The sequence below is a fragment of the Mycobacteriales bacterium genome (assembly GCA_035995165.1).
Classification (GTDB): Bacteria; Actinomycetota; Actinomycetes; order Mycobacteriales; family CADCTP01; genus CADCTP01.
This window is the reverse complement of sequence record DASYKU010000065.1, coordinates 1-57,671: the sequence shown is the minus strand read 5'-3', so window position 1 is coordinate 57,671 and position 57,671 is coordinate 1. Positions and strand designations below refer to the sequence as shown.

At 73.7% G+C, this 57,671-nt stretch carries 44 protein-coding genes and 1 tRNA gene (1 of these 45 running past the window's edge); 29 read left to right on the top strand and 16 right to left on the bottom strand.

The genetic code is table 11. The features are described 5' to 3' along the window. The 5 genes in view from VGP36_10940 to VGP36_10920 are tightly spaced (at most 1 nt apart) and all read left to right on the top strand, a layout consistent with a single transcriptional unit that may run on beyond the window. Window positions 1-1,032, top strand: partial view of an amino acid adenylation domain-containing protein gene (locus VGP36_10940; protein ID HEV7655226.1) — the final stretch only. Its footprint begins 2,787 nt before the window's first position; the window shows 1,032 of its 3,819 coding nt (coding positions 2,788-3,819); its start codon lies off the left edge, out of view; the stop codon is at window positions 1,030-1,032. Beyond that, window positions 1,029-2,291 carry an MFS transporter gene (locus VGP36_10935; protein HEV7655225.1) on the top strand — a complete coding sequence of 421 codons (1,263 nt, stop codon included), beginning with the start codon at window positions 1,029-1,031 and terminating at the stop codon, window positions 2,289-2,291. The genes VGP36_10940 and VGP36_10935 overlap by 4 nt, the downstream gene beginning before the upstream one ends. A 1-nt stretch (window position 2,292) precedes the next feature. Next, entirely contained in the window at window positions 2,293-10,437 is an 8,145-nt protein-coding gene (locus VGP36_10930) for an amino acid adenylation domain-containing protein (protein ID HEV7655224.1), read from the top strand. Then, entirely contained in the window at window positions 10,434-11,219 is a 786-nt protein-coding gene (locus VGP36_10925) for an alpha/beta fold hydrolase (GenBank protein ID HEV7655223.1), read from the top strand. Before VGP36_10930 ends, VGP36_10925 begins: the two co-directional genes overlap by 4 nt. After that, window positions 11,216-12,163 carry a TauD/TfdA family dioxygenase gene (locus VGP36_10920; GenBank protein HEV7655222.1) on the top strand — a complete coding sequence of 316 codons (948 nt, stop codon included), beginning with the start codon at window positions 11,216-11,218 and terminating at the stop codon, window positions 12,161-12,163. Before VGP36_10925 ends, VGP36_10920 begins: the two co-directional genes overlap by 4 nt. 231 nt (window positions 12,164-12,394) lie before the next feature. Here the strand turns inward: VGP36_10920 and VGP36_10915 are convergent. After that, window positions 12,395-12,479: transfer RNA gene (locus VGP36_10915), tRNA-Leu, on the bottom strand. A 70-nt stretch (window positions 12,480-12,549) separates the two neighbouring features. On the opposite strand from VGP36_10915, the gene VGP36_10910 reads away from it, so the two are divergent. Genes VGP36_10910 through VGP36_10900 form a run of 3 tightly spaced genes read left to right on the top strand, consistent with a single transcriptional unit; the run spans window position 12,550 to window position 15,670 of the window. Continuing rightward, complete coding sequence (locus VGP36_10910; protein ID HEV7655221.1) at window positions 12,550-13,866, top strand: M20/M25/M40 family metallo-hydrolase; 1,317 nt, start codon at window positions 12,550-12,552, stop codon at window positions 13,864-13,866. Beyond that, complete coding sequence (locus tag VGP36_10905) at window positions 13,863-14,711, top strand: SDR family NAD(P)-dependent oxidoreductase (GenBank protein ID HEV7655220.1); 849 nt, start codon at window positions 13,863-13,865, stop codon at window positions 14,709-14,711. The genes VGP36_10910 and VGP36_10905 overlap by 4 nt, the downstream gene beginning before the upstream one ends. Next, window positions 14,708-15,670 (top strand): NADPH:quinone oxidoreductase family protein, encoded by a 963-nt coding sequence (locus VGP36_10900; GenBank protein HEV7655219.1) that lies wholly within the window; start codon window positions 14,708-14,710, stop codon window positions 15,668-15,670. Before VGP36_10905 ends, VGP36_10900 begins: the two co-directional genes overlap by 4 nt. Before the next feature lie 4 nt (window positions 15,671-15,674). On the opposite strand, the gene VGP36_10895 is transcribed toward VGP36_10900, so the two are convergent. The 7 genes from VGP36_10895 to VGP36_10865 all read right to left on the bottom strand — a co-directional run bounded on the left by VGP36_10895 (window position 15,675) and on the right by VGP36_10865 (window position 26,553). Next, window positions 15,675-15,887 (bottom strand): DUF5703 family protein, encoded by a 213-nt coding sequence (locus VGP36_10895; GenBank protein HEV7655218.1) that lies wholly within the window; start codon window positions 15,885-15,887, stop codon window positions 15,675-15,677. Window positions 15,888-15,919: 32 nt separating this feature from the next. Continuing rightward, complete coding sequence (locus tag VGP36_10890) at window positions 15,920-17,797, bottom strand: AAA family ATPase (protein ID HEV7655217.1); 1,878 nt, start codon at window positions 17,795-17,797, stop codon at window positions 15,920-15,922. A 212-nt stretch (window positions 17,798-18,009) separates the two neighbouring features. Next, window positions 18,010-19,338, bottom strand: a complete 1,329-nt coding sequence (locus tag VGP36_10885) for a UDP-glucose/GDP-mannose dehydrogenase family protein (protein ID HEV7655216.1) — start codon at window positions 19,336-19,338, stop codon at window positions 18,010-18,012. Between the two features lie 132 nt (window positions 19,339-19,470). Beyond that, window positions 19,471-20,601, bottom strand: a complete 1,131-nt coding sequence (locus VGP36_10880; GenBank protein HEV7655215.1) for a right-handed parallel beta-helix repeat-containing protein — start codon at window positions 20,599-20,601, stop codon at window positions 19,471-19,473. Continuing rightward, window positions 20,598-23,789: a right-handed parallel beta-helix repeat-containing protein gene (locus VGP36_10875; GenBank protein HEV7655214.1), complete on the bottom strand. Its 3,192-nt coding sequence runs from the start codon at window positions 23,787-23,789 to the stop codon at window positions 20,598-20,600. Before VGP36_10875 ends, VGP36_10880 begins: the two co-directional genes overlap by 4 nt. 158 nt (window positions 23,790-23,947) lie before the next feature. Next, the gene (locus VGP36_10870) at window positions 23,948-25,237 is read right to left on the bottom strand and encodes a glycosyltransferase (protein ID HEV7655213.1); all 1,290 of its coding nucleotides are present in this window, start codon (window positions 25,235-25,237) and stop codon (window positions 23,948-23,950) included. A gap of 347 nt (window positions 25,238-25,584) precedes the next feature. After that, window positions 25,585-26,553, bottom strand: a complete 969-nt coding sequence (locus VGP36_10865; GenBank protein ID HEV7655212.1) for an aldo/keto reductase — start codon at window positions 26,551-26,553, stop codon at window positions 25,585-25,587. A 70-nt stretch (window positions 26,554-26,623) separates the two neighbouring features. Here VGP36_10865 and VGP36_10860 point away from each other — a divergent pair, with 70 nt between their 5' ends. From VGP36_10860 to VGP36_10850, 3 genes are read left to right on the top strand one after another with little or no spacing between them, the layout of a single operon-like run. Continuing rightward, window positions 26,624-26,779 carry a hypothetical protein gene (locus VGP36_10860; GenBank protein HEV7655211.1) on the top strand — a complete coding sequence of 52 codons (156 nt, stop codon included), beginning with the start codon at window positions 26,624-26,626 and terminating at the stop codon, window positions 26,777-26,779. A 9-nt stretch (window positions 26,780-26,788) separates the two neighbouring features. Next, window positions 26,789-27,829, top strand: a complete 1,041-nt coding sequence (locus tag VGP36_10855) for an LLM class F420-dependent oxidoreductase (protein ID HEV7655210.1) — start codon at window positions 26,789-26,791, stop codon at window positions 27,827-27,829. Beyond that, entirely contained in the window at window positions 27,826-28,662 is an 837-nt protein-coding gene (locus VGP36_10850; protein HEV7655209.1) for an undecaprenyl-diphosphate phosphatase, read from the top strand. The genes VGP36_10855 and VGP36_10850 overlap by 4 nt, the downstream gene beginning before the upstream one ends. On the opposite strand, the gene VGP36_10845 is transcribed toward VGP36_10850, so the two are convergent. Next, window positions 28,596-29,582 carry a cation diffusion facilitator family transporter gene (locus VGP36_10845; protein ID HEV7655208.1) on the bottom strand — a complete coding sequence of 329 codons (987 nt, stop codon included), beginning with the start codon at window positions 29,580-29,582 and terminating at the stop codon, window positions 28,596-28,598. The two genes, VGP36_10850 and VGP36_10845, sit on opposite strands and share 67 nt — an antisense overlap. A 49-nt stretch (window positions 29,583-29,631) precedes the next feature. Between VGP36_10845 and VGP36_10840 the strand changes: the two genes are divergently transcribed. From VGP36_10840 to VGP36_10810, 7 genes are all read left to right on the top strand, one after another. Then, window positions 29,632-30,336: an MSMEG_4193 family putative phosphomutase gene (locus VGP36_10840; GenBank protein ID HEV7655207.1), complete on the top strand. Its 705-nt coding sequence runs from the start codon at window positions 29,632-29,634 to the stop codon at window positions 30,334-30,336. 25 nt (window positions 30,337-30,361) lie between these two features. Next, window positions 30,362-30,925, top strand: coding sequence for a DUF3090 domain-containing protein (locus VGP36_10835; GenBank protein HEV7655206.1), 564 nt, complete (start codon window positions 30,362-30,364; stop codon window positions 30,923-30,925). An 84-nt stretch (window positions 30,926-31,009) separates the two neighbouring features. Further along, complete coding sequence (locus tag VGP36_10830; GenBank protein HEV7655205.1) at window positions 31,010-31,744, top strand: SCO1664 family protein; 735 nt, start codon at window positions 31,010-31,012, stop codon at window positions 31,742-31,744. Window positions 31,745-31,791: 47 nt separating this feature from the next. Further along, a complete protein-coding gene (locus VGP36_10825; protein HEV7655204.1) occupies window positions 31,792-32,130 on the top strand; it encodes a hypothetical protein in 339 nt (112 codons plus the stop codon). A 113-nt stretch (window positions 32,131-32,243) separates the two neighbouring features. Continuing rightward, the gene (locus VGP36_10820) at window positions 32,244-32,852 is read left to right on the top strand and encodes a uridine kinase (protein HEV7655203.1); all 609 of its coding nucleotides are present in this window, start codon (window positions 32,244-32,246) and stop codon (window positions 32,850-32,852) included. A 10-nt stretch (window positions 32,853-32,862) separates the two neighbouring features. Continuing rightward, the gene (gene mshC, locus VGP36_10815; protein ID HEV7655202.1) at window positions 32,863-34,089 is read left to right on the top strand and encodes a cysteine--1-D-myo-inosityl 2-amino-2-deoxy-alpha-D-glucopyranoside ligase; all 1,227 of its coding nucleotides are present in this window, start codon (window positions 32,863-32,865) and stop codon (window positions 34,087-34,089) included. After that, window positions 34,086-34,847, top strand: a complete 762-nt coding sequence (locus tag VGP36_10810) for a methyltransferase domain-containing protein (GenBank protein ID HEV7655201.1) — start codon at window positions 34,086-34,088, stop codon at window positions 34,845-34,847. Before mshC ends, VGP36_10810 begins: the two co-directional genes overlap by 4 nt. Window positions 34,848-35,050: 203 nt before the next feature. On the opposite strand, the gene VGP36_10805 is transcribed toward VGP36_10810, so the two are convergent. Further along, window positions 35,051-35,293, bottom strand: a complete 243-nt coding sequence (locus tag VGP36_10805) for a hypothetical protein (protein HEV7655200.1) — start codon at window positions 35,291-35,293, stop codon at window positions 35,051-35,053. Window positions 35,294-35,397: 104 nt separating this feature from the next. Further along, window positions 35,398-36,267 carry a PAC2 family protein gene (locus tag VGP36_10800; GenBank protein HEV7655199.1) on the bottom strand — a complete coding sequence of 290 codons (870 nt, stop codon included), beginning with the start codon at window positions 36,265-36,267 and terminating at the stop codon, window positions 35,398-35,400. 120 nt (window positions 36,268-36,387) lie between these two features. On the opposite strand from VGP36_10800, the gene metH reads away from it, so the two are divergent. Both metH and VGP36_10790 read left to right on the top strand, forming a co-directional pair. Then, entirely contained in the window at window positions 36,388-39,951 is a 3,564-nt protein-coding gene (gene metH, locus VGP36_10795; GenBank protein ID HEV7655198.1) for a methionine synthase, read from the top strand. Next, a complete protein-coding gene (locus VGP36_10790) occupies window positions 39,948-40,616 on the top strand; it encodes an HAD family phosphatase (GenBank protein ID HEV7655197.1) in 669 nt (222 codons plus the stop codon). Before metH ends, VGP36_10790 begins: the two co-directional genes overlap by 4 nt. Window positions 40,617-40,692: 76 nt before the next feature. On the opposite strand, the gene VGP36_10785 is transcribed toward VGP36_10790, so the two are convergent. The 4 genes from VGP36_10785 to lepB form a co-directional block, all read right to left on the bottom strand. Continuing rightward, entirely contained in the window at window positions 40,693-43,251 is a 2,559-nt protein-coding gene (locus VGP36_10785; GenBank protein ID HEV7655196.1) for an FtsX-like permease family protein, read from the bottom strand. Beyond that, the gene (locus tag VGP36_10780; protein HEV7655195.1) at window positions 43,251-43,988 is read right to left on the bottom strand and encodes an ABC transporter ATP-binding protein; all 738 of its coding nucleotides are present in this window, start codon (window positions 43,986-43,988) and stop codon (window positions 43,251-43,253) included. The genes VGP36_10785 and VGP36_10780 overlap by 1 nt, the downstream gene beginning before the upstream one ends. A gap of 377 nt (window positions 43,989-44,365) precedes the next feature. Continuing rightward, a complete protein-coding gene (locus VGP36_10775; GenBank protein ID HEV7655194.1) occupies window positions 44,366-45,307 on the bottom strand; it encodes a PD-(D/E)XK nuclease family protein in 942 nt (313 codons plus the stop codon). 51 nt (window positions 45,308-45,358) lie between these two features. Then, complete coding sequence (lepB, locus tag VGP36_10770; protein HEV7655193.1) at window positions 45,359-47,083, bottom strand: signal peptidase I; 1,725 nt, start codon at window positions 47,081-47,083, stop codon at window positions 45,359-45,361. Between the two features lie 402 nt (window positions 47,084-47,485). Here lepB and VGP36_10765 point away from each other — a divergent pair, with 402 nt between their 5' ends. The 8 genes from VGP36_10765 to prcA all read left to right on the top strand — a co-directional run bounded on the left by VGP36_10765 (window position 47,486) and on the right by prcA (window position 56,098). Then, the gene (locus VGP36_10765; GenBank protein ID HEV7655192.1) at window positions 47,486-48,664 is read left to right on the top strand and encodes a site-2 protease family protein; all 1,179 of its coding nucleotides are present in this window, start codon (window positions 47,486-47,488) and stop codon (window positions 48,662-48,664) included. Beyond that, window positions 48,661-49,545 carry a tRNA (adenine-N1)-methyltransferase gene (locus VGP36_10760; GenBank protein ID HEV7655191.1) on the top strand — a complete coding sequence of 295 codons (885 nt, stop codon included), beginning with the start codon at window positions 48,661-48,663 and terminating at the stop codon, window positions 49,543-49,545. Before VGP36_10765 ends, VGP36_10760 begins: the two co-directional genes overlap by 4 nt. A gap of 499 nt (window positions 49,546-50,044) precedes the next feature. Then, on the top strand, window positions 50,045-51,709 hold the full coding sequence (gene arc / locus VGP36_10755) for a proteasome ATPase (protein ID HEV7655190.1): 1,665 nt from the start codon (window positions 50,045-50,047) through the stop codon (window positions 51,707-51,709). 101 nt (window positions 51,710-51,810) lie between these two features. Continuing rightward, the gene (locus VGP36_10750; protein ID HEV7655189.1) at window positions 51,811-52,479 is read left to right on the top strand and encodes a hypothetical protein; all 669 of its coding nucleotides are present in this window, start codon (window positions 51,811-51,813) and stop codon (window positions 52,477-52,479) included. A gap of 29 nt (window positions 52,480-52,508) precedes the next feature. Next, window positions 52,509-54,026 carry a depupylase/deamidase Dop gene (gene dop, locus VGP36_10745; GenBank protein HEV7655188.1) on the top strand — a complete coding sequence of 506 codons (1,518 nt, stop codon included), beginning with the start codon at window positions 52,509-52,511 and terminating at the stop codon, window positions 54,024-54,026. Window positions 54,027-54,207: 181 nt separating this feature from the next. Then, window positions 54,208-54,420 (top strand): ubiquitin-like protein Pup, encoded by a 213-nt coding sequence (locus VGP36_10740; protein ID HEV7655187.1) that lies wholly within the window; start codon window positions 54,208-54,210, stop codon window positions 54,418-54,420. 105 nt (window positions 54,421-54,525) lie between these two features. Then, the gene (gene prcB, locus VGP36_10735; protein ID HEV7655186.1) at window positions 54,526-55,305 is read left to right on the top strand and encodes a proteasome subunit beta; all 780 of its coding nucleotides are present in this window, start codon (window positions 54,526-54,528) and stop codon (window positions 55,303-55,305) included. Window positions 55,306-55,324: 19 nt separating this feature from the next. Further along, on the top strand, window positions 55,325-56,098 hold the full coding sequence (gene prcA, locus VGP36_10730; GenBank protein HEV7655185.1) for a proteasome subunit alpha: 774 nt from the start codon (window positions 55,325-55,327) through the stop codon (window positions 56,096-56,098). Here prcA and VGP36_10725 read toward each other — a convergent pair. Continuing rightward, window positions 56,095-56,499 (bottom strand): hypothetical protein, encoded by a 405-nt coding sequence (locus VGP36_10725; protein HEV7655184.1) that lies wholly within the window; start codon window positions 56,497-56,499, stop codon window positions 56,095-56,097. The two genes, prcA and VGP36_10725, sit on opposite strands and share 4 nt — an antisense overlap. Before the next feature lie 35 nt (window positions 56,500-56,534). On the opposite strand from VGP36_10725, the gene pafA reads away from it, so the two are divergent. After that, window positions 56,535-57,671, top strand: a 1,137-nt coding sequence (gene pafA / locus VGP36_10720) for a Pup--protein ligase (GenBank protein ID HEV7655183.1), incomplete at its 3' end; no start/stop codon positions are given.

Genomic DNA, 57,671 nt, shown 5'->3' with positions numbered 1-57,671 from the left:
GACGACGTCGAGCGCCGGCTCGCCGCGCTGGTCGCCGGCCTGCTCGGCCTCGACGTCGGCGAGGTCGGCGCCGAGGACGGGTTCTTCGCCCTCGGCGGCCACTCGCTGCTCGCCGTGCGGCTGGTCGCGGCGATCGAGGACGAGTTCGGCCGGGTCATCCCGCTGGCCGCGCTGTTCGCCGACCCGGACGGCGATCTCGAGCCGTCGTCGGTGGCGCGGCTGGCCCGGCTGGTGCGCGGTCGCCCGGCACCCGATCGCGGGCTCGTCCCGCTGCGCCGGGACGGCGTCGGCACGCCGCTGGTGTGTGTCGCCGCGGCGGGCGGGGACGTGGCCGGCTATGCCGGCCTGGCCGCCGCCCTGGGGGACCGCCCGGTGCACGGGCTGCAGGCGGGGCCCGAGCGGACGGTCGCCGGGATCGCCGCCGCGCACCTGGCGGACCTGCCGCCCCGGCCGTGCCTGGCGGGCTGGTCGATGGGTGGCGTGATCGCGTACGAGCTCGCCCGCCAGCTGCGGGAGCGGGGGGCCGAGACCGGCCCGCTGCTGTTGCTGGACAGCTACCTGCCGGACCAGACGGCCGGCTACGACGAGCGCGCGCTGCTGCTCCGCGATGCCGTGGCCGAGGTCGCCCGGGCGTACGGGACGGACGCGGACGAGCTCGACGTGCCGGCCGGCACCCCGGTCGGCGACCTCGCGGACGCCGTGCTGGCCGTCCTGCGGCGGGCGGTGCCGGCGGCCGAGCAGGCCCGGTTGCGGGAGCGGCTCGGGCTGGTCCAGGATCACCTGACCGCGGCCCGGGCCTGGCGGCCCCGGCCGTACCCGGGGGACGTCGTCCTGATCCAGGCGGGGGAGCAGGACCCGCGGCTGCGGGCCGCGGCGGCCCGGGGCTGGGCCGACCTGACCGGCGGGCGGCTGACCACCCATGTCGTCGGGGGCGACCATCTCGGGCTGCTGCGGCCGCCGCACGTCGGCGAGCTCGCCGACGTCGTACGCGCTGTGCTCGGCGCCGGGACCGACGCGCGGAGGATCTCGTGACCGGGGACGACCGGGTCGCCACCGTGGCCGGGCCGGGCCCGGCGCTGTCCCGCAACGGCGACTTCCTGGTCCTGTGGTCCAGTCAGGCGCTGTCGGTGACGGGCAACGCGCTCGCGCTGGTGGCGCTGCCGCTGCTGGTGCTGTCCGCGACCGGCTCGGTGACCCAGATGGGCGTGCTCACCGCCGCGGGCACGGCCGGCTGGATCGTCTCCGGCGTCCTGGCCGGGCACGTCGTCGACCGGTTCGACCGGCGCCGGCTGATGATCCTCACCGACCTGGTCCGGGCCGCGCTGTACGGGGCGATCCCGCTGTGCTGGCTGTTCCGGCCGCAGATCTGGCTGCTCTACGTGGTGGCCGTCCTCGCCGCGGCCTTCGGCATGCTCTTCCAGGTCGCGTACGCGACCGTGCTGCCGAGCCTCGTCCGCCGGGACCAGTTGCTGGACGCGAACAGCCGGCTCGAGGCGACGTTCGCGCTCTCCTACGTCGTCGGCCCGGTCTGCGCCGGCGTGCTGACCGCGGCGGTCGGCGGTGCCGGCGCCGTCGGGCTGAACGCGCTGAGCTTCCTGGTGTCCGCGGCCGGTCTGGCCGTCATCCGGTTGCGCCCGCCGGAGGAGGCCCGGGCCGGCACCGAGCCGGTGCTGTCCGGGTGGGGGGACCTGCTGGCCGGGGTGCGTTTCCTCTGGAACAGCCCGATCCTGCGGACGCTGACCCTGCTGCTGTCCGCGCTGACGTTCCTCACGCTCGGCGCCACCGACGTGTTCATCTACTACCTGAAGACGGACCTGGGGCAGGGCGACACCGCGGTCGGCTACGCGCTGGGGGCCGCCGGGATCGGCTCGATCGCCGGCGCCCTGCTCGTCCCGCGGGTGCGGCGCAGGTTCGGCTTCGGCGTCGCCTGGCTCGGCGCGAACCTCGTCTCCGGAGTGGCGATGGCCGCGGTCGGCCTGGTCACGGACGTCCCGCTGGTGGCCGTGCTCGCGGCCACCTTCTCGTTCGGGATGACCGCCGCCGCGGTCACGTCCGTCTCGCTGCGGCAGCAGATCACTCCGGACCACCTGCTGGGCCGGGTGACCGCCGTGTTCCGCACCCTGCACTCGGCGCTGGCGCCGCTCGGGGCGCTGATCCTGACCGCGGCAACCGGGACCGCCGGGGTGCGTGCGGTCTGCCTGGCCGGCGGGGGCGCGGTGATCGCGTTGGTCGGGCTGGGCGTGCTCAGTCCGGCCCGGCGCCGCCACCCCGAGCTGACGGGGGTGAGCTGAGATGACCGCGTCTCCTCCGGCCGGCGACGTCCACACGAACGCGGCGGCCCTGGCCGGCTGGCTGCGGGCGCGGCTGGCCACCGAGCTGGCGGTCCCCGCCGGCGAGATCGACGAGCACGCCCCGTTCAGCTCGTTCGGACTGTCCTCACGCGACGGTCTGGTACTCGCGGGCGACCTGGAACGGCTGCTGGGCCAGAATCTCCCCGCCGCCCTGCTGTGGGAAAAGCCGACCATCGCCCGGCTCGCCGCCCATCTCACCGGCGGGGCGGAGCCCGCGGACGCCGGCGATCCGGCGGCCCCGGTGCCGGGGCCGGTCGCGGTGATCGGGATCGGCTGCCGGTTCCCCGGCGCGGACGGTCCCGAGGCCTTCTGGCGCTTGCTGCGCGACGGCGTGCACGTGCCGCCCGGCGACGGCGCCGCCCGGCCCGGCACCGAGCCGCTCGGCGGACCGCACTCGCTGCTGGACCGGATAGACGGCTTCGACGCCGGGTTCTTCGGGATCTCGCCGCGGGAGGCGGCGCAGCTCGATCCGCAGCAGCGGCTGCTGCTCGAGGTCGCCTGGGAAGCCCTCGAGTCCGCCGGGATCGCCCCGGACCGGCTGGCCGGCACCCCGGCCGGCGTGTTCGTCGGCATCAGCAACGCCGACTACGGCCGGGCCGTGCAGGCGGCCGCGGGGACGGCGGCTCCGGAGGTGCACGCCGGCACCGGACAGGCCTTCAGCCTCGCCGCCAACCGCCTCTCGTACACGCTCGACCTGCGTGGGCCGAGCCTGGCGGTGGACACCGCCTGCTCGTCCTCACTGGTCGCCGTGCACCTGGCCTGCGCCAGCCTGCGCAGCGGGGAGTCGACCCTCGCGCTGGCCGGCGGGGTCAACCTGATCCTGACCCCGCACGTGACCCGGGTGTTCCGGAGGGCCGGGATGCTGGCGCCGGACGGGCGCTGCAAGACCTTCGACGCGGCCGCCGACGGATACGTCCGGGCCGAGGGCTGCGGCGTCGTCGTCCTCAAGCCGCTGGCGGCCGCCCGCCGCGACGGTGACCGCGTCCTCGCGGTCGTGCGCGGCTCGGCGGTCAACTCCGACGGCCTGAGCAACGGGCTGACCGCGCCCAACGGGACGGCCCAGCGCCAGGTCCTCCGCCGGGCCCTGGCCGACGCCGGTGTCGCACCGGCGGAGGTCGGTTACGTCGAGGCGCACGGCACCGGCACCGGCCTCGGTGACCCGATCGAGTTCCGCGCCCTGGAGGAGGTGCTCGACGACCCGGCGCGGCGGGAGCCCTGCGTGGTCGGCTCGGTGAAGACGAACATCGGGCACGCCGAGTCCGCGGCCGGCATCGCCGGGCTGATCAAGGTCGTGCTCGCGCTGGCTGCCGGCGAGCTGCCGCCGCACCTGCACCTGCGGGAGATCAATCCCGCCATCGTGACCGCCGGCCCGGTCGAGGTGGGTACGACGCTGTCGGCGTGGCCGCGCGGCCCCGTCCCGCGGGTCGCCGGGGTGAGCTCGTTCGGCTTCGGCGGCACCAACGCCCACGTGGTCCTCGGCGAGGCGCCCGAGCCGGCCGCCGAGGCGGAGATCGAGGACGCCCGGCCGGTGCACGTGCTGCCACTGAGCGCCCGCACCGAGGACGCCCTCGCCGCCCTCGCCGGCCGGTACGCCGGCCACCTGGGATCCGCCGCGGACCGGACCGACGACGTCTGCCACACCGCCGCCGTGGGCCGCGGCCGGCTGTCCCGCCGGGCGGTGGTCGTCGGCACCGACCGGCCCGCGCTCGTGCAAGGACTGCGGGAGCTGGCCGCCGGGCGGCCGTCCCGGTCGGTCCACCGCGGGACAGCGCGGCCCGGCGGCCCCGAGCCGCTCGCGTTCCTCTTCCCCGGCCAGGGTAGCCAGCACGTCCACATGGGACGGCAGCTGTACGTGACCAACGCCGTCTTCCGGGACGAGCTGATGCGGTGCGCCGATCTGCTGGACGGCGTGCTCGACCGTCCACTGCAGACGATCCTGTTTCCGGCCCGGGGCGATGAGGAGCTGCTGTCCCGCACCGAGTACGCGCAGCCCGCCCTGGTCGCGTTCGGCATCGCCCTGGCCCGGCTGTGGTCCGGCTGGGGAATCCGGCCCGACGCCGCGCTCGGCCACAGCCTCGGCCAGATCACCGCCGCGGCGGTGACCGGGGTGCTCGACGACGCCGACGCCCTGCGGCTGGCCGCCCACCGGGGCCGGCTGATGCAGGCACTGCCCGCGGGCGGCGGCATGACGGCCGTGCTCACCGACGAGGCGACCGTCCGGGCGGCGCTCGCGACCGCGGGGTCCCCGCCGGACGTCGTCGTCGGTGCCGTCAACGGCCCCGCGAACACCGTGCTGTCCGGGCCGCTGAGCGGGCTGGCCGCGGTGACGGCGGTGCTGAGCCGGGACGGGCACGCGATCCGGCCGCTCCCGGTCGCGCACGCCTTCCACTCGCCGCTCATGGCGCCGGTCGAGGCGGACCTCGCGGAGCTGGCGGCGACGCTGCCGCACGCCCGGCCGCGGGTTCCGCTCGTGTCCGATGTGGACAGTGCCTTCGTCGGCCCGGAGCTGCCGCTGGACGCGGCCTTCTGGCCGCGGCAGCTGTGCGAGCCGGTCCGCTTCGCCGCCGGCCTCGACCGCCTGGCGGAACGAGGAATCCGGCGATACCTGGAGATCGGGCCCCGCCCGACGCTGACCGCGCTCGGCGGCCGGGACCGACCCGGCGCCGACTGGCTGCCGTCGCTGCGCGGCCGGGGCGACGACTGGACGACGCTCGCCGACTCCCTGGCCCGCCTGCACGTACGTGGGTACCCGGTCGACTGGGCCGGCGTCGACGCCGGCTACCCGTACCGCCGGGTGACGCTGCCCGGCTACCCGTTCGAGCGCACGCGGCACTGGTTCGCCGAGCCCGGCCGCCCGCCCGCCGCCGCACCGGAGGTGCTTCCCGTGACCGCACCGGCACAGACCACCGCCACGGAACCGGCCGCCATCCCGGTCGCCGACCGGGCCGAGGTGCTCGCGGTGGTCCGCGCGACGCTCGCCGAGTTCCTCGAGATGGACCAGGCCGACCTCGACCCGGACGAGTCCTTCCTCCGGCTCGGCGCCGACTCCGTCGTGCTGATCCAGGCGCTGCAGACGATCCAGGAGCGCTTCGGGGTGGAGATCCCGGTGGCCCAGCTGTTCGAGGAGACCAACACGCTGCGGCGGCTGACCGACTTCCTGACCCGGCAGGTCGCCCACCGGACGTTGCCCTCCCGGCCGGCGACTCCCGGTCCGGTGGCTCCCGGTCCGGTGGCTCCCGGTCCCGCGGTGGATGCCGACCCGGCCGCCCGGTTCCTGGCCGTCCACGCCCAGGTGATGACCCAGGCGTACGAGCTGCTGACCGGAACCCGCCCGCCCGCCGCCGCTATCCCCGCCCCGCCGCCGGCCGCCGCACCCGCGTCCCCGCCGGACGTCTATGTGCCGTTCAGCGCGGCGCCTCCGGACCGGCGCAGCGCACTGAGCCCGGACCAGCAGACGTTCCTGGCCGACGTCGTCCGCCGCTACACCGGGCGGACCCAACTCTCGCGCCGGCACGCGGACAGCGAACGACCCGGCCACGCCGACATCCGGCACGTGCTGACCGGCCACCTCGACCTCAAGGACATCCGCTACCCGCTGACCGTCAGCCGCTCGGTCGGGTCCCGGATCTGGGACCTCGACGGCAACGAGTATGTCGACCTGACGATGGGCTTCGGCGTCAACTTCTTCGGCCACGACGAGCCGTTCGTCACCGACGCCGTCCGGGCCCAGCTCGACGCCGGCATGCAACTGGGACCGCAGACGCCGCTGGCGGCGGAGGTGGCGGACCTGGTCCGCGAGCTCACCGGCAACGAGCGGGTCTCCTTCTGCAACACCGGCTCGGAGGCGGTGATGCTCGCCGTCCGGCTGGCCCGGGCGGCGACCGGCCGCAGCCGGGTGGCGCTGTTCGCCGGGTCGTACCACGGCTCGGCCGACCCGATCCTGTCCCGGCCGGCCGACCCGCAGATCACCGGCGCAGCGGCGCCGATGTCGCCCGGGCTGCCGGCCTCGATCAGTGCCGACACGCTCGTGCTGCGGTACGGCGGGGAGGCCGCGCTGCGCGCGCTCGAGGAGCACGCCGGGGAGCTGGCCGCGGTGCTGGTGGAACCGGTGCAGAGCCGCCGGCCGGAGCTGCAGCCGGTGGACTTCCTGCGGCGGCTGCGGGCGCTCACCGAGCGGGCCGGGATCCCGCTGATCTTCGACGAGGTCATCACCGGCTTCCGCGTCCATCCGGCCGGCGCCCAGGGCATCTTCGGCATCCGGGCCGACATCAGCGTGTACGGGAAGGTCGCGGGCGGCGGGCTCCCGATCGGGATCGTCGCGGGCGACGCCCGCTGGCTGGACGGCATCGACGGCGGCGCCTGGAGCTTCGCCGGTGGCGAGCTGCCCTCGGCGCGGCGGACGTTCTTCACCGGCACCTTCTGCAAGCACCCGCTGGCGATGGCGGCCAGCCGGGCGGTGCTGCGGCGGCTGCGGGACGGCGGCGGCGTGCTGCAGGAGGAGCTGAACCGGCGGACCGAACGGCTGGTGGACAGGCTCAACGCCGTCGTCACGGCCGGCGGGCTGCCGCTGCGGGTGGTCCGGTTCGGGTCGCTGTTCCGGTTCCGGCTTCTCGGGGAAGCGCCCCAGTCCGAGGTCACCGAGCTCTTCTACGCCCTGCTCCTGCTGCACGGCGTGTACGTCTGGGAGGGCCGCAACTGCTTCCTGTCCCTCGCGCACACCGAGGCCGACGTGGACCGGGTGGTCGACGCGGTGACCGCGACCATGGCCGAACTGGACGCGGCCGGCCTCCTCGACCGCGGCACCCCGCCCGCGATCGGCGCCGCGGAGCCCGCCGGTGACCACTCGGCTCCGATCCCCGTGCTGCCGCGGGACGGGAGCGTCGCGCTGCCGCTGTCGTCCACCCAGCGCCGCTTCTGGTTCCTCGATCAGCTGCGGCCCGGCTCCCACGACTACAACCTGTCCTGCCGGATGGACCTGACCGGACGGCTGGACCTCGGCGCGGTCCGGCGGGCGCTGGCCCGGATCGTCGCCCGGCACGAGACGTTGCGGTCCCGCTTCCGGGCGACCGGCGGCGAGCCCACCGTCGTCGTCGACCGGCCGGCGCCGCTCCGGCTCGACCTCGTCGACCTGTCCGGATCGTCCATTGTGGACCCGGGCGGCGCCGACCGGCTGGCGACCGAGCACGCCCACCTGGCCTTCGACCTGGCCGCCGGCCCGCCGCTGCGGGTGACGCTGCTGCGCCTCGGCGAGCGGGAGCACCGCCTGCTGCTGACCGTGCACCATGTCGCGGCCGACCACTGGTCGATGGGCCTGCTGGTCAGCGAGTTCCAGGAGGAGTACTCGGCCGCGGTCGAGCGGCGTCCGTCGTCGCTCGGGGAGCCGGAGGTCCAGTTCGCCGATGTCGCCGCCTGGGAGCAGCGGAAGCTGAACTCGAGCTGGCTCGACGGCCAGCTGGCGTACTGGCGGGATCGGCTGGCCGGGACGCCCGTCCTGGCGCTGCCGACGGACCGGCCGCGGGGCGAGCGGCAGTCCTCCGCCGGCGCCCGGACCGAGCTGCGGGTGGACCCCGGTCTCACCGACTCGCTCCGGGCCGTGGCCCGGGCCGAGGGCGTGACCCTCTACATGCTGCTGCTGGCCGCCTTCACCGTCACGCTCGCCCGCGCCGCGGGCCAGGACGACGTCGCGATCGGCAGCGCGGTCGCGAACCGGTCCCGCCCCGAAACGAGGTCGCTGGTGGGGCCGTTCATCAACACGCTGGTGCTGCGGACCGACCTGTCCGGCGCGCCGACGCTGCGGGAGGCGGTGGCCCGGGTCCGCGACACCTGCCTGGGCGCCTACGCCCACCAGGAGGTGCCCTTCGACAAGCTGGTCGAGGTGCTCGCCCCGGACCGGGATCCGGCCCGCGGCCCGTTCTTCCAGGTGATGTTCCAGTACATCGGCGTGCCGGTGGACCCGGTGCGGCTGCCCGGGCTGGCGCTGAGCGTGGGCGACGTGCCGAGCGACACGGTCAAGTTCGACCTGCTGCTCGACGTGCTGCCTGCCGGCGGTGGGCTGTCCGCGCTCGTCCAGTACAACACCGACCTGTACGACCGGCCCACGATCGACCGGCTGACCGGGCAGTGGCTGGCCGTGCTGGAGGCCGCCGCGGACGACCTCGACCGTCCCCTCGCGGCGCTGCCGTCGCTGCCGGCCGCCGACCGGCGGCGGCTGCTCACCGACTGGGCGGCGGGCCCGGCCGGTCCGGCCCAGGACACCCTGCTGCACTCGGCCTTCGAGGCCACGGCCCGCCGCTCGCCGGACGCGGTCGCGGTCCGGATCGGCGCCGAGGCGGTGGGCTTCCGGGACCTCGACGAGCGCGCCAACCGGCTCGGTCACCACCTGCGCGGCCTCGGGGTCGGACCGGAGACCCTGGTGCCGATCTGCCTGGACCGGTCGGTGGACATGGTCGTCGCGATCCTCGGCGTGCTGAAGGCCGGCGGCGCGTACGTGCCGCTCGACCCCGACAGCCCACCCCAGCGGCTGCGCGCGCTGGGCGCCGACGTCGCCGGCCCGGTGGTGGTCACCACGAGCCGGTGGGAAGCCGCGTTCGACGGGCCGGTGCTCGCGCTCGACGCGGCCCGCGAGGCCGTCGGCGCGCAGCCGGCCGCGCCCGTGCCCGGGCGGGTGGATCCGGGCAATCCCTGCTACCTGATCTACACCTCCGGTTCCACCGGAGTCCCGAAGGGCGTGGTGATCAGCCACGCGGCGGCCGGCCGGCGCCTGGCCTGGCAGCAGTCCCAGTGGCCGGTCGGCCCCGGCGACGGCGTGCTGCAGAACTTCTCGTACTGCTTCGACGCCTCGGTATGGGAGATCTTCGCCCCGCTGTCGAACGGGGCCGAGCTGGTCCTGTCCGAACCGGGACGGCAGCACGACCCCGAGTACCTGGCGCGGCTGCTGGTCCGGCACCGCTGCCCGATCCTCAAGGTGGTGCCGTCGATGCTCGCGGTGCTCCTCGAGGAGCCGGCGCTGCGGGAGTGCCGGGGCACGGTCCGGACGATCTGCTGCGGTGGGGAGACCTTGCCGCCAGGGCTGCTGGACCGGTGCGCGGCGGTGCTGCCCGGAGCCCGGCTGCACAACATGTACGGGCCGACCGAGACGACCATCACCGCCACCTTCTGGCCCGCTGAGCCCGGACGGCGGGACCGCGCCCCGATCGGCCGGCCGGTCGCGGACACCGAGGTCTTCGTCCTCGACGACGCCCTCGAACCGGTGCCCGCCGGCGTGCCGGGCGAGGTGCACATCGCCGGTCCGGGGCTCGCCCGCGGCTACTGGCGCCGCCCCGGCCGGACCGCCGCCAGCTTCGTCCCGCGACCGCACGGCGGCCGGCCGGGGGAGCGGCTCTACCGCACCGGCGACCTCGCCCGCTGGCTGCCGGACGGCACGCTGGAGCACGTCGGCCGCTCCGACGGCCAGGTGAAGATCCGCGGCTACCGGATCGAACTCGGCGAGGTGGAGGCGGCCGTCCGGGCGCTGCCCGGCGTCGGGGACGCCGCCGTCCTGGTACGGGACGTGGCCGGCGACCCGCAGCTGACCGCCTTCGTGGCGGCCGCGGACGCGGCCGACCGGTCCGGACTGGAGCCGGTGATCCTCGCCGAAGGGCTGCGGGCGGCGCTGCCGGCGCCGATGGTGCCGTCCCGGTTCGTGCTGCTGGACCGGCTGCCGCGCCGGCCCAGCGGCAAGCTGGACCGGCAGGCGCTGATGTCCACTGTGGAGGGCGAGCTGCCGGTCGGGCCGGAGGCGGTCCGGGCCCGCACCGAGACCGAGCAGCGGCTCGGTCGCCTGTGGATGGAGGTGCTCGGACTGTCCGAGGTCGGGGTGCACGACAACTTCTTCCGGCTCGGCGGTCACTCGCTGGTCGCGACTCGCCTCATCGCCCGGGTGAACGAGGACTTCGGCGCGGCGCTGCCGCTCAGCCTGGTCTTCGAGGAGCCCACGGTGGCGGCGATGGCGGCCGAGCTCGACCGGGCGGTGGACGGGCCCCGGCCGGAGCCGATCGGCGTCGCCGCCCGGCGCGAGATCGTCCTACCCGCGGGGGAGGGGCGGTGAGCGCGACGGCGGTGCTCGCGAGGCGCGAGCGCTACCGCCGCTGGCTGCCGTACGGGCTGGGCACCGGCGGGAGCGACCTGCGGCTGTTCTGCCTGCCGCACGTCGGCGGCGGCGCGTCGGCCTTCGCCGGGTGGATCGACCCGCTGGCCCCGGCCGTCGACGTCTGCCCGGTCCAGTCGCCCGGCCGGGAGAACCGGCTCGGGGAGCCGCCGATGACGAGGATGGACGAGCTCGTCGACGCGCTGGCCTCGGCGCTGCTGCCGTTCCTGGACGTCCCGTTCGCGCTGCTCGGCCACAGCATGGGCGGCATCGTCGGCTACGAGCTGGCGGGCGAGCTGTGGCGCCGCTACCGGCTCGTGCCGAGCATGCTGATCGTGTCGTCGTCCTCGGCCCCGCACCTGGTCGACCACGGGCGTACCGCGCTGGAGGGACTCTCTGACGCGGAGTTCGTGCGGACGGTGCACGAGACGTACGGCGGGATCCCGGACACCCTGGCCGACCAGCCCGAGCTGCTGGCGGCGTTCCTGCCCGCTCTGCGGGGCGACATGGCGCTGATGGACTCCTACCGGCCCTTGGATCGCCCGCCGGTGCGGGCTCCGCTGCTGGTCCTCGGTGGGACCGAGGACCAGGCCGTGCCGCGCGCCGTCCTGGAGCCCTGGTCCGAGTATGCCGCCCGGGGACTCACCCTCCGGATGCTGCCCGGCGGGCACTTCCATCCGTTCACCGGCGACCGGTTCCCCGAGCTGCTCGCCGACCAACTCCGGAAAGGTCCGCGGTCATGATCGACACCTCCCTCGTCCTCCTCGTCCCCGCGCACGGGCGGGCACTCGCACAGCTGGCCGGAGCCGGGCGCGCGCGGCTGCGGGCGGAACTGCTCGAGCACGGCGCGTTGCTGTTCCGGGGCGGCGACGTGGGCGGTGTGGACGGCTTCGCCGCCGCGGTCCGGGCCTTGTCCGGCGAGCCGCTGGCCTACTCCGAGCGGTCCTCACCGCGCAGCGAGATCAGCGGCCGGGTCTACACCTCCACCGAGTACCCGGCGGAACAGGAGATCTTCCTGCACAACGAGAACTCCTACCAGCGCAGCTGGCCGGCGCACGTGTGGTTCTGGTGCGTACGGAGGCCGGCCACCGGGGGCGCCACCCCGCTGGCCGACACCCGGGCCGTGCTGCGCGCCATCGATCCGGACGTCCGCGAGGAGTTCCGGCAGCGGCGCTGGTCGGTCGTCCGTACCTTCCACCCCGAGCTCGGCCTGCGCTGGCAGGAGGTCTTCGGCACCGAGGACCGCGGCGAGGTGGCGGACTACTGCCGCCGGCAGGGGATCGTGGCCGAGTGGCTGGAGCGCGACGTGCTGCGGACCACGGCCGTCCGGGACGCGATCCACCGGCACCCGGTCACGGGGGAGGAGGTGTGGTTCAACCACGCCACGGTCTTCCACCCCTCCACCCTGCCGACCGAGACCCGGCAGGGCCTGCTGGAGATGTACGGGGAGGCCGCCCTGCCGGCGAGCAGCTACTACGGCGACGGCGGCCGGATCGGCGACGAGGTCGCCGAGCACCTGCGGGCGGCGTACCGCTCGGCGTCCACCCGGTTCGACTACGACCCGGACGACGTCGTCGTCGTCGACAACATGCTCACCGCGCACGGCCGCGAGCCGTACACGGGACCCCGGAAGGTGGCGGTCGCGATGGCCGACGCCGCGCCGATCCCCGAGACCGTCCGGGCCTGACGGCGTGCTTGTGGGGTCGCCGGGGCACGTCCGAGCCGCTCGTCCGCCCTCGACCGGCCGGCGTTTGCTCAGGACACGGGGGACGACACCCGCGACGATGAGGCCCGCCAGGCGACGCGGCCCGGCGGAGAAAACCGCTCCATACGGACAGATGGGGCTGAAGCTCACATATCACCTAAATACCAACCTGCCACGGCGGAGGCTTCGCCCGCGCCGTCGGAGACTGCTTCGTGTCCGAGGGGGGACTTGAACCCCCACGCCCGTTAAAGGGCACTAGCACCTCAAGCTAGCGCGTCTGCCATTCCGCCACCCGGACCGGTCTGCCGGACCACCTTACCGGGACGGCACAGGGTGTCCCAACGGGGTTCGGTGGTAGTAATCGGGCCATGAGCAGCCAGGCACCCAACGCCCAGGACGAGGTCGTCGAGCTGTGCTCGGAGCTGATCCGGATCGACACCTCCAATCCGACCAGCACCGAGCGCGCCGCCGCCGAGTGGGTCACCGGGAAGCTCGACGAGGTCGGCGTCGAGTCCCGGCTGTACGAGTCGGAGCCGGGCCGGGCCAGCGTCGTCGCCCGCATCGAGGGCGCCGACCGCAGTCGCCCCGGCCTGCTGATCCACGGCCATCTGGACGTGGTGCCGGCGGAGGCGAGCGAGTGGTCGGTGCATCCGTTCGGGGGTGAGGAGAGGGACGGCTTCGTCTGGGGCCGGGGCGCGATCGACATGAAGGACATGGACGCGATGACGCTCGCGCTGGTCCGCCGGTGGGCCCGGACCGGCACGAAGCCGCCGCGCGACGTGGTGGTCGCGTTCGTGGCCGACGAGGAGGCCGGCGGGACCAAGGGCGCCCGGTTCCTGGTCGACGAGCACGCCGAGGAGTTCGAGGGCTGCACCGAGGCGGTCAGCGAGGTCGGCGGGTTCAGCGTCACGATCAGGGACGACCTGCGGATGTACCCGATCCAGGCCGCGGAGAAGGGCATGGCCTGGCTCCGGCTGGTGGCCCGCGGCCGCCCCGGCCACGGCTCGATGCACAACGACGACAACGCGGTCACCCGGCTGGCCGAGGCCGTCGCCCGCGTCGGCGGGCACGAGTTCCCCATCGTCATGACGAAGACGGTGCGGCTCTTCCTGGAGGCCCTGTCCGAGCAGCTCGGCGTGGAGATCGACCTGGACTCGGCCGACCGGGAGGAGGTCACCGCGCTGGTCCGCCGGCTCGGCGGCCTGGCGGTGATGATCGGACCGACGCTGAGCAACACCGCGAACCCGACGATGCTCGAGGCCGGCTACAAGTCCAACGTCATCCCCGGTACGGCGGCGGCGACGATCGACGGCCGCTTCCTGCCCGGCCAGGAGGACGAGTTCGAGAAGCAGATCGACGAGCTGCTCGGCTCCGGGGTGGTGAAGGAGTGGATCCACCGCGACCAGGCGGTGGAGACGGACTTCGACGGGGCGCTGGTGGACGCGATGGCGGCGGCGCTGCGGGCCGAGGACGACAAGGCGCTGCCGGTCCCGTACACGATGTCGGGCGGGACGGACGCCAAGTCCTTCGAGCGGCTGGGCATGCGCTGCTTCGGGTTTTCGCCGCTGCTGCTGCCACCGGACGTGGACTTCGCGCGGATGTTCCACGGCATCGACGAGCGGGTGCCGGCGGAGGCGCTGCGCTTCGGCGTCCGCGTCCTGGACCGCTTCGTGGCGGGGTCATGAGCGGCCGCATCCGGCCGACGGCGCCGGTCGCGCTGGTCACCGGCGGCGCCGGCGGCTTCGGCCGCGCGTTCAGCCGCCGGCTGTCCGCCCGCGGGTACGCGGTGGTGGTCGCCGACCTGGACGCGGACGGCGCCGCCGAGGTGGCGACCGACGTCGGCGGCACCCCGGTCCGGGCCGATGTGAGCCGCCCCGAGGAGGTCGTCCGCGCCGTCCGTACCGCGATCGAGGCGTACGGGCGGCTGGACGTGGTCGCCCTCAACGCCGGCATCGGCTCGGGGCTGGGGCCGACGGACCCGCTGGACCTGGCCGCGTACCGGCGGATCGTCGGGGTCAACCAGGACGCGGTCGTGTACGGGCTGGACGCCGCCGTCCCGCACCTGCGCGGCTCCGGCGGCAAGGTGGTGGTCACCGCCTCGCTGGCCGGGCTGGTCCCGATGCCGGCCGACCCGCTCTACACGCTGACCAAGACCGCGGTCGTCGGGTACGTCCGGGCGGTCGCGCCGCCGCTGGCCGAGCTGGGCGTGACGGTGACGGCGCTGTGCCCGGGGTTCGCCGACACGGCGATCCTGGGCGCGCTGCGGGAGCCGCTCGCGGCCGCGGCGATGCCGTTGCTGTCGCCGGACGACGTCGGGGACGCGTTCCTGGCGGTGCTGGATTCCGGCAAGCCGGGGGAGTGCTGGTTCGTGCAGCCCGGCCGGGAGCCCGGCCCGTACGGGTTCCGCGGCGTCCCGGGACCCCGCCGCCCGGACACCGGCCCGGCCGAGCCGGGAGCCGGCGCCGCCCCGGCCGATCCCGGCCCCGCCCCGGCCGATCCCGGCGCCGGGCCGGGCGGGACGTCGGCGTGAAGGCCTGGCAGGTACGCCGGCTCGGGACCCCGGCCGACGCGCTCGAGCTGGCCGAGGTTCCCGATCCGGTCGCCGGCCCGGGCGAGCTGCTGGTCCGCGTCGAAGCCTGCGCGCTGAACTTCCCGGACGTGCTGATGTGCGCCGGTTCCTACCAGGAGAAGCCCGACCTGCCGTTCACGCCGGGGCTGGAGATCTGCGGCACGGTGGTCGGCGAGGACCGGCGTGTCCTCGGCGGGCCGCCGCTGCCGCACGGCGGACTGGCCGAGCTGGCCGTGCTGCCGGCCGACGGCGCCTTCGACGTGCCGGCCGCGATGCCGGCCGACGAGGCCGCGTCGCTGCTGATCACGTACCAGACCGCGTACGTGGGGCTGCACCGGCGGGCGCGGCTGCAGGCGGGCGAGTGGCTGCTGGTGCACGCCGGCGCCGGTGGCGTCGGCTCGGCCGCGATCCAGGTCGGGCTGGCCGCGGGGGCCCGGATCATCGCGACCGCGGGCGGCCCGGAGAAGACCGCGGTCTGCCGGCAGCTCGGCGCGCACGAGGTGATCGACTACCGCGCGGAGGACATCGCCGCCCGGGTCAAGGAGCTCACCGGCGGGCACGGCGCGGACGTGGTCTGGGACCCGGTCGGCGGGGACGTGTTCGACGCGTCCCGGCGCTGCATCGCGTTCGAGGGCCGGCTGGTGGTGGTCGGCTTCACCGCGGGCCGGATCCCGTCGGTGCCGGCCGGGCACGTGCTGGTGAAGAACTACTCGGTGGTCGGCCTGCACTGGGGGCTCTACCGGCAGCAGGATCCGGGAGTGATCGCAGCGGCGCACGAGGCGCTCAAGGACCTCTACGCGGCCGGGAGCATCAAGCCGCTCGTATCGGAACGGGTACCCATGGCCGAGGCGCCCGCGGCGCTGACCCGCCTGGGGTCCCGCGGGACGGTCGGGAAGGTGGTCGTGCTGCCCTGGAGCTAGCGAGCTACAGGGCGGGGCGCGGGAGGGGGACCCGCCCGCTGGAGCGGCGTCGCCGCAGGGTCACCTGACGGGTGCCGTCGGCGTGCAGCCGGACGGTCGACAGTTCCCAGCCGCCGTACTCGGCGTGCAGGGAGAGCTGGACCGCGGCGGTGCCGCGGTCGATGCCGGGAGGGATGCGCACCGGCACGTATTCGTACTCCGCGGTTGCGGGTGACATGCCGGCGATTCTGCCCCTGTGTCACCCGGAAGTCAGCCGTCGGAGTCCTGAAGTTCTCCCGCCAGCAGCTCCCGCAGCCGGGTCCGCCGGGGCCGGGCGCCGACGTCGCGGACCGCCCGGGCCAGCGCCGGGCCGACCGCCGGCACCACCGACAGGTGCCGCTGCGCCCTGGTCAGCGCGGTGTAGACCAGCGGCCGGGACAGCATCCCGCCCGCCTCCGGGGGCAGTACGGCCACCACCGCCGGCCATTCCGAGCCCTGGGCCCGGTGCACGGTGACGGCCCAGCCGTGCCGGAGGTCGGCCAGCGCGCGGCCGGTCACGTTGGCCGGCCCGGACGCGAACTCGACGGTCACGGTGCCGTCCTTGGCCGCGGACACCATGCCGACCTCGCCGTTGGCGTACCCGGTCGGCTCGGCCTCGAGGTGGTTCGCGGTCGCGACCACCCGGTCGCCCGGGTCGAAGCCGGAGACGGTGCCCCGGCCCGGGTTGAGCTTGCCCTTCAGCGCCTTGTTCAGCTCCAGCGTGCCCGCGGGCCCCTTGTGCACCGGGGTCACCACCTGCACGTCGTCGGCCGGGATGCCGAGCACCCGCGGGATCGAGTCGGTGACCAGCTGCACGACCCGGTGCGCGGCCTCGGCCGCCCCGGTGGCCGGCACCAGCACGACCTCCTTGTCCGGATCGTCCACCGGCGGCAGGGTGCCGCCGCGGACGCCGGTGGCCAGCCGGGCGATCGCGCCGCCGGCGGCCTGCCGGTAGAGCGTGGTCAGCTCGACCACCGGCACCGTGCCCGAGTCGACCAGGTCGGCCAGCACCCGGCCGGGCCCGATCGAGGGCAGCTGGGCCGGGTCGCCGACCAGCAGCAGGTGGGTCCCGTCGGCGCAGGCCTCCAGCAGCGCGGCGGCCAGCTCCACGTCGAGCATCGAGGTCTCGTCGACGACCACGAGCGACGCGTCCAGCGGCCACTCCTCGCCGCGGGCGAACGTCCCGGTCCGGCCCTGCGCCCCGAGCAGCCGGTGCAGGGTCGCGGCGGGGGAGTCGCCGAGCTCCTCCAGCCGCTTGGCCGCCCGGCCGGTCGGCGCGGCCAGCGCGACCGTGACGCCCTGCTTCTCGGCCAGCTGGACCAGCACGGCCACCGTACGGCTCTTGCCGGTGCCGGGGCCGCCGGTCAGCACGCTCACGCCGTGGGTGAGCACCGCCTCGACCGCGCCGCGCTGGGTCTCGTCCAGCTCGTCCAGCGCCGCCCCGCCGTCGGCGTTCGTGATCGGCTCGGCGGTCGCGGTCAGCCGGGCGATCGCCTCGGCCACCGACTCCTCCGCCATCGCCAGCCGCTGCAGCGCCAGCGTCCCGTCGGCCTCGTGCACGGTGCCGGCCTCGATCGCGGCCGCGATCGCGCCCGGCGGGTCGGTCACGGCCTCCGCCTGCAGCGCGGCCAGCACGAGCTCGATCGGCTGGACGGTGTGGCCGTCGCGGGCGGCCCGGTTCAACGCGTACGCGACCAGGGCCCGGCCGCGGCGCGGGTCGTCCCGCCGGACCCCGGGCAGGGCCGAGACCGCGACCCGGTCGGCCTCCACGATCCGGACGTCGGGCAGCTCCAGCAGCCGCCAGGGGTCGTCCCGCAGCCGCCGGGCGGCGTCGTCGCCGAACGCGTCCACCGCCCGGCTCGCGACCCGGGCCCGCAGCCCGGCCGGGACGACGAGCTGGGCCACCTCGTACACGTGGGCGGCGCCGATCCAGCCGGACAGCAGCCGGCCGGCCCGGATCGTGCCGACCTTGGGGAGGTTCGCGAGCTTCGCCGCGGTGACGTCCTCGGGGGCGGTGATCCCGGCCGCCGGCAGCGCCTCACCGAGGGTGCGCCCGAGCCCCGGCCAGAGCCCGTCGGAACAGAATGCCTCGAAGACGGGGTCGGCCACCGGGCGAGGTTACCGACGTCGGGCTCGGCGGGCCCGGTCGGCACCGCCGCCGGACTCTGCGCGGTCGCGCAGAAGGACTGCCCAGGAGTGCTGTAACCGGTCCCCGCCCGTGACCGGACCGCGGCGGCACCCGGACCGGGGTGCCGCCGCGGGTCCGGCGGTGTTCGCGCGACGGCGGCGGGCGGGGGGCGCTGCCGCCGTCGCGCGAGGTCCTACGGGCGGCCGAGGGCGCGGTACGACCAGCCCGCGGCCCGCCAGGCCGCCCCGTCCAGCGCGTCCCGCCCGTCCACGATCCGCCGCCGGGCGACGGTCCGGCCGAGCAGCTCCGGGTCGATCTGCCGGAAGTCCGACCACTCGGTCAGCAGCACGACGGCGTCGGCGTCCCGGGCGGCGTCCAGCGCGCTGGTGCCGTACCGGAGCTCCGGGTGCTGCCGGCGGGCGTTCTCGTTCGCGGCCGGGTCGTACACGGTCACGGTCGCGCCGAGGCCGTGCATGGTGGCGGCGACGTCGAGCGCGGGGGAGTCGCGGATATCGTCGGAGTTCGGCTTGAACGCGGCGCCGAACGCGGCCACCCGCTTGCCCTCGAACGAGCCGTCGACCTGCTCGCGGACCAGGTCCACCATCCGGGCCCGCCGGCGCAGGTTGATCGCGTCGACCTCGCGCAGGAAACCGACCGCCTGCCCGGCGCCGAGCTCCTCGGCCCGGGCCATGAACGCGCGGATGTCCTTGGGCAGGCAGCCGCCGCCGAAGCCGAGCCCCGGGTGCAGGAACCGGCCGCCGATGCGGTCGTCGTGGGCCAGCGCCCTGGCCAGGTCCCGCACGTCGGCGCCGACGGTCTCGCAGACCTCGGCCATCGCGTTGATGTAGGAGATCTTGGTGGCCAGGAACGAGTTCGCGGCCACCTTGACCAGCTCGGCCGTGGCCAGGTCGGTCACGACCACCGGGGTGCCGGCGTCCACGATCGGCCGGAACGCCGCGTGCAGCTGCTCCGAGGCCCATTCCGACCGGACGCCGAAGACCAGCCGGTCCGGCTTCATCGTGTCGTCGACGGCGTAGCCCTCGCGCAGGAACTCCGGGTTCCAGGCCAGCTCGACCTCGTCGCCGGCCGGCGCGAGCTCCGTCACCAGCGCGGTCAGCCGGGCCGCGGTGCCGACCGGGACCGTCGACTTGCCGACCACCAGCACGCGCCGGGTCAGGTGCGGCGCCAGCGCCCGGACCGACGCGTCGACGTAGGTCATGTCGGCCGCGTGCGAGCCCTTCTGCTGCGGCGTGCCGACGCAGACGAAGTGCACGTCGCCGAACGCCGCGGCCTCCTCGTACGAGGTGGTGAACCGCAGCCGGCCCGACTCCAGCGCCTTGGCCAGCTGCTCGGGCAGCCCGGGCTCGAAGAACGGGACCTCACCGGCGTTGAGCTTCGCGACCTTCGACTCGTCGACGTCGAGGCCGAGAACCTCGTAGCCGAGCACGGCCATGCAGATGGCGTGCGTCGCGCCGAGGTAGCCGGTGCCGAGCACCGTCAGCCGGGGCAGGGTCTGGGTCATCTGTCGTCTCTCCACTGTGGACGGACCGCGCCGCGGGGTGCCGCGGGCGGTACTGGTTCCGGAAAGGGAAGGGGATGCCGCCCGGCGCGGGCGGGGGTCCGCGCCGGACGGCAGCTGCGGGGCGTACCGGGGTCAGGCGCAGGTCACGTTGGCCAGGCCCTTGCCGCCGGACGCCTTGTTGTCGCAGGCGACCTTGTTGCCCAGCACCGGCTTGAGCGCGATGCCGTAGTCCTTGACGCCGGTGGCGGTGTTGCCCTTGAACACGTTGCCGGTGCCCCAGCCGTCGGCGACGTTGTGGGTCTGGAACCCGTCGACCGGCGAGTTCGAGCCCCGGTTGTCCTCGATCAGCCAGCTGTTGCCCTTGACGTCGACCCAGGAGTCGCCGCCCTCGTCGGTCAGCGCCGAGCCGTCGAAGACGTTGCCGACCAGGACGCCGCTGCTGGTGCCCTCCTTGATGTCGACGGACTCGGCGGTGGTCGCGGAGATCGAGTTGCCGCGTACGACGTTGCGGTCGCTGCGGTCCGGCCCGCCCTGGGAGTAGGTCGGCCAGTTCGAGACGGCCGACCCGACGTAGATCCCCTCGCCGAACTTCTCCCGCCGCTTGCCGGTGTCGTGCACGGTGTTGCCGACGACGAGGTTGTCCGAGGAGAACGCCCGCAGGTGGATGCCCTCGTCGCCGATGTCGTGCACGGTCAGGCCCTGGATGATCGAGTGCTGGGACTTGTCGGCGACGACGCCCTTCTGCGCGTTCTGGACGGAGAAGCCGACCAGCCGCCACCAGCTCGCGCCGTCGAGGTGGAAGCCGTAGCCCTCCTTGACGCCGCCGCCGTCGATCACCGCGCCGGAGCCGCCGCAGAGGAAGATCGGCGCCGATTGGGTGCCGGACTTCGTCGTCACGAACTTGCCGGTGTACGTGCCGTCGGCCAGCGCGATGCTGTCGCCCGGCTGCGCGTTCTCCAGCGCCGTGGTCAGGTCGTCGGCGCTGGAGACCGTCACCGTGGCGCCCGGGCACTTCACCGGGCCCGGGTCCGGCGGCGGGGCCGCCGGCGCGTCGGGGACGGGGGAAGTGGACTCGTCGTCGCCCTTGTCCTTCTTCTTGGTCGGGCTGGCGGACGGCCCGGCGACCCCGCCGGACACGCCCAGGGAGGCGTCCCCGGACGGCGTCGGGGTCCCCGCGGCGGAGCTGCCGTCGTCGGAACCACCGCACCCGGCGACAGCCAGGGCGACCACGGCGAGCGCGGCCACAGCTGCGGTACGCCTCACGGCCGCTCCTCCTGCCACGGCCCGTCCTCGGCCGACCGGCGCGGGCGGGGGAGCACGGTCGTCGCGTCCTCGTGGTACGCCGGCTCCGGCCGCCGCAGCGTGGTGGTCGCGTCCTCCTCGTACGGCGGCAGACCGTGCCCGTTCGACGGGTGCACCGGCAGGCCGGCGCCGTTCGACGGATGACCGGACAGGCCGGATCCATCTGACGGGTGCCCGGACAGGCCGGATCCATCTGACGAATGCCCGGACAGGCCGGATCCACTTGACGGGTGCCCGGACCGGCCGGCGCCGTTCGACGGGCTCGCCGCCGGGATACCGAGACCGTTGGACGGGTGCGCCGGGCCGGGCTCGCCGGTCCGCCCGATCACCAGGTTCGGCGCGTCCGAGGACGGCGCCGGCAGCGCGCCACCCGTCCGCGGCAGCCACTCGGTCCGGTCCTCCCTCCGGGTGACCGGCCGCTCGGCCAGCAGGTCCGACAGCCGCTCGGGCGACGGGTCACTGGTCCGCCCCGCCCCGAACAGGTCCGGCTGCGAGTCGGTCGCCCGCCGCGCGCCGGGACGGCCGGGTCCCAGGTCCGGCTGCGGCTCGGCGCTGCGCCGGGCGCCGGGGCGCTCGGCGAGCAGGTCCGAGAGGCGGTCGGCCGGGCGGCCGACCGACCGGTCCACCGGTCCGGCGGCCGGGTCGGCACCCGTGCGCTCGTAGCGCGGCTTCCACTCCGGCGCCGGCTCCGGGCGCGACCAGGTCGGCCGCGCCTCGACCCCGCCGGGCGGCCGCACGTCGACCGGCGGCAGCGGAGCCGGCCGCGGCGCGACCGCGGGCAGCGCGTTCGTCACCGGCCGCGGGTCCACGGACCGAGCATCCATCGCCGGAGCCCGATCCGCACCAGCGCGCGCAGCCCCACCGGGCCGCCCCGCCAGGTCCCCGGTCACCCGGTCACCATCAAGCCCCGGACGGGCGTCCGCCCGGCCGGTGACCGGCGGCCGGTCCGCCACCGCCCGATCGACGGACCGCCGCCCCGGCACCGAGGAATCGGGACCACTCGCCACCGCCCGATCGACGGACCGCCGCGCCGGCACCGACGAATCGGCATCGGCCCGATCGCCGGACCGCCGGCCCGGGGCGGACGCGTCCGCCCCGGAACGGTCCGCCACCACACGGTCAGCCGACCGCCGACCCGGCGCGGACGCGGCCTGCCGGGCACCCACCGAGAGCATCTGGGTGTCCTGGTCGATGCCGGTCGAGTCCCAGCCCGGGGCGGAGGCCCCGGCCCCGACGAGCGCGGGTTCGCGCTGTCGGGCCGGCGCCGCCCGCAGCAGCTGCCCCTTGTCCGTCGTGTCGAGCAGCCGCTGCTTCTCGTACGGGTGCCGGATCGTCCCGCGCGCCCCGAGCTTGCGGGCCCGGACCGCGGAGAACAGCACCAGCAGCACGACGCCCAGCCAGAGCAGCGTCATCGGCTTGGCCGCGTGCCGCAGCCGGATCCAGAACGAGCGGGTGTCGTGCCAGGCGTCGGTCTGGTTCTTCTCGACCTTGATCTTGCCGTGCGAGCGGGCGGTGTCGACCGGCGTCGGCCCCGTCCCGGACACGGTGTTGAACGCGACCTGCGCGCCCGTGACGTCGCCCACCGCCGTCACGCCGTGGCTGGTGACCCGGTCGATGGTGTTGCCGCGGATGGTCGCGGACGAGTCGCGCAGGTAGATGCCCAGCGGCGAGCTCTCCACGGTGTTGCCGGTGACGGTCGCGTTCACGACCGCGTCCCGCACCGAGATGCCCTGCCGGACCTGCCCGGAGACCTGGTTGCCGACCACCGACACCTGCTGGGCCCCGCGCCGCACGACGATGCCCATGTCGCCGCCGCGGACCTCGTTGTTCTGCAGCCCGACGTTGTCACCGCCGTCGACCTCGATGCCGTAGCGCTTGTTGTTCTCGAAGGTGCTGTTGGCGACGGAGTTGTTGCCGTACTCGCCGACGGTCTCGCCGGACGGCGACGGCCCCTCGGCCAGCGCCCGGCCGGTCAGCGAGATCCCGTTGTTGCCGTTGTTCTTCGCCACCGCGCCGGAGATGCGGATCTCCTGGGTCGCGCGGGCCAGCACGAACCCGTCGCCGGCGTTGTCGCTGGAGGTGATCCGCTCCAGGATCCCGTTCGAGGCGAAGCGGTGCAGGATCACGCCGTCGATCAGGCTGTGGTCGACCTCGGAGTCGCTGACCTCGATGCCGTCCGCGCTGGAGATGAACAACCCGTACGCGTTGCCGGACAGCGTCGTGTGGCTGATCTTCGCCGACACGAACGACTGGTCCGCGGTGCCGAAACGGGTGTCCGGGGTGCTCAGGTTGCCCGAGGGCTGGGCGTAGACGTCACCCGCGGCCGGGGTCTGGTCCGGCTGGGCCGGCCCGGCGTTGCCCTCGGCCCGGCTGTCCGCGCCGGCGTGCCGCTCGGTCTTGGTCTGGTGGGACTCCGGCCCCTCGGTGGAGCCGGTGTCCGGGCGGTCGGTGCCGGTGAGGCTGACCCCGCCGGTACGGCCGCTCCAGAACCCGAGGTTCGAGGCCTGCAGGTACTCGGACCGGAACTGGCCGCCGACCGAGCGGATGTACGCCCGCCCGTCCTTGACCGTGGTGTCCGGCGTCTTCGTCCGCGGGTCCCAGCTGGTGACCGTGACCGGCTGCTGCTCGGTGCCGACGAAGGCGAGCGCGCCGCCGAAGGACACGATCGAGACGTAGCCGGTGCTGGCACTGGCCATCCGGATCGTGAGCCCGCCCGGGTTGGACAGCGTGAGCTTCGCCCCGGCGTTCAGGTAGAGGTTCTCCAGCAGCAGGTACGACCCGTCGCTCTGCCGGACGAACGTCTGCGGCGCCAGCGTGAGCAGGTCCTTGACCGTGTACGGCGCCGACCGCGAGGTCAGCACCAGGGTGTAGCCCGACCCCGTGGTCAGCCGGTACGGCTTGGAGTACTCGGTGCCGCCGCGCAGCGGCGCCACCGCGGCGACCGAGCGGATCTCGATCAGCCGCCGGTCCTCCGCCGCCACCAGCGCGGCCTGGTTGGCCGACTCGGCGTCGGCCCCGGCCGCGGGAGCGGCGCCGGCCCCACCCGGACCGGCCAGCGCGACCCCGACGACAGCCGCCGCCAGCGTGCCGCCGGCGACCGCCAGCGCCAGCACCTTCGACCGCCTCCTGTGCACCCGGAACCTGCGCACCGGCGTCTCCGCCGCAGTTCCGGCCGCCGCAGTTCCGGCCGCCGCAGCTCCGGCCGCCGGAGTCCCGGCCGCCGGAGTCCCGGCCGCCGGAGTCCCGGCCGCCGCAATTCCCGGCGCCGTCTCCCGCGCCGGAGGCGCGGAGTGGGAACGGTGCTTCATCAGGCCACCTCCGGTTGCGCGCCGAAGCGGCCCTGCTGGTTGAGGGTGCCCGCGGTCTGGCCCTCGCCGCCGACGGAGTCGGAGGAGCGGGTGAGCCAGCCCTGCTTGTTCATGGTGACGAACGCGTACAGCTTGATCGGCAGCGCGATCATGATCACGATCAGCGCGGTCAGCGGCAGCAGGATGATCTCTCCAGGGTGCTTGCGCAGGTGGGAGTAGCCCCGGATGCCCCGGCCGAGCAGCATCCAGCCGACGGCCAGGCCGATCCCGGTCGGCGTGAACTGCAGCCGGCTGAACAGCAGGTAGGCCAGCGTCAGCGCCATCGTCACCGGGGTGAGCAGGATCTGCAGCACGGTCAGCTGGCTGATCCGCGGCGCCCGCCAGAGCCAGCCCTTCCAGAGCGCGGTCAGGTAGCAGCGGTAGGAGTTGCGGCTCCAGCGCACCCGCTGCTTCACGAACGCCCGGAACGAGTCCGGGAACATCGACAGCGCCTGGGCGCTCGACTGGTGGACCGTCTTGTAACCGGAGGCGAGCACCAGCCAGGTCATCCGGCCGTCGTCGCCGGCGACGCAGCGCCGGCCGAGGAAGAACTCGTTCTCCAGGTTCTGCACCACCGGCAGGATCGCCGCCCGGCGGTACGCCGCGGTCCGGCCGGACACGCAGATCACCCCGCCCTTGCGGCCCATCGCCGGCACGTAGTCGCTGTAGCGCAGGTTGACCAGCCAGTCCGCGAGCCGGCGCCAGACGCTGGTGCGGCGCTGGTAGACGTTCTGCTGGGTGCCGACGGCGCCGACCTGCGGGTCGACGAACGGCATCTGCACGGCGTCGAGCAGGCCGGGCTTCCAGGCCGTGTCTGAGTCGGCGAAGACGATGATCTCGCCGCGGGCGGCCCGGATGCCGACGCCCAGGGCCGAGCGCTTGCCGGAGTGCCGGTAGCGGATCACCTTCAGCAGCGGGCTGCGTACGGTCGCCAGCCGGGCCGCGCACTCGGTGTCCTCGACGTCGAGCACGATGAGGACCTCGGACGGCTCCTGCACCAGCCAGCTGCGCAGGCAGCGCAGCAGGATGTCCGGGTCCTCGCGGAACGAGGGCACGACCACCGAGGTGGTGGTGCGGAAGTCGTTCACGACCGGCTTGGCGAACCGGGACATCACGGCCCGGTAGATCCAGAGGGACCAGACCACGATCCCGGCGATGCCGAGCGGCATCATTTCCTTCCACCCGCCGTTGCCGAGGGTCTCGGCGAACCACCGGTTCACGGCGGACAGCACATCTTGGACGGTCGACACCGTCACTTCCCCCCACCCGTTTTTGTCCGTCAACGGACCTTGCAGACGAGCAAGACCGTGCCGCACAAACGCGTCCGGCGGAACGACTCCGCGCCTTCGTTAACGAACCGTTTACCGGGATTGTCCAAATTCGCCACGGACCGTGGCCGCGGGTCGAGTGATAGTCACTCTATGTAGGCGGAATGGCTCGCTAGTGTGGCCCTGGTCACCCGGCTGCGCTATTGCTATCGTGTTTCGTGTACTCGACGTACTCGGAAGTAGGCTTCATAGCTCCGCTCGGTATCCGACTTCAGAAGTCGGAAATAGATCCGGGCGCGGCCGTGCACGGATGCAAGTGGGCTAGCTCCCTAACGCTCTGGATAGGCGAACGGGGTAGCGGAGACGTCGTCGAGGGCGTGCCGGATCTCCGCCGGCAGAACCGTGGCGTCCGCGGCGAGCGATCCCGAGAGCTGCCCGACCGTCCGCGCGCCGAGGATCGAGGAGCTCACCCCGGCCCGGTCCCGGACCCAGGCCAGCGAGACCGCCAGCGGGGAGGTGCCGAGCCCCTCGGCCGCGGTCGCGACCGCCTCGACGATCCGGGCCGCGGCGTCGGTCAGGTGGTGGCCGACGAAGTCGCGCAGGTGCGGGGAGGCGGCCCGCGAGTCCGAGGGCACCCCGTGCCGGTACTTGCCGGTCAGCACCCCGCGCCCCAGCGGCGAGTACGCCAGCACGCCCAGCCCGGCCCAGTCGCAGGCCGGCAGCACCTCGCGCTCCACGCCCCGCTCCAGCAGCGAGTACTCGACCTGGGTGGCCGAGAGCGGGGCCCGGGCCGGCCAGGCCCGCTGCCAGGCCGCGGCCGCCGCGGTGCGCCAGCCGGGCAGGTTGGACACGCCCGCGTACCGGGCCCGGCCGCTGGTCACGGCCACGTCGACCGCGGAGAGGACCTCCTCCATCGGGACCCGCTCGTCCCAGCCGTGCAGCTGCCAGAGGTCGACCGAGTCCACGCCCAGCCGCATCATCGAGTTGTCCAGCGCGGACAGCAGGCCGCCGCGGGACAGCCCGCGAGCGGCCGCGCCCGGGCCGATCGGCCCGCCGGACTTCACCGCCAGCACCAGCTCGTCGCGCGGGACCACGTCCTGCAGCAGCCGGCCGATGAGCGGCTCGGCCTGCTCGCAGACGTACCAGGGGCCGATGTCGAGCAGGGTGCCGCCGGCCTCCCGGAAGGCGACCAGCTGCGCGGCGGCGTCGTCGGGATCGGTGTCGCGTCCCCAGGTGGCCGTGCCGAGACCCAGCCGGGACACGACCAGGCCGCTGCGGCCGACCGGGCGCTGCTCCATGAGCGGGCAACCTACCGTGCGTGCACGGACTGTCCCGCCAGGGCTGTCTCGTGGCTGGCGGTGGCTGGCGGTGGCGTCCCAGCTGCCAGGGCGCTTCGCGCGGGCGGCGCAGGGCAAGGCGGCGGAGTCGGCCGATACCGGCGTCGTATCGGTCGGCTTCGCCAACGCGGCCGGTCGTCGTCCGAGCGTCACCGGCGCCGCCAGCCAGTTGAGAGACATGCCCTAGGGTCTGGCGGTGCGTCTGGGACTGAACCTCGGCTACTGGGGCGGCGGGAACGACGAGGCCAACCTGGCCCTGGCCGAGGAGGCCGATCGGCTCGGGTTCGCCGTCGTCTGGGCCGCCGAGGCCTGGGGCTCCGACGTCGTCTCCGTGCTCGGCTACCTGGCCGCGAAGACCGGGCGGGTGGACATCGGCAGCGCGGTCATGCAGATCCCGGCCCGGACACCGGCCATGACCGCGATGACCGCGGCCACCCTCGATGCCCTGTCCGGCGGCCGGTTCCGGCTCGGCCTCGGGGTGTCCGGCCCGCAGGTCTCCGAGGGCTGGCACGGGGTGCGCTTCGACAAGCCGCTCGGCCGCACCCGCGAGTACGTCGAGATCGTCCGTAAGGCGCTGCGCCGGGAGACGCTCGCGTACGACGGCGAGCACTACACGTTGCCGCTGCCCGACGGACCCGGCAAGGCACTGAAGATGATCATCCACCCCATCCGCGCGGACGTGCCGGTCTATCTGGCCGCGGTGGGGCCCAGGAACCTGGAGCTGGCCGGCGAGATCGCCGACGGCGCGCTGCTGCTGTTCTTCGCCGCCGAGCGGGCCGCCGACTTCCTCGAGCCGCTGAAGGCCGGCCGACCCGGGCACACCCTGGAGGACTTCGACGTGGTGCCGACCGTCCCGCTCTCGGTCGGGCCCGACCCGGAGCGCTGCGCCGACCCCGTGCGCGGCTACGCCGCCCTCTACGTCGGCGGCATGGGCTCGCGGGAGAAGAACTTCTACAACAACATCGCCCGCCGGATGGGCTTCGAGGCGCAGGCCCGCGAGGTCCAGGACCTGTACCTGGACCGCAAGCACCGGGAGGCGGCCGTGGCGGTCCCGTACGAGTTCGTGGACCGGACCTCGCTGCTGGGACCGGAGGAACGGATCGCCGACCGGCTGGTCGAGCTGGCCGAGGCGGGCGTCACGACGGTCTCGGCCGCGCCGTACGGGGAGACCGTGGAGCAGCGGATCGACGCGCTGCGCGCCCTGGTCGGCGCCGTCGAGCGCGCCGGGCTCGCGTGAACCTCGTCTCCGCGGTCCTCTTCGGCGTCGTCGAGGGCCTCACCGAGTTCCTGCCCGTGTCCAGCACGGGCCACCTGACGATCCTGGAGCGACTGCTCGGCTACCAGGTCGACGCGCTGGACGTAACCGCGTTCACCGCGATCATCCAGACCGGCGCGGTGCTGGCCACGCTGATCTACCTGCGCGACGAGTTCCGCCGGATCGTGTTCGCGATCATCCGCGGGCTGTTCCGGCAGGGCTGGCGGGCCGACCCGGACTGGAAGTTCGGCTGGGCCGTGGTGCTCGGCTCGATCCCGATCGGGATCGCCGGGCTGCTGTTCCAGGACCAGATCGAGACCACGTTCCGCAGCCTCTGGTTCGTCGGCACCGCGTTGATCATCTGGAGCGGGCCGATGCTCTACGCGGACCGCACCGGCAGCCAGAAACGCCACGAGAACGACATCACCTGGAAGGACACGCTCATCGTCGGGCTGGCCCAGTGCCTGGCGCTGGTGCCGGGCGTGTCCCGGTCCGGGGCGACGATGACGGCCGGCCTGCTGCGCGGGATCGACCGGGTCGCGGTGACCCGCCTGTCGTTCATGCTCTCGGTGCCGGCGCTGACCGCGGCCGGGGTGCTGCAGGGGGTGACCGCGGCCGGCGACATCTCCACCGGGGTCGGCTGGCCGGCCACGGCGGTGGCGACCGTGGTCAGCTTCGTCGTCGCCTACTTCTCGGTGGCCTGGCTGCTGCGCTTCGTCGCGCGGCACACGTACACGTCGTTCATCATCTACCGGGTCGCCCTCGGGGTCGTGCTGCTGGCGCTGCTCGCGTCCGGAGCCGTCTCGGCCACCTGAGTCCCGTCCCGGGACGTGACGTCCAGGTAGACCTCGCGCACCTGCGGGAACCGCTCCTGCAGGTCGGACGCGATCTCGTCGGTGCGGTCCTCGACGTCGGCCGCGCCGAGCGCGTCGTCCATGTCCAGCCGAGCCGCGACCAGCAGGCTCTCCGGGCCGAGCAGCATGGTCCGGACCTCGACCACCCGCTCCACCTCGGGATGCCCGGCCAGCGCGGCTCGGATCCCCTCCCGGACGGGCGCGGGGGCGGACTCGCCGATGAGCATCTCCTTGGTGTCGCGACCCAGCACGTACGCGACCACGGCCAGCAGGACGCCGATCGCGATCGCCGCGGTCGCGTCCCAGAACGCCTGGCCGGTCACCTGGTGCAGGGCCAGCCCGGCGGCGGCCAGCACCAGGCCGACCAGCGCGGCGGTGTCCTCGGAGAACACCGTCTTCACGGTCGGGTCGGAGGACAGCCGGACGTGCTCCAGCAACCCGCGCCCGGCCTGCCCGGCCTCACCGCGCAGCTGCCGGACGGCCTTGAGCCAGGAGGTGCCCTCGGCCAGGAAGGAGACGAACAGCACCCCGTACGACAGCAGGTAGCCGGCCACCTCGGACTCGCCCGAGAGCAACCCGTGCACGCCCTCGTAGATGGAGAAGACCGCACCGGAGACGAAGATCCCGACCGCCGCCAGCAGCGACCAGAAGAACCGCTCCTTGCCGTAGCCGAAGGGGTGGGCGTCGTCCGGAGCCTTGCGGGACAGCCGCAGCGAGGTCAGCAGGAAGACCTGGTTGGTCGTGTCGGCGACCGAGTGCGCACCCTCGGCCAGCATCGCGGACGAGCCGCCGATCAGCCCGGCGGTGATCTTCGCCACCGCGATGGCCAGGTTGGCGACCAGCGCCGTGATGACGGTCCCGGTGCTCTCGTCCTCGGCCACGAGGATTGCCTACCCCGGTCGACGCGGATCAGCACTCTAGAGTGACGCCGTGTCCACCGTCCTGTTCGTCCGGCACGGGCTGACCGCGATGACCGGGCCGGTGCTGGCCGGCCACACGCCGGGCGTCCACCTCGACGAACGCGGCCGGGCCCAGGCCGCGGCGGTGGCGGCCCGGCTGGCCCCGGTGCCGCTGGCCGCGGTGGTCACCAGCCCGCTGGAGCGCTGCGCCGAGACGGCCGCCGCGATCCTGTCCGGCCGTGCGGTCGAGGCGCGGGTCGAGCCGCGGCTGGCGGAGGTCCGCTACGGCGACTGGACCGGGCGGCCGCTGAAGGAGCTGGCCAAGGAGCCGATGTGGCGGGTCGTGCAGGCGCACCCGTCGGCGGCCGTGTTCCCCGGCAGCGAGGGCGAGCCGCTGGCCGCCGCGCAGGCCCGGGCCGTCGCCGCGGTCCGGGAGTGGGACGCCCGGATCACCGCCGCGGCGGGCCCGGACGCGGTCTGGGTGGCCTGCAGCCACGGCGACATCATCAAGTCGCTGCTGGCCGACGCGCTCGGCCTGCACCTCGACCTCTTCCAGCGGATCGTGGTCGACCCGTGCTCGGTCTCGGTGGTCCGCTACACCGAGACCAGGCCGTTCGTGCTGCGGGTGAACGACACCGGGGGAGACGTCGCCGCGCTGCTGCCGCCGCCGAAGAAGCGGCGCCGGAAGAAGGCCTCCGCGGACGCCGTGGTCGGCGGCGGCGCGGGACCCGGCTGATCACCCGGAGTAGACTGTTGTGTCGATGCCACGACAGGTTCACCTCTTCGATCGCCCTGCCCGGTTCGTCGCCGGGACCGTGGGCCAGCCCGGCGACCGCACCTTCTTCCTGCAGGCTTCCGGCTCCGGCCGGACCGTGAGCGTGTCGCTGGAGAAGGTACAGGTCTCGCTGCTGGCCGACCGGCTGGAGGAGCTGCTGGGCGAGGTCCAGCGGCGCCTCGGCGTAGCGGTCGCGGAGGCGGCGGCGCCCGGGGACGACAACGAGCCGCTGGACACTCCCGTCGACGAGGAGTTCCGGGTCGGCGCGATGGGGCTGGCCTGGGACGGCGACGCGGAGCTGGTCGTGGTCGAGGCCCAGGCCGCCGGGGACGAGCCCGCCGACGAGTCCACCATCCTCGAGGACGTCGAGGAGGGGCCGGACGTGCTCCGGGTCCGGATCACCTCGGCCGAGGCCCGGGCGTTCGTGGAGCGGGCCCGCCGCGTCGTGTCGGCCGGCCGGCCGCCGTGCCCGCTGTGCGGGCTGCCGCTGGACGCGAACGGGCACATCTGCCCGCGGCAGAACGGATACCGCCGCGCCTCCGCGGCCTGATCCGTCCCACCCTGGCCGCCTCCGGGACCCTGATCCGGCTGGTCTGGGGCGGCGGGTGAAACACGGACCCGGCAGACTGGAGTCGTGGCCGACGACCAACCCGTGACGCTCGACGTGTCCGAGGCGCTGGAGCTGCTGCGGACCGGCGAGATGTCCATCGAGGGCCGCCTGGTCGACGCGAGCAACACCACGCTCTACTGCGCGCTGACCGGCGACGGCGTCACCACCGCTTGCGTCTACAAGCCGGTCCGGGGCGAGCGGCCGCTCTGGGACTTCCCGGACGGGACGCTGGCCGGGCGCGAGGTCGCCGCGTACGTCGTCTCGACCGCGCTGGGCTGGAACGTGGTGCCGCCGACCATCCTGCGCGACGGCCCGTACGGCGAGGGCATGGTCCAGCTCTGGATGGACGGCGACGAGACCGTCGACCTGACCCGGCTCGTACGCGACGACCTGCCCCCGCTGCGCCGGATGGTGCTCTTCGACGCGGTCGTCAACAACGCCGACCGCAAGGGCGGCCACCTGATCCCGATGGTCGGCGGGCACGTGTACGGCGTGGACCACGGGGTGTCCTTCCACCAGCAGGACAAGCTCCGGACGGTGCTGTGGTCCTGGGCCGGCGACCCGCTTCCGGAGGAGGCCGTCGACGCGCTGTCGGAGTTCCGGGCGCTGCTGGAGGGCACGCTGGACGACGGGCTGTCGGCGCTGCTGACCCGGCGCGAGGTCGTCGCGGTGCGGCGCCGGGTCGACCGGCTGCTGCGGGACCGCCGCTATCCCGAGCCGTCGGGGGACTGGCCCGCCATCCCCTGGCCACCGTTCTGAGACCTAATCGTGCTGCGCCGGTGAACAGCGCGACCTAGGCTTTCGGCATGCGCTTGGCCGTACGGCGGGAGATCGACAAGCAGGTGACCTGCCCCGCCTGCGGGGACATCCTGGCGGCGGCGGCGTACCGGCCGCTGTCGGGGAGCCTGGAGCTGACCGCCCCGGACGGCCGGAGGCTGCAGCCCACCGCCGGGGCCGTGCTGCTGAAGCAACTCGAGCAGTGGGACAGCATGCGGGACCGGATCGAGTTCGTGCAGCGCAACCTCGAGGAGCTGATCTTCGACCTGCGCTGCCGGCGCGGGCACTCGACGCTGGCGCCGATGCCGCGGCTGGCGCGGGCGATCCGCTCCACACCCGGCCGCTGGGTCCCGGCGGCCGGCACCTGAGCCGCGCCACCCCTCCCGCCACCCCTCCCGCCGGCGCTCCCGCCGGCGCGGCGTCCGAGCCTGCGGCCGGCGAGCGAGTGGCGGCGGCCGGCGGGCGGGCTCGCGCAGCGTTGGTGGCAGAGATCGCGCGGCGGGTGCCGGCGGGGCGGGTGCGGGTCGGGATCGACGGGCGGGACGGGGCCGGCAAGACCGAGTTCGGCGACGAGCTCGGCGCCGCGTTGACCGCGCTCGGCCGGCCGGTGCTGCGGGCGTCGGGGGACGGGTTCCACCGCCCGCGGGCGGAGCGCTACCGGCGCGGCCGGGACTCGGGCCTCGGCTACTGGCTCGACGCGTTCGACCTCTCGCGGTTCGCCGGCGACCTCCTGGTGCCGTTCGCGGCCGGGGAGCCGGTGCGTACCGCCGTGCACGACGTCCGGACCGACGCGGCGCTGGACCTCGCGCCGGTGCTCCCGGCGCCCGGCACCGTGCTCGTCGTCGACGGCATGTTCCTGCACCGGGACGAGCTGGCGGCGTACTGGGAATTCTCGGTCTACCTGCATGTCGACTTAGCCGTTTCGCTGGCTCGGCTACACGCTCGCGACGGTCCGCCCCCGACCGCGACCGACCGGTACGCCGAGGCCCAGCGGATCTACGCCGCGGCCTGCGACCCGGCCGCCCGCGCCACGCTGAGGCTGGACAATTCCGACCTTGCCGCCCCGCGGGTGATCACCCCCGCTGAGTAGGCTGGCAGGCATGGAGTCCTGGTCCGGCCCGCATGTCCCGCGGCTCCCGGGCAAGGGTCACCCGCTGCGGCTGCACGACACCGCGACCGGCGAGGTGCGGCCGACCGCGCCCGGCGAGACCGCCCGGATGTACGTCTGCGGCATCACGCCCTACGACGCCACCCACCTCGGGCACGCGGCCACGTACCTGGCCTTCGACCAGGTCCAGCGGGTCTGGCGGGACGCCGGCCACGGCGTGCTCTACGTGCAGAACGTCACCGACGTCGACGACCCGCTGCTGGAGCGGGCGCAGCGCGACGGGGTCGACTGGACCGAGCTGGCCCGGCAGCAGACCGAGCTCTTCCGGGCCGACATGACCGCGCTGCGGGTGCTGCCGCCGGACCACTACATCGGCGCGGTGGAGGCGATCCCGGAGATCGTGCCGCTGGTGCGGACGCTGCTCGACCAGGGTGCCGCGTACCACGTCGACGAGGACGTCTACTTCTCCGTCGGCTCGGCGCCGCGGTTCGGCTACGAGTCCCGGCTGGACGTGCCGACGATGCGGGCGCTGTCGGCCGAGCGCGGCGGCGACCCGGACCGGGCCGGCAAGAAGGACCCGCTGGACCCGGTGCTCTGGCGGGCCCGCCGCGACGGCGAGCCGTCCTGGGACTCGCCGCTCGGCCCGGGGCGCCCGGGCTGGCACGTCGAGTGCGCGGCGATCGCGCTCGGCCGGCTGGGGTTCTCCTTCGACCTGCAGGGCGGCGGCAGCGACCTGGCCTTCCCGCACCACGAGATGTCCGCGGCGCACGCGGAGGTGGCGACGGGGGAGTGGCCGTTCGCCCGGTCGTACGTGCACGCCGCGATGATCGCGCTCGACGGCCGGAAGATGTCCAAGTCGCTCGGCAACCTCGTGCTGGTCTCGCGGCTGCGGGAGACCGGCACCGACCCGATGGCGATCCGGCTCGGGCTGCTGTCCGGGCACTACCGGGACAACCGGGAGTGGTTCCCGGCAACGCTCTCGGCCGGGCAGGAACGGCTGGCCCGCTGGCGGGCCGCGGTCGCGCTGCCGGCCGGGCCGCCGGCCGAGCCGGTGCTGGACCGCGTCCGCGAACGGCTCGCCGACGACCTCGACACGCCCGCCGCGCTGGCAGCCGTCGACCGCTGGGCCGACGAGGCGCTCACCCGCGGCGGGTCGTCGGAGGGGGCGCCGGAGCTGATCCGCGCGCTGGCCGACGCCCTCCTCGGCATCGCCCTGTGAGCTCATCCGCGGCCGGGGAGTCGGTCGCGTTCGATCGGATCGCGGAGTCGTACGACGCGACCCGGGGCGGGGTGGAACGCGGGCGGCGGCTCGCCGGCGTGCTGGCGGAGTTCCTGCCGGCGGACGGCCCGCTGCTGGAGATCGGCGTCGGGACCGGGCTCGTCGCGGCCGGGCTGGCCGAGCTGGGCCGGCCGCCGGTCGGGGTCGACCTGTCGCTGCCGATGCTCGCGGTGGCCCGGGAGCGGATCCCGGGCCGGCTCGCGGCCGGCGACGCCATGCGGCTGCCGGTCGGCACCGCGTCGGTCGGCGCGGTCTGCATGATCCACGTCCTGCACCTGGTCGCCGGCATCCCCGGCGCGCTCGCCGAGGTGGCCCGGGTGCTGCGCCCCGGCGGCGTACTCGTCGCCACCGCGTTCCTGAAGAGCCCGGTGCACGACGACGTGCACGACGAGCTCGACCGGATCAACGAGCAGTTCGGCGTGACCAGCCGGCCGGACGACCCCGACCTGGTGCGGGAACTGGCCGCCGCGGCCGGCTTCCGGTTCCTCGGCCGACGGGAGGAGCCCGGCCGTCCGGTGACCCCGGCCAACGCCGCCGACTCGATCGAGCGCCGCCAGATGGCCTGGACCTGGTCGATCGACGACGACCTCTGGGCCCGCGAGATGCCGGCCGCGCTGGCTCGCATCCGCGCCCTCCCCGACCAGGACCGCGTACGCCCCGGACCCGGCCCCTCAGTCCTGGCCTTCACCCACCCCTGACCTGCCGCGCCGGACCGCGCACCCGACCACGCCCGGCTGAGATCGTCCGGGTCGAGGCGCGCTGGACGCCGGCCGGAGCGGCCCAGCCGGGCGGGGCGGCGGCCCGAGGCGCCGGGGCCAGCATCAGAACCCGGCCGAGCGTCCCGGCGGGTGGGGGCGCACCTCGGGGTCTGTCGCCGGCCGGAGCAATCAGCCGCCGGGGATCAGCGGCGGCGGGTTTCGCCGAACGCCTGTCCCTGGGCCGGCGCGCCGGCGCGGCGGAACCGTCCCTTCCCGCCGCAGCTCGCGCACGCCCGGGTGGCGCTCTTGAACACGGTCCCGCGGTGGATTCCCGTCCCACTGCAGGCCCGGCAGGGCTTGAAGGGGTGCAGGAACCCGGAGACCAGATACCCGCCCACGATCACCACGACGATGATCCCAAGCAGACCGTTGAACACGATGATCACGTCCTTCTCCGCAGTCGCCACAAAACGACGACAGCGGAGTGTCACAGATCACCGGACGTTTGTAACCCTGTGGAGCGAAATCGTGTACGGCTGGAAACAGAAAGTCAGCTACCGGCGCCGCCGGATTTCCCCGGGGGCTGCCGCCGGCGCAGGTAGCGCTCGAAGTCCTTCGCGATCGCGTCGCCGCTGGCCTGCGGCATCTCGCTGTCGCTGTCGCGCTCTTCGAGCGTCCGCACGTACTCGGTGACGTCGTCGTCCTCGTTCGCCATCTCGTCGACGAGCTTCTGCCACTCATCGGCCTGCTCGGGCAGGTTCGCCAACGGGACCTCGACGTCGAGGACCTCCTCGACCCGATGCAGCAGCGCGAGCGTCGCCTTCGGGTTGGGTGGTTGCGACACGTAGTGGGGGATCGCAGCCCAGAACGAGATCGCCGGGATGCCGGCACGCACGCAGGCGTCTTGCAGGATGCCCAGTATTCCGGTCGGTCCCTCGTACCGGCTGTGCTCCAGACCCCAGCGCTCGGCCGAAGCCAGGTCGTACGACGTGCCGGTGACGGGGGTCGGACGGGTGTGCGGCGTGTCGGAGAGCAGCGCGCCGAGCAGCACGACCGTGTGCACGCCCAGCTCGCGGATCACGTCGAGGATCTCCTCGGTGAAGCCCCGCCAGCGCATGTTGGGCTCGACCCCGCGCATGAGCACGACGTCGTTGTCCGAGCCCGGCGGGCGGCACACCGAGAACCGGGTCGTCGGCCACTCCACGCGCCTCGACACGCCGTCTACCAGGGAGACTGTCGGTCGATTGACCTGGAAGTCGTAGTAGTCGTCGGGGTCGATCGCGGCCAGCGGCTTGGCGTCCCAGATCAGCTCGAGGTGCTCCACTCCGGAGGTGGCGCCGTCGCCGGCATCGTTCCACCCCTCGAACGCGCCGACCAGCACAGGGTCGGTCAGCTCAGGGAAGTCCTCGAACTCTGTCACGTGGCAAGCCTACGACCGGAGCCGCTCGGGGGCGGTGACCGGCGCTCGATCTGTGGACGGCCGCCACCCCTGTGGACAACATCAGCGCCCTGTGACCACCCGCCGGTACCCTTCTCGACCATGTCCCCGAGTGTCGACTCAAGCCTGCTGAGCACCCTGCGTGAGCGCCCGATCGTCGCCGACGGCGCGATGGGCACCATGCTGCAGGACGCCGACCTGACGCTCGACGACTTCGAGGGCCTCGAGGGCTGCAACGAGATCCTCAACGTGACCCGGCCCGACGTGGTCCGCGGCGTCCACGACGCCTACTTCGCGGTCGGCTGCGACGCGGTCGAGACCAACACGTTCGGGGCCAACTTCGCCAACCTCGCCGAGTACGACATCCCTGGGCGGATCACTGAGCTGGCCGAGGCCGGCGCCCGGCTGGCCCGCGAGGTCGCCGACTCCTACTCGACGCCGGACCAGCCGCGCTGGGTGATCGGCTCGGTCGGCCCCGGCACCAAGCTGCCGACGCTCGGCCACGCGCCCTACGGGACGCTGCGCGACGCGTACCAGGAGGAGGTCACCGGGCTGCTGGCCGGCGGCGCCGACGCGGTGCTGGTCGAGACCTCGCAGGACCTGCTCCAGACCAAGTCCGCGATCGTCGGGGCCAAGCGGGCGATGACCGCGGCCGGCCGCCGGATCCCGTTGATCGCCCAGGTCACCGTCGAGACGACGGGCACGATGCTGCTCGGCTCCGAGATCGGCGCCGCGCTAACCGCGCTGGAGCCGCTCGGCATCGACCTCATCGGGCTCAACTGCGCGACCGGTCCGGCCGAGATGAGCGAGCACCTGCGCTACCTGTCCCGCAACGCGCGCATCCCGCTGTCGGTGATGCCCAATGCGGGCCTGCCCGAGCTCGGCGCCAACGGCGCGACCTACCCGCTCACCCCGGAGGAGCTGGCCACCGCGCTGTCCACCTTCGTCCGGGAGTACGGGACACGCCTGGTCGGCGGCTGCTGCGGCACCACCCCGCAGCACCTGCGCCAGGTGGTCGAGGCGGTGCGCGAGGTCGAGCCGGTCCGCCGCAAGGTGCGGCCCGAGGCGGCCGCGTCCTCGCTCTACCAGTCGGTGCAGTTCCGGCAGGACGCCGGCGTGCTGATGATCGGCGAGCGGACCAACGCCAACGGCTCCAAGGCGTTCCGGGAGGCGATGCTGGAGGGGCGCTGGGACGACTGCGTCGCGATCGCCCGCAGCCAGATCCGCGACGGCTCGCACATGCTGGACGTCTGCATCGACTACGTCGGCCGCGACGGCACCGGCGACATGCAGGACATCGCGGGCCGCTTCGCGACCGCGTCCACGCTGCCGCTGATGCTCGACTCGACCGAGCCCCAGGTGATCGAGGCCGGGCTGGAGATGCTCGGCGGCCGGTGCGTGGTCAACTCGGTCAACTTCGAGGACGGCGACGGCCCCGACTCCCGCTTCGCCCGCGCGATGCCGATCATCAAGGAGCACGGCGCCGCCGTCGTCGTGATGTGCATCGACGAGGAGGGCCAGGCCCGGACGGCGGACTGGAAGGTCCGGGTCGCCGACCGCACCATCCGCGACCTGGTCGAGAAGTGGGACATGCGGGTCGAGGACATCATCGTCGACTGCCTGACGTTCCCGATCGGCACCGGCCAGGAGGAGACCCGCCGGGACGGCATCGAGACGATCGAGGCCATCCGCGAGCTCAAGCAGCGCTACCCGCAGGTGCAGACGACGCTCGGCCTGTCCAACGTGTCCTTCGGGCTCAACCCGGCCGCGCGACAGGTGCTCAACTCGGTCTTCCTGCATGAGTGCGTGAACGCCGGGCTCGACTCGGCCATCGTGCACGCGTCGAAGATCCTGCCGATGTCCAAGGTCGAGGACGAGCAGCGCGAGGTCGCGCTGGACATGGTCTACGACCGCCGCCGCGAGGGGTACGACCCGCTGCAGCGGTTCCTGCAGCTGTTCGAGGGCAAGGACGCCGGCTCGGCCCGGGAGTCGCGGGCGGAGGAGCTGGCCGCGCTGCCGCTGTCCGAGCGGCTGGAGCGCCGGATCATCGACGGCGAGCGCAACGGCCTGGAGGCCGACCTCGACGCGGCGATGGAGAACCGGCCGCCGCTGGAGATCATCAACGACACGCTGCTGGCCGGCATGAAGACCGTCGGCGACCTGTTCGGCTCGGGCGAGATGCAGCTGCCGTTCGTGCTGCAGTCAGCCGAGGTGATGAAGACCGCGGTCGCCTACCTCGAGCCACACATGGAGAAGTCCGACGACGGCGGCAAGGGCCGGATCCTGCTGGCCACGGTCAAGGGCGACGTGCACGACATCGGCAAGAACCTCGTGGACATCATCCTGTCCAACAACGGCTACACGGTCGTCAACCTCGGCATCAAGCAGCCGATCTCGGCGATCCTGGACGCGGCCGAGGAGCACGGCGCCGACGTCATCGGCATGTCCGGGCTGCTGGTGAAGTCGACCGTGGTCATGAAGGAGAACCTCGAGGAGATGAACTCGCGCGGCGTCGCCGAGAAGTACCCGGTGCTGCTGGGCGGGGCCGCGCTGACCCGGGCGTACGTCGAGCACGACCTGTCCGAGGTCTACGCGGGCGACGTGCGATACGCGCGGGACGCCTTCGAGGGTCTCCGGCTGATGAACGCGCTGATGGCGGCGCGGCGGGGGAGCGTGCCCGCGGCCGCCACCCCGGACGGGGCGGCCGAGCCCAACCTGGCCGGCGCGAGCGGGACGGCCGAAGAGGACGCCAAGCGGGCCGAGCGCAGGACGCGCCGGGAGCGGTCGCTGCGGATCGCCGCCGAGCGCAAGGCCGCCGAGGAGGCGGAGCCCGACAGCGGGCCGGTGCGCTCTGACGTCGCCACCGACAACTCGATCCCGACGCCGCCGTTCTGGGGCAACCGGGTGGTCAAGGGCGTCCAGCTCAGCGACTACTCCTCGCTGCTGGACGAGCGGGCCACGTTCCTCGGCCAGTGGGGGCTGCGCGGCGCCCGCGGCGGCAAGGGCCCGTCGTACGAGGAGCTGGTGGAGACCGAGGGCCGTCCCCGGCTGCGCTACTGGCTGGACCGGTTCCAGACCGAGGGCATCCTCGAGGCGGCCGTGGTCTACGGCTACTTCCCGGCCGTGAGCAAGGGCGAGGACCTGATCATCCTCGGCGACGACGGCACCGAGCGGGTGCGCTTCACCTTCCCGCGGCAGCGCCGGGACCGGCGGCTGTGCCTGGCCGACTACTTCCGGGCCCGGGACTCCGGTGAGACCGACGTGGTCGCCTTCCAGGTCGCCACCATGGGCCAGCGGGTCAGCGAGTTCGCCGCGGAGCTGTTCGCGGCCAACTCCTACCGCGACTACCTGGAGGTGCACGGGCTGTCCGTGCAGCTGACCGAGGCGCTGGCCGAGCACTGGCACGCGCGGGTCCGGGAGGAGCTCGGCTTCGGCGGGGAGGACCCCGAGGACGTCGAGGAGTTCTTCAAGCTCGGATACCGCGGCGCCCGCTACTCCTTCGGCTACCCGGCCTGCCCGGACCTGGAGGACCAGCGCCAGGTGCGGGAGCTGCTGGACTTCGAGCGGATCGGCGTGGAGCTGTCCGAGGAGTTCCAGCTGCACCCGGAGCAGTCGACGTCGGCGATCGTCGTGCACCACCCCGAGGCGAAGTACTTCGCGACGTGACCAAGGCTCTGTCCGCAGTGCTGTTCGACATGGACGGGACGTTGGTCGACTCCGAGCCGGTGTGGGACGAGGCGCTGCAGGAGCTCGCGCACTGGCTCGGTGGTGAGCTGTCGCCGGCGGCGCGGGAGGAGACGCTCGGCACGAACATCGCGGTCTCCGTGGAGATCGTGCACCGGGACGTCGGGCGGCCCGACGCCGATCCGGTGGCCAGCGGGAAGAGGCTCCTCGAGGAGGCGAGCACCCGGTTCGCCGGCGGGCTGGTCTGGCGGCCGGGGGCGCGGGAGCTCATCAACGCCGTACGGGCGGCGGGGATCCCGGCCGCTCTGGTGACCAACACCGAGCGGCACCTGGTGCGGCTCGCGCTCGGGCCGCTGGTCGAGGAGCTGTTCGACGTCTCCGTCTGCGGGGACGAGGTCGAGCACGCCAAGCCGGCCCCGGACCCGTACCTGACCGCGACCCGGATGCTCGGCGTCGACCCGGCGGCCACCGTCGCCATCGAGGACTCGCCGACCGGGACGGAGTCGGCGTCCGCGGCCGGGTGCGCGGTGCTGGTGGTGCCGGCCGGGGATGTCCCGGTGCCGGCCGGATCGGGCCGCACCTTCGCCGGCACGCTCGCCGGCATCACCGTCGCCGACCTCGCCGGCCTCCTCGCCCGCGCCGCCTGAACAACGCGCGCTCGCTGCGCAGAGCGAGGCGCCGGACGGCCCGCGGACCGTCCGGCGCCTCGCCGAGGCGTACGGGTCAGTCGGTGGCGACCGCCCGCAGGACGTTCAGCCGGGAGGCGCGCCGGGCCGGCAGCCACGCCGCCAGCATGCCCGCCGCCGCGGCCAGCAGCAGGTAGACCGCCAGCTGCGTCACCGGGAACGACAGCTCCGTCACGCCCTGGCTGATCAGGGCCCGCTGCAACGCGACCCCGAAGACCACGCCGACCGCCAGTCCCAGCAACCCGCCGAATACGGACACCAGCACGGACTCGACCCGCACCATTCGCTTGACCTGCCGCCGGCTCATGCCGACCGCCCGCAGCAGCCCCAGCTCGCGGGTCCGCTCCAGCACCGACAGCGCCAGCGTGTTGACGATGCCGAGGATCGCGATGCCGACCGAGAGCGCCAGCAGCAGCTGGAAGAACTGCACCAGCTGGTCGATCTGCTTGGTCGCGTCCCCGACGAACTCGGACTGGTTCTGCACCTGGATGTTCGGGAACGGCTTCATCGCCTGGTCCAGCGACTGCCGCAGCTGCCCGACGTCCTGCCCGGGAGCGGCCTTGACCAGCGCCGCGAAGTACAGCTGCTGGTGGAAGTGCGAGGCCGCCGAGTCGTCCACCAGGTACTTGCCGATCAGCTGGTTGGAGGCGTAGACGCCGACCACCCGCAGGCTGCCCTTGTCACCGTCCTCCCACGTCACCGGCACCGTCGAGCCGACCGAGAGCTTCTTGTCCTTGGCCACGTCGTCGGAGATGAGCGTCGTGCCCGGGCCGAGGTCCTTGACGTCGCCGGCCTTCTGCGACAGCTCGATGGTGGTTCCGAGCGCGGCCGCCGACACCGAGGTCGGGAACTCGTCCGAGCCGTCGATGGTCGCCTGGCCGCCGCGCAGCCCGGTCACCATGCCCACGCCCGGGGCCTTCTGCACCGCGCCGAACGCGTCCGGACCCATCCCGACCGCGGTCGGCGAGACGATGTAGTCGGCCCCGATCGCCTCGGAGGCGATCTTGCGGACGCTGTCCTTCAGCGACGAGCCGAGCACCCCGACCGCCGCCACCAACGCCAGCCCGATCATGAGCGCCGCCGCGGTGGACGCCGTCCGCCGCGGGTTGCGCAGCGAGTTCTGCCGGCCGAGCCGGCCCGGCAGCGACCGCTGGAACAGCAGCCCCAGCGCCCCGGTCACCGGCCGGCTCACCAGCGGCGACAGCAGCGCCACGCCGAGGAACGCCAGCACCGTGCCCAGGCCCAGCACGGCCAGCCCGCTGCCGGTCAGGCCGAACGTCATCGCCACCGCGCCGCCGATCGTCAGCACGATCCCGGCGATGGTCTGCCGGAACAGCGAGCGGTCGGCCGTGGCCGCGTCCCGCATGGCCGCCACCGGCGGCACCTTCGCCGCCCGCCGGGCCGGCAGCAGCGCCGCGACCGACGTGATGATGATGCCGACCGCGAAGGCCGCGATCACCGTACGGAGCTCGATGATCGGCGCGGCCGACGGCAGCCCGGCACCGAACGCGCCGAACAGCGCCTGCAGCCCGATCGCCACCCCGATGCCGGCACCGAGGCCGATCGCCGAGGCCAGGCCGCCGACCACGACGGCCTCCAGCAGCACCGAGCGGGTCACCTGCCCCTTGGAGGCGCCGAGCGCCCGCAACAGGGCCAGCTCCCGGGTCCGCTGCGCGACCAGGATCGAGAACGTGTTGAAGATGATGAACGCGCCGACGAACAACGCGACGGCCGCGAACACCAGCAGGAACGTGTTGAGGAAACTGATGCCCTTCTGCAGGTCGCTGGCCTGCTCGTCGGCCAGCTGGGTGCCGGTCACGGCCTCCAGCCCACCCGGCAGCGCGGCCGCGACCCGGTTCCGCAGCTGGTCCTGGGAGACGCCGTCGGCGGAGGCGACGTACAGGTCGGAGTAGCCCTGGACCCGCAGCAGCCGCTGGGCGTCCGGGGTGGTGAAGAACAGGTAGGACTCGCCGCCGAGGGTGTCCTTGCCGTTGGAGTACTGGACCAGGCCGACGACGCTCACCTGCCGCTGCCCGGTCGGCAGGAACACGGTGGTGGTGTCGCCCACCGTCACCCCGGCCTTGTCGGCCAGCCGGCCGTCCATCAGGACCTCGGTCGGGCCGCGCGGCGCGCCGGGCGTCGCCGAGACCTGTTGCGGGGCCCGGCCGGAGACGACCTTCTGCTCGTTGAGCCGGTCGGACTGGATCCAGTTGCCGGCGATGATCGGCGCGCCGTTGGTGGACAGCGCCTTGCCGTCCTTGCCGAGCACGCTGACGTCGTTGCCCCGCGCGTCGACGACGTTGCCCTGCACCTCGGCGACGCCGTCGACCTTCTGGATCGCCGTGATCGCGGCGGCCGGCACGTCCTCGCGGCCGCCGCCGTCGCTGTTGGCCGAGCCGGAGGTGATCTCGCCGCCGCGGACGTCGACCGCGATGTTCTTGTTGACGGTGTTGAACAGGTCGGTGAACGTGTGCCCGAGCGTGTCGGTCAGCACGAACGCGCCGACCACGAACGCGACGCCCAGCACGACGGCGAGCGCGGACAGGGTCAGCCGCAGCTTGCGCGCCAGCAGGGACTTGATGGTGGTCCGCAGCATCACACACCCACCGGCTGGTACATGCTGTCCTGGCCGTGCTCCAGGGTCTTCATCCGGTCCAGCACGGAGTCGGCGGTGGGGTTGGCCATCTCGTCGACGATCCGGCCGTCGGCCAGGAACAGGACGCGGTCGGAGTACGCCGCCGCGGACGGCTCGTGGGTGACCACCACGATGGTCTGACCGAGCTCGTCGACCGAGCGGCGCAGGAAGCCGAGCACCTCGGCCGAGCTGCGCGAGTCCAGGTTGCCGGTCGGCTCGTCGGCGAAGATCACCGCGGGCCGGCTGATCAGCGCCCGGGCGCAGGCCACCCGCTGCTGCTGGCCGCCGGACAGCTCGGTCGGCCGGTGCTTGAGCCGGTCGGCCAGGTTGACCGCGGCCACGACCTGATCGAACCAGGCCCGGTCCGGCTTGCGGCCGGCGATCGCCAGCGGCAGCGTGATGTTCTCCTCGGCCGTCAGCGTCGGCAGCAGGTTGAACTGCTGGAAGACGAAGCCGACCTTGTCCCGGCGCAGCGCGGTCAGCCGCTTGTCCGACATGCCGGCCAGCCGGGCGCCGCCGACGATCACCTCGCCGGAGGTGGGCAGGTCCAGCCCGGCCAGGCAGTGCATGAACGTCGACTTGCCGGAGCCGGACGGGCCCATGATCGCGGTGAACTGGCCGACCGGGAACGTCGCGCTCACACCGTCCAGCGCGGCGACCTGGGTCTGACCGGTCCCGTAGACCTTGCGCAGGTCGATCGCCTGCGCGGCCGGCGCGCCGGCCGCGCCATCCTCGTGGCGGACGCCGCCGTCCGTCTCGTCCGCCCGGTGCCGGGTGTGGGTGCCGGTCTCGGGACTGGTCACGTCGTGGTCTCCCCTCTGGGGGCCACCCGGCGGGCCGGGGGCCGAAAGGTCATCTCGTCGTCAGAAACGCTAGGTGGGCGGGCACGACCGGGACATTGGGGTTTACCCCCGAGTTCCTCAGGGGTTGCCCCGAGGCTCAGCCCGGTGACAGGCGTTCTCAGGTGCTGCTCAGGACGCTACGGAGACGCGGGGCCGGGCACATCGCGCGCAGGGTGGAGACGCGTCTCCACCGGACGAGGGATGCGCGGTCAGCCGCCGTACGCCCCGGGGGGTCAGCCGGTCGGCGCCGCGACGACCGCCGCGGTGACGTCGGCGGCCGGCCCAACCGCGTCGGCCGCCGGGGTGATGCCGGCGGCCGGTTCGACCGCGTCGGCCGCCGGGGTCGGCTCGGGATACGGCGGCAGGGTGCCGCCCTGGGCCGGGCACAGCGCCTGGTAGTCGCACCAGCCGCAGAGCCGGCTCGGGTTGGCCCGGAAGTCCCGGGTCGTCACCGCCCGCTCGATCGCCCGCCAGACCGCGACCAGGGTGCGCTCGAATCGCTCCAGCTCTTCCGCGTCCGGCCGGTACGCCAGCGTGTCCCGGTCCGAGAGATACATCAGCTTGAGCGTGTGCGGGACCGTGCCCTGGGTCCGCCAGAGGACGAGCGCGTAGAACTTCAGCTGGAACAGGGCCTTGGCCTCGTACGCCATCCGGGGGATCGCGCCGGTCTTGTAGTCCACCACCCGGACCTCGCCGGTCGGCGCGACGTCCAGCCGGTCGACGTACCCGCGCAGGGCCAGGCCGGGGGACTCGCCCAGGTCGAGCACGGCCTCGACCAGCTGCTCCCGGGCGGCCGGCTCCAGCCGGCTCGGGTCCTCCAGCGCGAAGTAGCCGGCCACCATCCGGCGGGCCGAGTCCAGCCACTCCGGCAGGCCGCCCGCGGCGAACAGCTCGGCCGTCTCCGGCTCGGCCGCGGCCATCGCGGCCCACTCCGGCTCCACCAGCGCGGCCGCCGCCTCGTACGTCCGGGCGCCGGCGGGCAGGTCGAACAGCCGGTCCAGCACCGCGTGCACGAGCGTCCCGCGGGCTTTGTCGGTCGTCGGCTTCTGCGGGATCCGGTCGATCGAGCGGAACCGGTAGAGCAGCGGGCAGGTCTTGAAGTCCGACGCGCGCGAGGGCGACAGCGAGCCGGCGAGCACGCGCTCGGGCTCCGTCTGCTCCACCACTCCGGTCATGGCGACGACCCTAGCTCCGGGGTACGACAGGACCGCGACCCGGCGCGCGGGTCACAGCCGGGACAGCCGGCCCGGCGGCCAGACCAGCACGAACGCGTGGCCGACCACGAGCTTCTCGTCGATCGGCCCGAAGACCCGGCTGTCGCTGGAGTTGCAGCGGTTGTCGCCCATCACCCAGATCCGGCCGGCGGGCACCGTGATCGGGCCGAAGTCGCTGGTGCCGGCGGTACAGGCGGGCTCCACGTACGGCTCGGTGAGGGGGGCGCCGTTGACGTAGACCTTGCCGCCGTGCGCCTCGACCTTCTCGCCCGGCAGCGCGACCACCCGCTTGATCAGGTCGTCGTCGTCGACCTGGAGGTTCGGCGGGCGCGCGAACACGATCACGTCGCCGCGGTGGATGTCGTGCAGGTGGTAGCTGATCTTGTTGACCAGCACCCGGTCGCCCTCGAGGAGCGTCTCGTGCATGGAGGCCGACGGGATGTAGAAGGTCTGCACCGCGTACGCGCGGATCAGGTACGCCGACAGCAGCGCGAACACGATGAGGAACGGCCACTCGAGCGCGCGCCGGCGGGCACGGCGGCGGCGGACGACCGCGCGGGGCGGGTGCGGCGGCTTCACCGGGGCGGCGTGCTGTGCCGGCGGTGCGTCGTCGATCTCGCGATCGAGGACCTCGCCGGCCGGCACGTACCGCCGCAGGACCTCGGTCTCCTCCTCGATCCCCGCCGGCGCCGGAACCCCCGTCCCCGGCCCCACGAGCGACGTCGCCCCCACCCGGTCCGCACCCGGCCCAGCACGATCCGGTAGCACGCCCGGTCCGATCCGGTCCGGGCCGGCGAGCGCGTTCGGGCCGGCGAGCGCGTTCGGGGCGAGACGGTCGGGAGCCGGCAGGGCGCTCGGGGTGGAGGGAGCGGGGCCGGCGAGGGAGGTCGGTCCGGCGGCCGGGAGCGGACCCGGGGTGAGGCGGTCCGGGCCGAGGAGGGGACGGGCCGGAGGCCGGCCGATCAGGTCGGCGGCGTCGGGGAGGATCGGCGGGTACGAGGGCCGGAACGGTTCCCGCTGCCAGCCCGCCAGCGGCACCGGCGCATGCCCGTTGACGCCGTTGACGCCGTGCCCGTTGAGGTTCGGCCGGTCGGCCGGGTAGCCGTTCACGGCCGGCGGACCGGACCGATGCCCGGGCGCGCCGGCGCGATGGCCGTTGAGTCCCGGGGAGTCGACCAGCGCGCCGTCGGCCGTCGGCGAGTCGGGCCGGTAGCCGTTCACAGCCGGCGGGTCGCTCGGATAGCCGCGGCCGCCCGGCAGGTCGGGCCGATAGCCGTTCAGCGCCGGCGGATCGGCCGGAGCCTCGGCTCGGTAGGCGTTCGGCGCCGACGGGTCGCGATGGCCGTTGAGACCCTGCGGGTCGACGACGTTCCCATTGCGGGACGACGGGTCGGCACCATGGCCGTTGCGGGGCAGCGCGTCGGCAGCGTGGCCGTTGCGGGACGACGGGTCGGCAGCATGGCCCTGGGGGGAGGGCCGGTCGACGACGGACGGCGGGTCGGCAGCGTGGCCGTTGAGGCCCCGTGGGCCGGGGGCGTGGCCGTTGCGGGACGACGGGTCCGGCCAGGCGACGGTCTCGCCGTTGGCCGGACGATGCCCGGGCAGGTGGGTGTGGTGACCGTTGACCGGCCAGGCCGCCGCGTCCCGCTCGGCCCCGTCCACGCCGTGCCCGTTGAGCGGGAACGCCACCGTCCCCGCCGGCGGCGCCACGTACGGGAACCCCGCGACCGGAACCACCGGACCCGGGTCAGCGCGGCCGGCGTCGTACGGGCCGCCGGAGTCAGAACGGCCGGAAACGAAGCGGCCGGAAACAGGGCGGCCGGAGTCAGCGCGGCCGGAAACAGAGCGGATGGAGCCATCCGCCGGAGTGACGTAAGGCGTCGGTTCGTCCTCCGGTGCGGCGTGTCGGCGCCGGCGTCCGGCTTCGGGGGAGTAACCGTTGGCCTCGGGAGCAGCGTGCCGGCTGGGAGCGTCGGCGGCGGGGTCCGCCGCCGCGTGCCGTCCGGGCGCGCCCGGACCGGCCTCGGGCGCAGCGTGGCGCCCCCGAGGGGGCGGTGCGCCCGGACGGGTCATGGGATCACGGTAGGTCACGACGGCCCAGCACAGCGACCGCACACCCGTTCCCCGTACGATCTCCGCATGGCCGAGCCAGCGCGCGAGCCGGCCCAGGGCCCCTCCCGGAGCGCTTCCGGCGGTCTGCCGGTGGGTCGTTTCTTCGGCGTGCCGCTGTTCTTGTCGCCGTCCTGGTTGTTCATCGCGCTGCTGATCACGCTGACGTACTCGGCGCTGGTCGAGCAGACCGTCGAGGGCATCAGCACCGCCGGGTCGTACGCGGTGGCCTTCGCCTTCGCCGTCCTGCTCGCGATCTCGCTGCTGGCCCACGAGCTCGGCCACACCGCGGTCAGCCTGGCCTTCGGGCTGCCGGTCAAGCGGGTCGTCATCTTCCTGCTCGGCGGCGTGTCGGAGATCGAGAAGGAGCCCGAGGGCCCGGCCCAGGAGTACCTGGTCGCCGTGGCCGGCCCGCTGGTGAGCCTGGTGCTCGCCGCGATCGGCGCCGCCCTGCTGCCGCTGACCGACAGCGGCACGATCGCCCGGACGATGATCTTCCTGCTGGTCTGGAGCAACCTCGCGGTCGCGGTGTTCAACCTGCTGCCGGGGCTGCCGCTGGACGGCGGCCGGCTGGTCCGGGCCGGCGTCTGGAAGGTCTCGGGGAACAAGCTCACCGGCACCCGGGCCGCGGCCTGGGGCGGGCGCGCGGTGGCCGTGCTGGTGCTGGTCTTCGCGGTGGTCAGCGTGCCCAGCGACACCGCCCTCGGGATCGGCAACGTGCTGCTGGCCGGGCTGCTGGCCGCGTTCATCTGGGTCGGCGCGACCCAGTCGCTGTCGAGCGCGACGGTGAGCGCCCGGATGCCCGCGGTCGACATCGCGGCGCTGGTCCGCCCGACGATCTCGGTGCCGCCGGACCTGCCGATCGCGGAGGCGTTGCGCCGGGCCTGGGGCGCGCACGTCCGCGGCCTGGTCGTGGTCGACGCGACCGGCAGCCCGCGGGCGCTGGTGAGCGAGTCGCACGTGATGGCGGTGCCGGAAGCGCGCCGGCCCTGGACGACCGTGGCCGACGTGGCCCGGCCGCTGGAGCCGGGCCTGGTGCTGGCCGACTCGCTGTCCGGGGCCGAGGTGGTCGAGGCGTTCCGCCGGACGCCGGCCTCGGAATACCTGGTGGTCGGCCGGGACGGGCACGCGGTCGGCGTGCTGTCCGCGGTGGACGTGGCCAGGGTCCTGCAGGGGCGCCGGCAGGCCCCGGCAGGATCCACGCCATGACCCGCACCACCACCGGCCCGTTCGCCGAGGGCGACTCCGTCCAGCTGACCGACCCGAAGGGCCGGCTGCACACCGTCGTGCTCCAGCCGGGCAGGTCATTCCACACCCACCGGGGCGCGCTCGCGCACGACGATCTCATCGGCTCGCCCGAGGGGATCGTGGTCAAGGCCCAGCCCTCCGGTACGCAGTACCTGGCGCTGCGGCCGCTGCTGTCGGACTTCGTGCTGTCGATGCCGCGCGGCGCGGCGGTCATCTACCCGAAGGACGCGGCCCAGATCGTGGCGATGGGCGACGTGTTCCCGGGCGCCCGGGTGATCGAGGCCGGGGCCGGCTCGGGCGCGCTGACCTGCTCGCTGCTGCGGGCCGTGGGCGACGCCGGGACGCTGACCTCGTACGAGCGGCGGGAGGAGTTCGCGGCCGTCGCCCGCAAGAACGTGGAGCGGTTCTTCGGCGGCCCGCACCCGGCCTGGGAGCTGCGCGACGGCGACGTGCTCGACCACCCCGCCGACGAGCCCGCCGACCGGGTGGTGCTGGACATGCTGGCGCCCTGGGAGGTGCTCGGCACGGTCGCGGCGGCGCTGGTCCCCGGCGGCGTCCTCATGGTGTACGTGGCGACGGTGACCCAGGTGTCGCGGATCGTGGAGACGCTGCGGGAGCACGGCGGGTTCACCGAGCCGGCGGCCTGGGAGACGCTGGTCCGGCCCTGGCACGTGGTCGGCCTGGCGGTCCGCCCGGAGCACCGGATGGTCGGCCACACCGCGTTCCTGGTCTCGGCCCGGCGGCTGGCGGCCGGTGTCACCGCCCCGGTGCGGCAGCGCCGGCCGGCGAAGTCGGCGTCCGCGGAGGGCGACCCCGGCAGCCCGTTCTCGCCCCCGCAGTGACAATTTTCACGGCCGTCACGTTCGGGCACCGGCCGCCGCGGGCGGGGTCCGCCGGCCGCCGGCCGGACCGGGAAACGCTGGCCCGGATCCGGCCCGTCGGGACGCCGCACGGCCGCGCCCGGAAGCCTGGCACACCCGCTCTGACGTGCGCAGTCCGGCGGCCGGGACCGGTCCGCCGGTAGCGGTCCGGAACCGTCCGGCGGGCCCGGCACGGCGGCCCCGTGGCCGGCGGACGACCGGCGTTTCACCCGTCCGCGCCGAGGATCCGCCTGCCCTACCGGGTAAGGACACGCGGACGGGTTTCGCGCAGGGCAGCGGATCGGCGGCGAACAGGCTTAGTGTCGGTCCCGCTGTGTAGGGTGACTTTGACCGCAGGTTGCCGCAGGAGGTGGTGATCGTGGCCAGCGACTCCGACGACCAGGAGATCCGTGCCTCGAGGTACGAGAAGGACGTTCACGAGCTCACGACGCAGGTCTCCTTCCTAGAGGAGGAGGTCTCCATGCTCCGTCGCAGGCTGACGGAGTCCCCTCGCCACCTCAGGGTGCTCGAGGAGCGGCTCGCCGAGGCCCAGAGCCGGGTGGCGACGCTCACCGAACGGAACGAGAAGCTGACCGGCACCCTCCGGGAGGCGCGCGACCAGGTCGTCGCCCTCAAGGAGGAGGTCGACCGGCTCGCCCAGCCGCCGAGCGGCTACGGCGTCTACCTGCAGACGTACGAGGACGGCACGGTGGACGTGTTCACCGGCGGCCGCAAGCTGCGGGTGGCCGTGAGCCCGAGCGTGGAGCTGGAGGGCCTGCGGGTCGGCCAGGAGGTCATGCTCAACGAGGCGCTGAACGTGGTCCTCGTGCGCGAGTTCGAGCGGGCCGGCGACGTGGTGATGCTCAAGGAGCTGCTGGCCGGCGGCGACCGTGCGCTCGTCATCGGCCACACCGACGAGGAGCGGATCGTGCACCTCGCCGACACGCTGCTGACCGAGCGGCTGCGCGCGGGCGACTCGCTGCTGCTGGAGCCCCGCTCCGGCTACGTCTACGAGAAGATCCCGAAGTCCGAGGTCGAGGAGCTCGTCCTCGAAGAGGTCCCGGACATCGACTACACCGACATCGGCGGCCTGGCGTCCCAGATCGAGCAGATCCGCGACGCGGTCGAGCTGCCGTTCCTGCACGCGGACCTGTTCCGCGAGCACGAGCTGCGCCCGCCGAAGGGGATCCTGCTCTACGGCCCGCCCGGTTGCGGCAAGACGCTGATCGCCAAGGCGGTGGCCAACTCGCTGGCCAAGAAGGTCGCCGAGGTCCGGGGTCAGGACGCCGGCCGGTCGTTCTTCCTCAACATCAAGGGCCCCGAGCTTCTGAACAAGTACGTCGGCGAGACCGAGCGGCACATCCGCCTGGTCTTCCAGCGGGCCCGGGAGAAGGCCAGCGAGGGCACCCCGGTCATCGTGTTCTTCGACGAGATGGACTCGATCTTCCGCACCCGTGGCTCGGGTGTGTCCTCCGACGTGGAGAACACGATCGTGCCGCAGCTGCTCTCGGAGATCGACGGCGTCGAGGGCCTGGAGAACGTCATCGTCATCGGCGCCTCCAACCGCGAGGACATGATCGACCCGGCGATCCTGCGCCCGGGCCGGCTGGACGTGAAGATCAAGATCGAGCGGCCGGACGCGGAGGCCGCGCGGGACATCTTCACCAAGTACGTCACCACCACGCTGCCCATCCACGAGGACGACCTCGCGGAGCACGGCGGCAACCGGCAGGCGACGATCTCGGCGATGATCCAGCGCGCCGTCGAGCGGATGTACACCGAGACCGAGGACAACCGCTTCCTCGAGGTGACGTACGCGAACGGCGACAAGGAGGTCCTGTACTTCAAGGACTTCAACTCCGGCGCCATGATCCAGAACATCGTGGACCGGGCCAAGAAGATGGCGATCAAGGACTTCCTCGAGGTCGGTACGAAGGGGCTGCGGCTGCAGCACCTGGTCACCGCCTGCCTGGACGAGTTCCGGGAGAACGAGGACCTGCCCAACACCACCAACCCGGACGACTGGGCCCGTATCTCCGGAAAGAAGGGCGAGCGGATCGTCTACATCCGCACGCTCGTCACCGGCAAGGGCGCCGAGTCCGGCCGGGCGATCGACACCATCTCGAACACGGGTCAATACCTCTAGTAACCGTCGGCGGAGGCCGTCGTCCCGGTATCACCGGGCGGCGGCCTCCGGCACGTTCCCGGCTGGCGCGGACCCCCGCGCGGGGACGTAGGGTCGCTGCCGTGAACCGAGCCGCCGCCATCCTGGGGACCACCGCGCTGATCGCTCTGGCCGGCTGCGCCACGACGACACCGGGCACCGGCGAGCTCGCCGCAGGGGCCACCGCACCGGCGGGCGGCGGCGCCAGCAGCCTGCCGCTGCCCAAGGGCGGCAGCGGCGCTCCCACGGGCTCCGCGGCCCCCTCGGGTACGACCCTCCCGCCGGGCACGAAGACCGTGACCGTCGGCAAGGCCACGATCCCGCTGATCGGGGTCGCGACGGCCTCCCACGACGGCGGCTACCTCTGCCTGACCCTGGTCGACGACACCGGCTGCAGTCTCGAGGTGATCGACATCGGGGCGACCCGGGCCGCCGGCGGCTCGGTCTCCGACCCGGCCCCGGGCGCACCGAACGGGTGGTGGTGGGGATCGGACGTGCCGTCCTGCGGCAGCGGGAACGACAGCTCCGCGGTGGCCACCAGCAAGTCGGTCGAGAGCGGCTTCCGCAAGGTCGGCAGCAAGAACGCCGCGTACGGGTACTGGCTCGTGACCTGCCAGAACACGGATCAGAACTTCGACCCGCGGATGTGGTGGCTGCCCACCTCGCAGCTCGCGTTCCGGGAGCACGACACGGTCGCCGGCGGCGGCGGGGCAGTGGACAAGATCCTCGCGGGCGTCACGTTCGGTGCATAGCCGGGCGCCCCGGCCGTAGGCTGAGGGGCATGACGGTTCGCCGGGTGATGGGCACCGAGGTCGAGTACGGGGTCTCCGTGCCCGGCCAGCCGGGGGCCAACGCGATGCTGCTGTCGTCGCAGATCGTGAACGGCTACGGCGGGCGGGCCGACGTGCCGCGCACCCGCCGGGCGCGCTGGGACTTCGAGGAGGAGTCCCCGCTGCGCGACGCCCGCGGCTTCGACCTGGGCAGCGCGCTCGGCCCGGAATACCTGGAGGCCGAGGACGACGCCGGGCTGGCCAACGTCATCCTGACCAACGGTGCCCGGCTCTACGTCGACCACGCCCACCCGGAGTACTCGACGCCGGAGTGCACGAACCCGCGCGACATCGTGCTCTGGGACAAGGCCGGCGAGCGGATCATGGCCGAGGCGTCCCGGCGGGCGGCCCAGTCCGTGCCGGGCCAGCCGCCGATCCAGCTCTACAAGAACAACACCGACAACAAGGGCCAGTCGTACGGGTCGCACGAGAACTACCTGATGTCGCGGGCGACCCCGTTCGCGGACATCGTCCGGCACCTGACCCCGTTCTTCGTCTCCCGCCAGGTCGTGGCCGGGCAGGGCCGGGTCGGGGTCGGCCAGGACGGCCGGGGCGAGGGCTTCCAGCTCTCCCAGCGTGCGGACTTCTTCGAGGTCGAGGTCGGGCTGGAGACGACGCTCAAGCGCCCGATCATCAATACCCGGGACGAGCCGCACGCGGACGCCGAGCGCTACCGCCGGCTGCACGTGATCATCGGCGACGCCAACCTGTCCGAGATCTCGACGTACCTCAAGGTCGGGACGACCTCGCTGGTGCTGGCCATGATCGAGGACAAGTTCCTCACCGTGGACCTCTCGGTCGAGGAGCCGGTGTCCTCGCTGCGCGCGGTCTCGCACGACGCCTCGCTGAAGCACCTGCTCACGATGCGCTCGGGCCGGACCCTGACCGCGGTCCAGCTGCAGATGGAGTACCTGGAGCAGGCCCGCAAGTACGTCGAGGACCGCTTCGGCGGCGACGCCGACGCGCAGACCCTGGACGTGCTGTCCCGCTGGGAGTCGGTGCTGACCCGGCTGGAGCAGGACCCGATGCTCTGCGCCCGGGAGCTGGACTGGGTGGCCAAGCTGCGGCTGCTGGAGGGCTACCGGTCCCGCGACGGGCTGGCCTGGAACTCGCCCCGGCTGCAGCTGGTGGACCTGCAGTACAGCGACGTCCGCCCCGAGAAGGGGCTGTACTCGCGGCTGGTGGCCCGCGGTGCGATGGAGCGGCTGCTGACCGAGGACGAGGTCCTCGGGGCCGTGGACGCGGCCCCGGTGGACACCCGGGCGTACTTCCGGGGCGAGTGCCTGCGCCGCTACGCCTCGCAGGTGGCCGCGGCCTCGTGGGACTCGGTGATCTTCGACCTGGGCCGGGAGTCGCTGGTCCGGGTGCCGACGCTGGAGCCGCTGCGGGGCACCAAGGCCCACGTCGGCGCGCTGCTGGACCGTTCGCCCACGGCGGACGCGCTCGTGGAGGCCCTGTCCGGCGGGTGAGTGAGCGGGAGGTCGGGCGCGGCGGCGTCTGGACCGCAGCGACCCCACGCCCGCGTTCATGGAGCGCCGCGGAGGGAAGACGCCGCTGGGCCGCCCGACCGGGAGCGAACCGGCGGCAGGGTCACGTGCCGTGGTCGTGACCGCCGACTAATGTCGGAACCCCGGCAACGCGGAGGTTCGGATGGCGACACGAGAGACCGGCGGTGGCCAGAGCAGGGCCACCCGGCGCACCGAGGAGACCGACGAGGTCGAGGCGGCCGCCGAGACCGACGTCCAGGAGCGGCACGAGAAGCTCTCCGAGGACGTGGACGCGATCCTCGACGAGATCGACGACGTGCTGGAGGAGAACGCGGAGGAGTTCGTCCGCGGGTACGTCCAGAAGGGCGGGCAGTGATCGCTAGGGTGCTCACCCTGGCCCCGTCCACGACGACGACCGAGGAGTTCCGTGTCCGCTGACCACCCAGCCGGGCGGCTGCCCGCCGAGTACCTGGCGGCCGGGATGCCGTCGTTCTCGGACTTCCTGCGGTCCGCCGCGCCCGACCTGCTGCCCGGCCGCCGGCCGCTGCCGCCCGGTCAGCTCGGCGACCTCGCGCCGCACGCGACGACGATCGTCGCGGCGACGTACGGGGACGGCGTGCTGATGGCGGGCGACCGGCGGGCGACGATGGGCAACATGATCGCCCAGCGCGACATCGAGAAGGTGTCGGCGGCGGACGCGTACAGCCTGGTCGGCTTCGCCGGCACGGCCGGGATCGGCATCGAGATGATCCGGCTGTTCCAGCTGGAGCTGGAGCACTACGAGAAGATCGAGTTGACGCTCCTCACGCTGGACGGCAAGGCCAACCGGCTGGCCAGCATGATCCGCGGCAACCTGGCCGCGGCCATGCAGGGGCTGGCGGTGCTGCCGCTGTTCGCCGGCTTCGACCTGGACGGCTCCGCGCCGGGCACGGCCGGGCGGATCTTCTCCTACGACGTCACCGGCGGGCCGTACGAGGAGCACAACTTCGCCGGCATCGGCTCGGGCTCGATCTTCGCCCGGGGCGCGCTGAAGAAGCTCTGGCGGCCGCGGATGACCCGGCCCGAGGTCGTCCGGGTCGCGGTCGAGGCGCTCTACGACGCCGCCGACGACGACTCGGCCACCGGTGGCCCGGACCTGGTCCGCCGGATCTTCCCGGTGATCATGGTGGCCGACGCCGAGGGTGTCCGCCGGATCCCCGACGACGAGGTCGCCACGTTCGCCGAGGAGATCGTCGTCGAGCGCACCGCCAACCCGATCTGAGCGGAGGGGACACCACACCATGACGATGCCGTTCTATGCCTCCGCCGAGCAGATCATGCGGGACCGCGCGGAGTACGCGCGGAAGAACATCATGCGCGGCCGCCCGGTCGTCGCCCTCAAGTACGCCGAGGGCGTCCTGTTCGTGGCCGAGAACCCGTCCAGCACGCTCTACAAGGTCGGCGAGATCTACGACCGGATCGGGTTCGCCGCCGTCGGCCGCTACAGCGAGTACGAGACGCTGCGGGTGGCCGGGATCCGGCTGGCCGACATCCGCGGCTACTCCTACGACCGCCGGGACGTGACCGGCCGGGCGCTGGCGAACGCGTACGCGCAGACGCTGAACTCGATCTTCACCGACCAGCAGAAGCCGTACGAGGTGGAGATCTGCGTGGGCGAGGTCGGGGCCACCCCGGCCGAGGACCGGCTCTACCGGATCCTGTTCGACGGCGCGATCTTCGACGAGCCCGAGTACGTGGTGCTGGGAGGGCAGGGCGAACCGATCGTCGCCGCGCTCAAGGAGGGCTACTCCGAGACGCTCACGCTGCCCGGGGCGCTGGCGCTGGCCATCCGGGGCCTGGGCGCGGTCGGCGCGGACAACGGCAAGACCCGGGACCTGGAGGCGCCCTCGCTGGAGGTCGCGATCCTGGAGCGGTCCCGGCCGGCCCGCAAGTTCCGCCGCATCACCGGCGCGGCCCTGACCGCCCTCCTGCCGAGCGCGGCGCCGGCCCCGGCCGAGGACCCCGAGGACGACGCCGGCCCGGACGAGGACCCCGAGGAGGGCTCCCCGAGCTAGCGCGGCGGCCGGGTGATGGCCTCGGGGTTCTTGCCCGCCCGCTCGTCCTGCTTCATGCCGGCTTCGAAGAGGTGGCGGCGGCCGCCGGCCAGGGACTGGCGGGCGCGGTTCTCGTACTCGCGGAAGACCGACCAGTAGCCGTCGTCGTACTCCTCGACGATCTGGAAGGTCCACCGGTCCGGCAGCACGTTGCGGCCGACCAGGCCGGCCTCGATCTCGTCGGCCAGGTAGTCGTGCCCGGCCTCGCGCAGGCCGCGCACGCCGTCCTGCAGCTGCGCGTCGGCCGTACCGGACAGCTGGTGGAACGAGTAGAGGTGGCCGCGGGCGCGCTCGACGGTCTCCAGCGCCTCGCTGATCTTGCCCAGCGCCTCGACGGTGGCCGGGTCAGGGAGGTTCGTCACGTGCGTGAACCTACCGACGCCGTAAGGTGGCAGGCATGGACCGGCGCATCTTCGGGCTCGAGAACGAGTACGGCGTGACGTGCACGTTCCACGGCCAGCGGCGGCTCTCGCCGGACGAGGTGGCCCGCTACCTGTTCCGGCGGGTCGTGTCGTGGGGACGGTCGTCGAACGTGTTCCTCCGCAACGGGGCGAGGCTCTATCTCGACGTCGGCTCCCACCCGGAGTACGCGACGCCCGAGTGCGACAACCTCGTGGACCTCGTCGTGCACGACAAGGCGGGGGAGCGGATCCTCGAGGGCCTGCTCGTGGACGCCGAGCGGCGGCTGCACGAGGAAGGCATCACCGGCGACATCTACCTGTTCAAGAACAACACCGACTCGGCCGGCAACTCGTACGGGTGCCACGAGAACTACCTCGTCGCCCGGCACGGCGAGTTCTCCCGGCTGGCCGACGTGCTCATCCCGTTCCTGGTGACCCGGCAGGTCATCTGCGGCGCCGGGAAGGTGCTGCAGACCCCGCGCGGCGCGGTCTACTGCGTGTCCCAGCGGGCCGAGCACATCTGGGAGGGCGTGTCCTCGGCCACGACCCGGTCGCGTCCGATCATCAACACCCGCGACGAGCCACACGCCGACGCCGAGCGCTATCGGCGTCTGCACGTCATCGTCGGCGACTCGAACATGAGCGAGACGACCACGTTGCTCAAGGTCGCGAGCACCGACCTGGTGCTGCGGATGATCGAGGCCGGCGTTGTGCTGCGCGACAACACCCTGGAGAACCCGATCCGGGCGATCCGCGAGATCAGCCATGACCTCACCGGCAAGCGTAAGGTTCGGCTGGCCAACGGTCGCGAGGCGACCGCCCTGGAGATCCAGGAGGAGTACCTCAGCCGAGCCAAGGACTTCGTCGAGTCCCGGGGCCTGCAGACCGACGTGATCAAGCGGGTTCTCGAACTCTGGGAGCGCGGCCTGCGCGCGGTCGAGACCGGCGATCTGAGCCTGGTGGACCGCGAGCTGGACTGGGTGATCAAGCACCGGCTGATCGAGCGGTACCGGGCCCGGCACAGCCTGCCGCTGTCCTCGCCCCGGATCGCCCGGATCGACCTGGCCTACCACGACATCCATCGCAAACGGGGCCTGCACTACCTGCTCCAGGCCAAGGGCCTGGTCGAGCGG

What these genes read in the sequence shown, in the direction of transcription:
- VGP36_10930 (HEV7655224.1), top strand. Translation starts at nt 2,293, where the DNA reads ATGACCGCGTCTCCTCCGGCCGGCGACGTCCACACGAACGCGGCGGCC.
- VGP36_10920 (HEV7655222.1), top strand. Translation starts at nt 11,216, where the DNA reads ATGATCGACACCTCCCTCGTCCTCCTCGTCCCCGCGCACGGGCGGGCA.
- VGP36_10910 (HEV7655221.1), top strand. Translation starts at nt 12,550, where the DNA reads ATGAGCAGCCAGGCACCCAACGCCCAGGACGAGGTCGTCGAGCTGTGC.
- VGP36_10905 (HEV7655220.1), top strand. Translation starts at nt 13,863, where the DNA reads ATGAGCGGCCGCATCCGGCCGACGGCGCCGGTCGCGCTGGTCACCGGC.
- VGP36_10895 (HEV7655218.1), bottom strand. Translation starts at nt 15,887, where the DNA reads ATGTCACCCGCAACCGCGGAGTACGAATACGTGCCGGTGCGCATCCCT.
- VGP36_10885 (HEV7655216.1), bottom strand. Translation starts at nt 19,338, where the DNA reads ATGACCCAGACCCTGCCCCGGCTGACGGTGCTCGGCACCGGCTACCTC.
- VGP36_10865 (HEV7655212.1), bottom strand. Translation starts at nt 26,553, where the DNA reads ATGGAGCAGCGCCCGGTCGGCCGCAGCGGCCTGGTCGTGTCCCGGCTG.
- VGP36_10835 (HEV7655206.1), top strand. Translation starts at nt 30,362, where the DNA reads ATGCCACGACAGGTTCACCTCTTCGATCGCCCTGCCCGGTTCGTCGCC.
- VGP36_10825 (HEV7655204.1), top strand. Translation starts at nt 31,792, where the DNA reads ATGCGCTTGGCCGTACGGCGGGAGATCGACAAGCAGGTGACCTGCCCC.
- mshC (HEV7655202.1), top strand. Translation starts at nt 32,863, where the DNA reads ATGGAGTCCTGGTCCGGCCCGCATGTCCCGCGGCTCCCGGGCAAGGGT.
- metH (HEV7655198.1), top strand. Translation starts at nt 36,388, where the DNA reads ATGTCCCCGAGTGTCGACTCAAGCCTGCTGAGCACCCTGCGTGAGCGC.
- VGP36_10785 (HEV7655196.1), bottom strand. Translation starts at nt 43,251, where the DNA reads ATGCTGCGGACCACCATCAAGTCCCTGCTGGCGCGCAAGCTGCGGCTG.
- VGP36_10775 (HEV7655194.1), bottom strand. Translation starts at nt 45,307, where the DNA reads ATGACCGGAGTGGTGGAGCAGACGGAGCCCGAGCGCGTGCTCGCCGGC.
- VGP36_10765 (HEV7655192.1), top strand. Translation starts at nt 47,486, where the DNA reads ATGGCCGAGCCAGCGCGCGAGCCGGCCCAGGGCCCCTCCCGGAGCGCT.
- VGP36_10760 (HEV7655191.1), top strand. Translation starts at nt 48,661, where the DNA reads ATGACCCGCACCACCACCGGCCCGTTCGCCGAGGGCGACTCCGTCCAG.
- arc (HEV7655190.1), top strand. Translation starts at nt 50,045, where the DNA reads ATGCTCCGTCGCAGGCTGACGGAGTCCCCTCGCCACCTCAGGGTGCTC.
- dop (HEV7655188.1), top strand. Translation starts at nt 52,509, where the DNA reads ATGACGGTTCGCCGGGTGATGGGCACCGAGGTCGAGTACGGGGTCTCC.
- VGP36_10740 (HEV7655187.1), top strand. Translation starts at nt 54,208, where the DNA reads ATGGCGACACGAGAGACCGGCGGTGGCCAGAGCAGGGCCACCCGGCGC.
- prcB (HEV7655186.1), top strand. Translation starts at nt 54,526, where the DNA reads ATGCCGTCGTTCTCGGACTTCCTGCGGTCCGCCGCGCCCGACCTGCTG.
- prcA (HEV7655185.1), top strand. Translation starts at nt 55,325, where the DNA reads ATGACGATGCCGTTCTATGCCTCCGCCGAGCAGATCATGCGGGACCGC.